This is a genomic window from Bacillus sp. TL12, assembly GCF_022625245.1.
Taxonomy (GTDB): Bacteria; Bacillota; Bacilli; order Bacillales; family Bacillaceae_G; genus Bacillus_A.
In genome coordinates this window covers 57,672-115,342 of record NZ_JAJJBY010000003.1, presented here as the reverse complement: position 1 = coordinate 115,342, position 57,671 = coordinate 57,672, and the positions used below count along the sequence as shown (strand labels likewise).

At 35.3% G+C, this 57,671-nt stretch carries 47 protein-coding genes, 2 pseudogenes, 1 riboswitch and 2 other annotated features (1 of these 52 only partly in view); of the genes and pseudogenes, 35 read left to right on the top strand and 14 right to left on the bottom strand.

The features are described 5' to 3' along the window. Positions 1-407: 407 nt before the first annotated feature. From hflX to cysK, 4 genes are all read left to right on the top strand, one after another. On the top strand, positions 408-1,667 hold the full coding sequence (hflX, locus tag LOK41_RS04160; RefSeq protein ID WP_241815384.1) for a GTPase HflX: 1,260 nt from the start codon (positions 408-410) through the stop codon (positions 1,665-1,667). Positions 1,668-1,998: 331 nt separating this feature from the next. After that, complete coding sequence (locus LOK41_RS04155; protein WP_241815383.1) at positions 1,999-3,561, top strand: Vga family ABC-F type ribosomal protection protein; 1,563 nt, start codon at positions 1,999-2,001, stop codon at positions 3,559-3,561. Between the two features lie 377 nt (positions 3,562-3,938). Then, the gene (locus LOK41_RS04150; RefSeq protein ID WP_241815382.1) at positions 3,939-5,144 is read left to right on the top strand and encodes an MFS transporter; all 1,206 of its coding nucleotides are present in this window, start codon (positions 3,939-3,941) and stop codon (positions 5,142-5,144) included. Between the two features lie 210 nt (positions 5,145-5,354). Continuing rightward, positions 5,355-6,272, top strand: a complete 918-nt coding sequence (cysK, locus tag LOK41_RS04145; protein WP_241815381.1) for a cysteine synthase A — start codon at positions 5,355-5,357, stop codon at positions 6,270-6,272. A 66-nt stretch (positions 6,273-6,338) separates the two neighbouring features. Here the strand turns inward: cysK and LOK41_RS04140 are convergent, their stop codons facing one another. Further along, entirely contained in the window at positions 6,339-6,986 is a 648-nt protein-coding gene (locus LOK41_RS04140; RefSeq protein WP_241815380.1) for a hypothetical protein, read from the bottom strand. Positions 6,987-7,063: 77 nt separating this feature from the next. Then, the gene (locus tag LOK41_RS04135; RefSeq protein WP_241815379.1) at positions 7,064-8,698 is read right to left on the bottom strand and encodes a putative polysaccharide biosynthesis protein; all 1,635 of its coding nucleotides are present in this window, start codon (positions 8,696-8,698) and stop codon (positions 7,064-7,066) included. Positions 8,699-8,927: 229 nt separating this feature from the next. Further along, positions 8,928-9,151: a binding site (T-box leader), on the top strand. A gap of 303 nt (positions 9,152-9,454) precedes the next feature. Here LOK41_RS04135 and LOK41_RS04130 point away from each other — a divergent pair. Beyond that, on the top strand, positions 9,455-10,792 hold the full coding sequence (locus LOK41_RS04130) for a sodium-dependent transporter (protein ID WP_241815378.1): 1,338 nt from the start codon (positions 9,455-9,457) through the stop codon (positions 10,790-10,792). Between the two features lie 51 nt (positions 10,793-10,843). On the opposite strand, the gene LOK41_RS04125 is transcribed toward LOK41_RS04130, so the two are convergent. Continuing rightward, entirely contained in the window at positions 10,844-11,542 is a 699-nt protein-coding gene (locus tag LOK41_RS04125) for a polysaccharide deacetylase family protein (RefSeq protein WP_241815377.1), read from the bottom strand. A 330-nt stretch (positions 11,543-11,872) separates the two neighbouring features. Here LOK41_RS04125 and LOK41_RS04120 point away from each other — a divergent pair, with 330 nt between their 5' ends. The 3 genes from LOK41_RS04120 to speB all read left to right on the top strand — a co-directional run bounded on the left by LOK41_RS04120 (position 11,873) and on the right by speB (position 14,066). Further along, positions 11,873-12,136 (top strand): CD3324 family protein, encoded by a 264-nt coding sequence (locus LOK41_RS04120; RefSeq protein ID WP_241815376.1) that lies wholly within the window; start codon positions 11,873-11,875, stop codon positions 12,134-12,136. Positions 12,137-12,278: 142 nt separating this feature from the next. Next, the gene (locus LOK41_RS04115; RefSeq protein ID WP_241815375.1) at positions 12,279-12,917 is read left to right on the top strand and encodes a FusB/FusC family EF-G-binding protein; all 639 of its coding nucleotides are present in this window, start codon (positions 12,279-12,281) and stop codon (positions 12,915-12,917) included. Between the two features lie 210 nt (positions 12,918-13,127). Next, entirely contained in the window at positions 13,128-14,066 is a 939-nt protein-coding gene (gene speB, locus LOK41_RS04110) for an agmatinase (RefSeq protein ID WP_241815374.1), read from the top strand. A gap of 74 nt (positions 14,067-14,140) precedes the next feature. On the opposite strand, the gene msrA is transcribed toward speB, so the two are convergent. Then, positions 14,141-14,677 (bottom strand): peptide-methionine (S)-S-oxide reductase MsrA, encoded by a 537-nt coding sequence (gene msrA / locus LOK41_RS04105; RefSeq protein ID WP_241815373.1) that lies wholly within the window; start codon positions 14,675-14,677, stop codon positions 14,141-14,143. Positions 14,678-14,917: 240 nt separating this feature from the next. Continuing rightward, positions 14,918-15,676: an SDR family oxidoreductase gene (locus LOK41_RS04100; protein WP_174101379.1), complete on the bottom strand. Its 759-nt coding sequence runs from the start codon at positions 15,674-15,676 to the stop codon at positions 14,918-14,920. A 239-nt stretch (positions 15,677-15,915) separates the two neighbouring features. After that, positions 15,916-16,161 (top strand) — a binding site (T-box leader). A 463-nt stretch (positions 16,162-16,624) separates the two neighbouring features. Here LOK41_RS04100 and ilvE point away from each other — a divergent pair. The 6 genes and pseudogenes from ilvE (at position 16,625) to ilvA (ending at position 22,404) form a co-directional block, all read left to right on the top strand. Beyond that, positions 16,625-17,524, top strand: a complete 900-nt coding sequence (gene ilvE, locus LOK41_RS04095) for a branched-chain-amino-acid transaminase (protein WP_241815372.1) — start codon at positions 16,625-16,627, stop codon at positions 17,522-17,524. A gap of 24 nt (positions 17,525-17,548) precedes the next feature. Further along, positions 17,549-18,055, top strand: a pseudogene (locus LOK41_RS04090) (thiamine pyrophosphate-binding protein); the annotation flags it as partial. An 86-nt stretch (positions 18,056-18,141) separates the two neighbouring features. Beyond that, positions 18,142-18,372 carry an ACT domain-containing protein gene (locus LOK41_RS04085; protein WP_241815371.1) on the top strand — a complete coding sequence of 77 codons (231 nt, stop codon included), beginning with the start codon at positions 18,142-18,144 and terminating at the stop codon, positions 18,370-18,372. A gap of 15 nt (positions 18,373-18,387) precedes the next feature. After that, positions 18,388-19,401 (top strand): ketol-acid reductoisomerase, encoded by a 1,014-nt coding sequence (locus LOK41_RS04080; RefSeq protein ID WP_241815370.1) that lies wholly within the window; start codon positions 18,388-18,390, stop codon positions 19,399-19,401. Positions 19,402-19,441: 40 nt separating this feature from the next. Further along, a complete protein-coding gene (ilvD, locus tag LOK41_RS04075) occupies positions 19,442-21,115 on the top strand; it encodes a dihydroxy-acid dehydratase (protein WP_241815369.1) in 1,674 nt (557 codons plus the stop codon). Between the two features lie 26 nt (positions 21,116-21,141). Next, entirely contained in the window at positions 21,142-22,404 is a 1,263-nt protein-coding gene (ilvA, locus tag LOK41_RS04070; protein WP_241815368.1) for a threonine ammonia-lyase IlvA, read from the top strand. Positions 22,405-22,449: 45 nt separating this feature from the next. On the opposite strand, the gene LOK41_RS04065 is transcribed toward ilvA, so the two are convergent. Next, a complete protein-coding gene (locus tag LOK41_RS04065) occupies positions 22,450-23,535 on the bottom strand; it encodes a CapA family protein (RefSeq protein WP_241815367.1) in 1,086 nt (361 codons plus the stop codon). Positions 23,536-23,871: 336 nt separating this feature from the next. Here LOK41_RS04065 and LOK41_RS04060 point away from each other — a divergent pair, with 336 nt between their 5' ends. Continuing rightward, entirely contained in the window at positions 23,872-24,585 is a 714-nt protein-coding gene (locus LOK41_RS04060; protein WP_241815520.1) for a DUF554 domain-containing protein, read from the top strand. A gap of 58 nt (positions 24,586-24,643) precedes the next feature. Here the strand turns inward: LOK41_RS04060 and LOK41_RS04055 are convergent, their stop codons facing one another. Genes LOK41_RS04055 through LOK41_RS04045 form a run of 3 tightly spaced genes read right to left on the bottom strand, consistent with a single transcriptional unit; the run spans position 24,644 to position 26,995 of the window. After that, positions 24,644-25,372: an ABC transporter permease gene (locus tag LOK41_RS04055; protein ID WP_241815366.1), complete on the bottom strand. Its 729-nt coding sequence runs from the start codon at positions 25,370-25,372 to the stop codon at positions 24,644-24,646. Next, entirely contained in the window at positions 25,372-26,088 is a 717-nt protein-coding gene (locus LOK41_RS04050; protein WP_241815365.1) for an ABC transporter permease, read from the bottom strand. Before LOK41_RS04050 ends, LOK41_RS04055 begins: the two co-directional genes overlap by 1 nt. After that, complete coding sequence (locus tag LOK41_RS04045; protein ID WP_241815364.1) at positions 26,063-26,995, bottom strand: ABC transporter ATP-binding protein; 933 nt, start codon at positions 26,993-26,995, stop codon at positions 26,063-26,065. Before LOK41_RS04045 ends, LOK41_RS04050 begins: the two co-directional genes overlap by 26 nt. 177 nt (positions 26,996-27,172) lie before the next feature. On the opposite strand from LOK41_RS04045, the gene LOK41_RS04040 reads away from it, so the two are divergent. The 5 genes from LOK41_RS04040 (at position 27,173) to LOK41_RS04020 (ending at position 34,441) form a co-directional block, all read left to right on the top strand. Beyond that, the gene (locus LOK41_RS04040; protein ID WP_241815363.1) at positions 27,173-27,844 is read left to right on the top strand and encodes a response regulator transcription factor; all 672 of its coding nucleotides are present in this window, start codon (positions 27,173-27,175) and stop codon (positions 27,842-27,844) included. Then, positions 27,844-29,190 carry a HAMP domain-containing sensor histidine kinase gene (locus LOK41_RS04035; protein ID WP_241815362.1) on the top strand — a complete coding sequence of 449 codons (1,347 nt, stop codon included), beginning with the start codon at positions 27,844-27,846 and terminating at the stop codon, positions 29,188-29,190. Before LOK41_RS04040 ends, LOK41_RS04035 begins: the two co-directional genes overlap by 1 nt. A 13-nt stretch (positions 29,191-29,203) precedes the next feature. Next, positions 29,204-30,073, top strand: coding sequence for a GNAT family N-acetyltransferase (locus tag LOK41_RS04030; RefSeq protein ID WP_241815361.1), 870 nt, complete (start codon positions 29,204-29,206; stop codon positions 30,071-30,073). Between the two features lie 469 nt (positions 30,074-30,542). After that, entirely contained in the window at positions 30,543-33,074 is a 2,532-nt protein-coding gene (locus LOK41_RS04025) for a ThiF family adenylyltransferase (RefSeq protein ID WP_241815360.1), read from the top strand. Positions 33,075-33,226: 152 nt separating this feature from the next. Continuing rightward, positions 33,227-34,441 (top strand): multidrug efflux MFS transporter, encoded by a 1,215-nt coding sequence (locus tag LOK41_RS04020; RefSeq protein WP_241815359.1) that lies wholly within the window; start codon positions 33,227-33,229, stop codon positions 34,439-34,441. Positions 34,442-34,499: 58 nt separating this feature from the next. On the opposite strand, the gene LOK41_RS04015 is transcribed toward LOK41_RS04020, so the two are convergent. Beyond that, positions 34,500-35,261, bottom strand: coding sequence for a DODA-type extradiol aromatic ring-opening family dioxygenase (locus tag LOK41_RS04015; RefSeq protein ID WP_241815358.1), 762 nt, complete (start codon positions 35,259-35,261; stop codon positions 34,500-34,502). 228 nt (positions 35,262-35,489) lie between these two features. On the opposite strand from LOK41_RS04015, the gene LOK41_RS04010 reads away from it, so the two are divergent. The 5 genes and pseudogenes from LOK41_RS04010 to LOK41_RS03990 all read left to right on the top strand — a co-directional run bounded on the left by LOK41_RS04010 (position 35,490) and on the right by LOK41_RS03990 (position 40,566). Continuing rightward, positions 35,490-36,413, top strand: a complete 924-nt coding sequence (locus LOK41_RS04010) for an alpha/beta hydrolase (RefSeq protein WP_241815357.1) — start codon at positions 35,490-35,492, stop codon at positions 36,411-36,413. A gap of 110 nt (positions 36,414-36,523) precedes the next feature. Next, a complete protein-coding gene (locus LOK41_RS04005; RefSeq protein ID WP_241815356.1) occupies positions 36,524-36,970 on the top strand; it encodes a GNAT family N-acetyltransferase in 447 nt (148 codons plus the stop codon). Positions 36,971-36,997: 27 nt separating this feature from the next. Continuing rightward, positions 36,998-37,344 (top strand): annotated as a pseudogene (locus LOK41_RS04000) (YunG family protein). Between the two features lie 106 nt (positions 37,345-37,450). Beyond that, a complete protein-coding gene (locus LOK41_RS03995; RefSeq protein ID WP_241815355.1) occupies positions 37,451-38,758 on the top strand; it encodes a bifunctional S-methyl-5'-thioadenosine deaminase/S-adenosylhomocysteine deaminase in 1,308 nt (435 codons plus the stop codon). Positions 38,759-38,940: 182 nt separating this feature from the next. After that, positions 38,941-40,566: a peptide ABC transporter substrate-binding protein gene (locus LOK41_RS03990; RefSeq protein ID WP_241815354.1), complete on the top strand. Its 1,626-nt coding sequence runs from the start codon at positions 38,941-38,943 to the stop codon at positions 40,564-40,566. A gap of 277 nt (positions 40,567-40,843) precedes the next feature. Here LOK41_RS03990 and LOK41_RS03985 read toward each other — a convergent pair whose 3' ends face one another. Beyond that, positions 40,844-42,142 (bottom strand): Nramp family divalent metal transporter, encoded by a 1,299-nt coding sequence (locus LOK41_RS03985; protein WP_241815353.1) that lies wholly within the window; start codon positions 42,140-42,142, stop codon positions 40,844-40,846. 524 nt (positions 42,143-42,666) lie between these two features. On the opposite strand from LOK41_RS03985, the gene trhO reads away from it, so the two are divergent. Further along, positions 42,667-43,641, top strand: coding sequence for an oxygen-dependent tRNA uridine(34) hydroxylase TrhO (trhO, locus tag LOK41_RS03980; protein WP_241815352.1), 975 nt, complete (start codon positions 42,667-42,669; stop codon positions 43,639-43,641). A 61-nt stretch (positions 43,642-43,702) separates the two neighbouring features. Here the strand turns inward: trhO and LOK41_RS03975 are convergent, their stop codons facing one another. Both LOK41_RS03975 and LOK41_RS03970 read right to left on the bottom strand, forming a co-directional pair. Next, entirely contained in the window at positions 43,703-44,164 is a 462-nt protein-coding gene (locus LOK41_RS03975) for a YfbM family protein (RefSeq protein ID WP_241815351.1), read from the bottom strand. A gap of 352 nt (positions 44,165-44,516) precedes the next feature. Continuing rightward, positions 44,517-45,062, bottom strand: a complete 546-nt coding sequence (locus LOK41_RS03970) for a GNAT family N-acetyltransferase (protein ID WP_241815350.1) — start codon at positions 45,060-45,062, stop codon at positions 44,517-44,519. 233 nt (positions 45,063-45,295) lie between these two features. On the opposite strand from LOK41_RS03970, the gene panE reads away from it, so the two are divergent. Together panE and LOK41_RS03960 are read left to right on the top strand one after the other, a co-directional pair. Then, positions 45,296-46,228, top strand: a complete 933-nt coding sequence (gene panE, locus LOK41_RS03965) for a 2-dehydropantoate 2-reductase (protein ID WP_241815349.1) — start codon at positions 45,296-45,298, stop codon at positions 46,226-46,228. A 258-nt stretch (positions 46,229-46,486) separates the two neighbouring features. Then, complete coding sequence (locus LOK41_RS03960) at positions 46,487-46,867, top strand: hypothetical protein (protein WP_241815348.1); 381 nt, start codon at positions 46,487-46,489, stop codon at positions 46,865-46,867. An 88-nt stretch (positions 46,868-46,955) separates the two neighbouring features. On the opposite strand, the gene LOK41_RS03955 is transcribed toward LOK41_RS03960, so the two are convergent. After that, the gene (locus LOK41_RS03955; RefSeq protein ID WP_241815347.1) at positions 46,956-47,099 is read right to left on the bottom strand and encodes a hypothetical protein; all 144 of its coding nucleotides are present in this window, start codon (positions 47,097-47,099) and stop codon (positions 46,956-46,958) included. 129 nt (positions 47,100-47,228) lie between these two features. Next, positions 47,229-47,374: riboswitch (cyclic di-AMP (ydaO/yuaA leader) on the top strand. Positions 47,375-47,520: 146 nt separating this feature from the next. Here LOK41_RS03955 and LOK41_RS03950 point away from each other — a divergent pair. From LOK41_RS03950 to nheB, 7 genes are all read left to right on the top strand, one after another. Continuing rightward, positions 47,521-49,347 carry an APC family permease gene (locus LOK41_RS03950; RefSeq protein WP_241815346.1) on the top strand — a complete coding sequence of 609 codons (1,827 nt, stop codon included), beginning with the start codon at positions 47,521-47,523 and terminating at the stop codon, positions 49,345-49,347. A gap of 646 nt (positions 49,348-49,993) precedes the next feature. Then, a complete protein-coding gene (locus LOK41_RS03945) occupies positions 49,994-51,517 on the top strand; it encodes a sensor histidine kinase (RefSeq protein ID WP_241815345.1) in 1,524 nt (507 codons plus the stop codon). Then, the gene (locus LOK41_RS03940) at positions 51,480-52,154 is read left to right on the top strand and encodes a response regulator (RefSeq protein ID WP_241815344.1); all 675 of its coding nucleotides are present in this window, start codon (positions 51,480-51,482) and stop codon (positions 52,152-52,154) included. The genes LOK41_RS03945 and LOK41_RS03940 overlap by 38 nt, the downstream gene beginning before the upstream one ends. Before the next feature lie 219 nt (positions 52,155-52,373). Then, complete coding sequence (locus LOK41_RS03935) at positions 52,374-53,480, top strand: hypothetical protein (protein WP_241815343.1); 1,107 nt, start codon at positions 52,374-52,376, stop codon at positions 53,478-53,480. Positions 53,481-53,518: 38 nt separating this feature from the next. Continuing rightward, positions 53,519-54,619, top strand: coding sequence for a hypothetical protein (locus LOK41_RS03930; protein WP_241815519.1), 1,101 nt, complete (start codon positions 53,519-53,521; stop codon positions 54,617-54,619). 794 nt (positions 54,620-55,413) lie between these two features. Continuing rightward, positions 55,414-56,574, top strand: coding sequence for a non-hemolytic enterotoxin subunit A (gene nheA, locus LOK41_RS03925; protein ID WP_241815518.1), 1,161 nt, complete (start codon positions 55,414-55,416; stop codon positions 56,572-56,574). A 51-nt stretch (positions 56,575-56,625) separates the two neighbouring features. Further along, positions 56,626-57,671: the 5' portion of a non-hemolytic enterotoxin subunit B gene (gene nheB / locus LOK41_RS03920; protein WP_241815342.1), read on the top strand. 163 nt of this gene lie beyond the right edge of the window; 1,046 of the gene's 1,209 nt are visible here — the first part of the coding sequence; the start codon lies at positions 56,626-56,628; its stop codon lies off the right edge, out of view.

The window sequence follows — 57,671 nt, the reverse complement described above, 5'->3', positions numbered from 1 at the left end:
CTAAGCTTTATGTAACTTTTAATGAACGGAGGGGTCTCCTTTGATTTTAATCAGATTACGTCTCAATACTTTGTGCCGATAATTGAATAGCGCTCAAAGGCTCTGTCTGTGTGCAGAGTGAACGGGATTGGTCTGCCTATTTTAAAGGAACCCTTTATTGAACTGATATGTGAAAAGAGGGAGGGACGAATACGCCCTCTTTTTGTTTTGCCTTTATAATAGAATGATGTGATATATGTGTATGTTTTTTTTTGGATACGTATATCATTTGTGCTGTATTGACCATGTAGCAATTTGAAAGCTATGCTTTCTTTTGTGTATTTGTCGTACTCTCATCCGTTTACGAAAAACACAGGCAGTGACCTGTGTTTTTTAATTTTGCGTAATCGAAATGGAGGAATTAATATATGGAAGAATTAGTACAAAAAGCGATATTAGTCGGAGTGAATTTAAATAATGAAAGTGATTTCGAATATTCAATGGAGGAGTTAACCAACCTTGCAGAAGCTTGTGATGTGGAGGTTGTAGGGCAAGTTACGCAAAACTTACACCGTGTGAATCCATCACATTATATTGGAAAAGGGAAAATTGAAGAAGTGTCTGCTTTTGTGAAGGAAGCAGATGCGAATATGGTTATTTTTAATGATGAGTTATCACCTTCGCAAATTCGAAATTTAGAAGCTGATTTAGATTGTAAAGTTATTGATCGTACCATTTTAATTTTAGATATTTTCGCGCAGCGTGCTAAGACGAAAGAAGCACAGCTACAAGTTGAAGTTGCGCACCTGCAGTATATGATGCCTCGTTTAATCGGTCTTCGTGAATCTTTAGGAAGACAAAGTGGCGGCGTTGGTACGAAAAACAAAGGTGTCGGTGAGAAGAAATTAGAGCTAGACCGTCGTAAGATTGAAGAGCAAATTGCAGTATTAAATAAAGAGTTAGAAGCGCTTGTCGCGCAGCGTCAAACGCAGCGTAAACAGCGTAAGAAAAATGAAATTCCTGTTGTTTCATTAGTAGGATATACAAATGCGGGTAAATCAACCATTATGAATACGATGCTTGAGATCTTTAATGGTTCTACTGAGAAACAGGTGTTTGAAAAAGATATGTTATTTGCGACACTGGAAACATCAGTACGAAATATTGAACTTCCAGATAATAAATCATTCTTATTAACAGATACAGTTGGTTTTGTAAGTAAATTACCTCATCATCTTGTAAAAGCATTCCGTTCAACGTTAGAAGAAGTAGCGGAGGCGGATTTATTGATTCATGTAGTCGATTATGCAAATCCGAATTACGAACAATTGATTGAGATTACAAATCAAACTTTAAAACAAATAGGTGTTGAAAACATTCCGACGATTTATGCGTATAATAAATCAGATATGATGGATGTTGACATCCCAAAAATGCAGGAGGATCGAGTTTATCTATCTGCAAAGCAACATGTAGGTATTGAAGAACTTGTAGAAATGATTCGTTCGCACATTTATAAAGAGTATACAAATTGTGAAATGCTCATTCCTTATGACCAAGGGCAAATCGTTTCTTATTTCAATGATCATGCGCATGTTGTTTCTACAAGTTATGAAAATGAAGGTACAAAACTTTTACTTGAATGTAAGACGAGTGATTTCGAGAAATATAAGCGTTTTGTTATTTGAAATGAAAAAAGTGTTGATTTTATTTGAAATTACTAGATATACTAAAGATAGTATTAATGAAATTTAAAGAACGGAAGGGTGACCCAATTACATGAAGTACTAATCCTATTTTACGAAAGCGAACAATTGAAGGATATTTTTAAACAGATCATTACTCTGTTATTTGTGATGCCTTCAATTTGTGTTTTCAGAATAGGATTGGCTTTTTATAGTTGGATCTAAAAGGGGTAGTCTCTTTTGGTGTACACCTATATATGATTTATGCCTCCTATTCTGAATCGATATAGGGGGCATTTTTTGTCTCCTAAACAGGATAAAAGGGGATGTTACTATGTTTTTATTAGAAGCTAATCATATAAAGTACTATGTACAGGATCGTTTATTACTAGATGTGGAACAATTGCAAATCCATAAAAATGCTCGAATCGGGTTAGTTGGTAGAAATGGAAGCGGGAAAACGACGTTACTCCAAATTCTAGCTGAAAAGATTTCTCCAGAAGAAGGGAACGTGACTCAACATACTCGTTGTGAACTTTTGCCGCAGCTTAAACGAACAGATACAACAAAAAGTGGTGGGGAAGTGACGCAAGAATATATTCAAAAGGCTCTTATTAAAGATCCAGAACTGTTGCTTGCAGATGAACCGACAACAAACCTCGATACAGAACATATTGAATGGTTGGAGAAGAAGCTGAAAAAGTGGCAAGGAGCATTTATCATTATTTCACATGACCGTGCATTTTTAGATGCGCTTTGTACAACGATATGGGAATTGGATGAAGGGAAGATAAAGGAGTATACAGGCAACTATAGCGATTATGTAAAACAAAAAGAAATAGAACTAAGTCAAGAACAATTAGCGTATGAAAAGTATGAGAAAAAGAAAAGACAGTTAGAAGAAGCGTTAAAGTTAAAAGAGAAAAAAGCAGAAAGGGCAACAAAGACTCCAAAAAAGGTGAGTCAATCAGAAGCGAAAATTACAGGAGCAAAGCCATACTTCGCCAAAAAGCAAAAGAAGTTACAAAAAACAGCATCGGCTATTGAAACGAGATTAGAAAAGCTTGAAAAGGTAGAAAAAGTAAAAGAAATTCCACCGCTTAAGATGAACTTGCCGAATGCAGAAACATTTAAAAATCGAATTATTGTTCGCGTAAACGATGTAACGGGAAAAGTTGGTGAGCGTGTACTTTGGAACAAAACGAGTTTTCATATTCGGGGTGGAGATAAATTAGCAATTATCGGTTCAAATGGAAGTGGGAAAACGACACTTATAAACAAAATTATGAAAGGGGAGTATGGTATTAAACTCTCCCCAGCTGTGAAACTCGGCTATTTTAGTCAAAATTTAAGTATATTGGATACGGAAAAATCGATTATCGAAAATGTACAGTCTTCTTCCAAACAGGATGAAACACTGATTCGAACGGTTCTTGCGAGGATGCATTTCTTTAGAGATGATGTGTATAAACTTGTAGGGGTATTGAGTGGCGGTGAACGAGTGAAAGTAGCATTAACAAAGCTATTTTTAAGTGATATTAATACTTTAGTCTTAGATGAACCGACAAATTTCCTTGATATGGCAGCTGTTGAAGCGTTAGAGTCTCTTCTAAAAGAGTACGAAGGGAGTGTAATCTTTGTCTCGCATGATCGCCGGTTCATTGAAAATATTGCTACAAAAATGTTAATCATTCAAAATCAAAAGATTCATTTATTTGATGGAACGTATCAGCAATATAAAAGCAATCAAATGGAAAAGACGCGGGATATGCAAGAAGATAAGCTTCTTTTACTTGAAACAAAAATATCGGAAGTGTTAAGTCGCTTAAGTATCGAACCATCTGAAGAATTAGAAATAGAATTTCAAAAACTTTTAAAAGAAAAAAGAGAATTATAATTAAAGTTGATTAGAAAAAAGTACATCACGACTCATGGAGTGATGTACTTTTTTGAGTTAGGTGCTGTCTCTGTTTTTTGCCCACATGTGGATAGAACTACTAATAATGGGGGTGAGTGTGTAACAATTTCTTTTGTTTTTCTTTTCATCTTTATTTCATTATAAAATAATATAAAGAAAACCCCTTAGATGGGATTCGGCGAAAAACATCTAAATATAATGATTTTATGTATGAAGGTGAAATCGAAGTTGTGTTGCTGGAAAAAGAAATAAAACCAGTATAGAATAGAAAATATTTTAAAAATCAGAAATTATTACAGTAAGTGTAATATTAATAATTTGCATTTTCTGTTTTTTAAGGAAGGAGAGAGTGAACTATGCAGGCAGTTTCGAAAGAGAATACAGTGGCTTCACCTACGATTTATCGTATTTTATTTGCGATTAGTTTCGGTCATTTTTTAAATGACTCGATGCAAGCAGTTGTGCCGGCACTATTTCCTATTTTGGAAAAATCGATGAATTTGTCTTACATGCAAGTAGGGTGGATTGCATTTGCACTGAATATGACGTCATCAATCATGCAACCGGTATTTGGGATGTATTCAGATAAGAAGCCATCGCCATTTTTACTACCACTGGGTATGCTTTCAAGTATGCTTGGGATGATTGGACTTGCATTTGCACCAAACTTTTTTATCGTTATTATTTCTGTTTTATTTATTGGGTTAGGATCAGCAGTCTTTCATCCAGAAGGAGCACGCGTTGCATACATGGCAGCTGGTGCGAAGCGTGGTTTGGCGCAATCGATTTATCAAGTAGGAGGAAATACAGGGAATTCTCTTGCGCCTATTTTTACAGCGTTAATTTTTGTTCCGTTTGGGCAAATTGGCTCACTGGGATTTACAGCTTTTGCAGCAGTAGGTATTGTATTATTAATTTTTGTTTCAAACTGGTACAAAAATGAGTTAGTAAATGGTGCGGTGCGAAGAAAGAAACGAGCTGCGCTTGAGGCTGAGAATGCAATTGTAAGTACGCATATTAAATTTGTAATTGTCCTTCTCGTTTTCTTAACCTTCGTTCGTTCTTGGTATGGAGCGGGTATCGGGAATTTCTATCAGTTTTATTTAATCGAGCATTACGGTTTGTCTATTAAAAATGCGCAGTACTTCGTATTTGCCTTTATGATTGCTGGGGTACTTGGCACATTCTTTGGCGGACCGTTAGCAGATCGATTTGGTAAGAAAAATATTATCGTATTTTCAATGCTAGGTTCTGCACCACTTGCACTTTTATTACCATATGTTTCTCTAACATGGGTTGTACCGTTATTTTTATGTATCGGTTTTATTAGTTCTAGTAGTTTTAGTGTTATCGTTGTATACGCACAAGAGCTTGTTCCTGGAAAAGTTGGAATGGTGTCAGGTTTAATTGTTGGCCTTGCGTTTGGTCTTGGAGCATTAGGAGCTGTTGTTCTTGGGAAATTAGCAGACGTGTATAGTCTGCAATTTATTATGGTATTATGTAGTTGTTTACCATTAATCGGACTTACATCATGGTTACTGCCAAGTGATCGAAAATCATGATATAAAAAACCAAATTAAAAAACACATCAAACCATTCTTTTTAGGTGGGCGAGAGCATCCGGCCATGCATAGAAGCGGGCGGTGCCTTTTTTAGCCCCATGCCGTGCGAAAACAAAAAGAGGAAATAAGTGGAGCCCTTTTTTTGTTTTCATAGCTGCAGTTAATATGTGGGAAAATCAAAATGGATTAATATAGAATAGGGGATGCGCTATGAAACTATGTCACAATGTTACAGAGTTAATTGGAGATACACCAGTCGTGCGATTATCACGATTTGTTCCAGAAGATGCAGCTGATGTATATGTGAAATTAGAAATGTTTAATCCATCTCACAGTGTAAAAGACCGAGCTGCGTATAATTTAATTCATATGGCAGAAGAGCAAGGTCTCATTAAGCCAGGTGATACAATCATTGAACCGACAAGTGGAAATACAGGGATTGGTTTAGCGATGAATGCAGCTGCAAAAGGATACAAAGCCATTTTAATTATGCCGGATAATATGTCGAAAGAACGGATTAATTTGCTTAAGGCATATGGGGCAGAAGTTGTTTTGACGCCGGCAGAACAAAGAATGCCAGGAGCAATCGCAAAAGCAGTAGAACTGCAAAAGAAAATTCCAAATAGTTTTATTCCGCAGCAATTTGAAAACCCAGCAAACCCGAATATTCATCGCTATACAACAGCTCTTGAAATTTATGAACAAATGAATGGGGAATTGGATGCATTTGTAGCAACTGCTGGAACTGGTGGAACCATTACAGGCACAGGTGAAACATTGAAAGAGAAACTACCAAATTTATATATTGCAGTAGTGGAACCGAAAGGATCTCCTGTTTTATCTGGTGGTGTACCAGGTCCTCATAAATTAGTTGGAACAAGCCCAGGGTTTATTCCAAAAAACTTAAATACGGAAATATATAATGAAATCATGCAAATCGCGGATGAAGAAGCGCTTAGTACAATGAGAAATCTAGCAAAACAAGAGGGAATATTAGTAGGGCCATCTTCAGGTGCTTCGGTCTATGCTGCAATTATGGTAGCGAAACGATTAGGTGCTGGTAAAAAAGTGTTATGTATTGCACCTGATACGGGAGAACGTTATTTAAGCATGGGACTGTTTGAATAAGAAACATAATGAAAGAGATTGTATGCGTTATATACAATCTCTTTTTTGTATGTTAAGGATATCATTTTAGTCTGTTTTCTTAAGTACTGTTCCTTTTGGTAAGTTGGTACATAAACTTTCTAACGTTTCATATTTTTCTAGATTAGAAAATAAATAATACCCTAAACCATCGTGAGCAATCATAATAAATGTGGTATCTTTGTCCGTTTTGAAGTAGGGAACTGAACGTTCTTTCTTCCTCCTAAATTCGTAGATTGTTTCTAATGGAAAGGATAGATTTTTGGAATGTGAAATTGCATAAAACTCATTTTGAGCCGCCACCCAAAATGTTGCTTCTAAAGCAAGTATCAATGCATTTGAATTGTCAATTTGTATTGTAAAACAGGGAGGGTGATAGTGTATATGTTGGCCGGAAGTCCAATATGTCTGTAATTCATCTAAAAAAGTTAGTGTATAGTTGATGCCTAATTTATCAAGTTTGGATTGTATCGTTTCATAGTCATCGTAATAAATAAATGTAAGGTATAGAGGATATGTATTGTGGGTAATTAAGAAACTCTGCAAAAATATCTTATTGTGTTCAACATAGTCTCCTTCAGTACCGTTACTCATAAAATAAATGGCACTTATATGCCCATCTATCTTTAAAGAGCGATTGAGTTTGTCTAAAAAGTGCTCATTCATTTCTTCTTTTTGAATCCATACTTGTGTCATGGGTTCCCCCCTGTAAGGAATAATTTAAAAACAAAGAAGAGGTGTAATGTTAATCTAAGTTACACCTCTTCTTTGTTTTATTTTACTAATTTTTTCAATACAGGTAAACGACCAATCCGATCACCAAGAATATGTGATACTAGACCGCTTGTTAATACGAAAGTCAGATAGACAATTCCTCCAACTGTGCCGCAAATGATAACGATTAATAGTGATTCAATATAAGATTGTCCAGGGATTAGCCATCCTATAATCGCTTTTAATCCGATTACGACAGCGGACATTGCTGCGGAGTAAATGGTAATAAGAAATACGGTTTTCATTGTTTCTGTAATATCAAATTTTGCGAATTTAACGATGTAATATAGCATCATGATATCCGAAACGAGATATCCAAGAATTGTGCCAAGTACGGCGCCATGTCCACCTAATAAGTATAGAAGTGGTGTGTTTACTACAATTTTTACAAGAATACCAACGGAGAAAGCAATCATTGTTTTTCTTTGATAATCAATCCCTTGTAAAATAGCTGCCGAAACAGTGAAAATGGCGCTTAATATAGCTGATGGTGCGTAAGAAATCAAATATTGTGATCCACCTGATGCGATATCAGGGCTCACATAAACCATACGAAATGCATCATATGCGATGCTAGCGAGTCCAAATGCAGCAGGAATTGTAAAGAATAATAACACTTGGAAAATCTTTGTGATTTGTCCTTGTAACTCATCTAGTTTCCCGCTTGTAAATGATTTTGTGATTGCTGGAATAATTGTAAGTGAAAAACCTGTTGCAAGTGAAGCGGGAATCATAATGAGTTTTTGCGCATAATTCGTTATATAAGCGAAAATAGCGTTCGCTGTTTCTAAAGGTTCTCCAAGCGCTCTAAGCGCATCAGCAACAGTATATTGATCCACTAGTGTATAGAGCGGAATTGCAATTCCTACAAATACAATTGGGATTGCGTAACGTAGTAATTCCATATAGATATTTTTTAATGGAATATGAGATGATCTTGATCTGAGTTCCCCTTCAGGTGGTTTCAAATTATTGTATTTTTTCCAGTACATGATTAAAATTGAAACGCTAGCAATTGCTCCGATCACAGCACCAAATGTAGCGACTGCAACCGAAGAAGCTACAGAACCACCTAATAATCTTGTAACGACGAAACTACCAACTAAGATGAAAACGACACGTGCGATTTGTTCGACAACTTGGGAAACAGCACTTGGTTTCATATGCTGAAAACCTTGGAAATAACCGCGTGTAACACTCATTGCTGGTACGATAATAAGTGCGAAACTTAATGCTCGCATAGTAAGTGTAACGTCAGCGATAAACTTAGGATCTGGTGTCTCTGAACGAATAATAAATTGTGATATATAAGGGGCTCCGATAAATAAGATTAAAAATCCAGCAAAGCCCATTAATAGCATCAATTTCACACTAGAATTATAAAGTTTTTTACTTGTACTATAGTCGCCTAATGCATTGTATTTTGCTACAAATTTAGATACAGCGATTGGAATACCAGCTGTTGAAAAACTAAGTAAGATTCCATACCAAGAATATGCATATCCATATAAAGCAACCCCTTGTGTGCCAACTAATAGTTGAAAAGGGAAGAAGTATATAAAACCTAAAATACGCGATATCATTGTGGCACCACTTAGCAAAGCAGTTCCTTTTAAAACTTTTGAAGTAGACAAAACTTTTCCTCCTACTCGTGTTGCTTTACAATTATCTTATATTACTATAAACCTGTCGGTATATTTAATAAAGGATAAACCATATGTGGTATAATAGTATGTATTGAAAAGTCATATTTTGAATTTTTATAATGGGAAAATAAGAATGAATACATAAATATTCAAAAAAATGAGTTGACACTATTTTGAATGTATGATAAAAATGATAGTAATCAATTCGGAAAATAATATTTGGGCAATGAAAGGGTAAAGTAGTGAAAATCTCCCTATATCAGAGAGCTGGTGGTTGGTGTGAATCAGTATATAGATTATTCATGAAGTTCGTCCTGGAGCATCTTTCATAAATCTCATATTGTGAGGAAATGAAAGACGGTAGTGTATACCGTTATCAAATAAAGTGGTGAAGAATTTTTTCACAACTAGGGTGGTACCGCGATATATATCGTCCCTACGTATTTACGTAGGGACGTTTTTTATTTAGGTCTTACTTTTGTTGTATCTTCATAATTAGGGTGGTACCGCGATATTTTATCGTCCCTACATTTTTGTAGGGGCGTTTTTTATTTCGGTAGTTTCTTAGTATTCTTCACAACTAGGGTGGTACCGCGATATTTTATCGTCCCTACGTTTTCGTAGGGACGATTTTTTATTTCTGAAAGGAAGTGGTTGCATTAGAAAGGGAAGAGGATAGAACAATAAACAATAAGGATGAAATGTCATAAAAAGAAAAAATAGAAGAAGAGAGGAGACAGAAAGATGAATTCACAGCAATGGACATCGAAATTAGGTTTCGTTTTAGCTGCAGCAGGTTCAGCAATTGGTCTTGGCGCTATTTGGAAGTTCCCTTACATGGCCGGTATTGGAGGGGGCGGTGCGTTCTTTCTCATTTTCATCGGTTTTACTTTACTAATTGGTTTACCGTTATTATTAGCAGAATTTGTGATTGGAAGAAGTACACAAAAAGAGGCTGTTGATGCGTATAGAGAGATCGCTCCGAAAACATTATGGCCATGGCTTGGTAAATTAGGAATTGTAACATGTTTCATATTACTTTCTTTCTACAGTGTTGTCGGGGGTTGGATTTTATTATATTTATGGAATGCGATTACAGGTAGACTATGGGAAGGAAATGGTGCTTATGAAGCAACATTTGGTGAAATCATTTCCAATCCATATTTAGCGGTTGGTTCACAGCTATTATTTATCCTTATTACTATTTTTATCGTAAGTAAAGGCGTTCAAAATGGTGTTGAGAAAGTAAATAAATACTTTATGCCGGCACTATTTGTTTTATTTTTTGTATTAATTGTTCGTGCACTTACATTAGATGGGGCAGGAGAAGGTGTTCGTTTCTTCTTACAACCGGACTTCTCGCATGTAACATCTGAAATTGTTTTATATGCGATGGGACAATCGTTCTTCTCTTTATCTGTCGGTGTAGCAGTAATGGTAACTTATAGTTCATATTTACCGAAAGAAGAAAGTTTACCACGCTCAGCATTTTCAATTGTTGGTTTAACACTTGTGATTACATTGCTTGCGGGGCTAGCGATTTTCCCTGTCGTGTTCGCATTTGGCATGGAGCCATCGCAAGGACCAGGATTACTATTTATTGTACTGCCAGCTATTTTTAGTAAAATGGCATTTGGAAAACTATTTTTCATTGTTTTCTTATTACTATTCTTCTTTGCGACAATTACATCAGCGATTTCTATGCTGGAAATCAGCGTTGCCTCTTTAACAACAAAAGGTAAAGGGAAACGTGAAAAAATGGCACTGATTGTTGGATTATTAATTTTCGTTGTTGGGATTCCATCGGCATTATCATATGGTGTATTAAGTGATGTGAAGCTGTTTGGAAAAACAGTATTTGATTTAGCAGACTTTGCAGTAAGTAATGTTCTTATGCCACTTGGTGTATTATTAGTTGCGATTTTTGTTCCATTAAAGATGAAGAAAGATGTATTAATGAGAGAGCTTGGTGTAAGTAAAAATAGAGGATATAAATTATTTGTACTATGGTTATTCTTACTTCGCTATATAGCACCAATTGCAATTATTATCGTATTTTTAAATGTACTTGGAGTGATTTAAAATACAAAAGGTCCTAGCATAACGTTATGCTAGGACCTTTTCATTGTAGAGTTATTTTTTCTGCAATTCGTTTACTGTAACAAATTGATATCCTTTTTTAGATAAGGAATCTAAAATACCTTCAAGAGTCTGTAAATACTTTTCAGAATCATCATACATGGAATGTAATAAGATGATAGAACCTGGTGTTACATTTTTATTTACATAGTTTATTTTGTCAGAAGGAGAAGTGTAGTACGTATCAGGCTCAAGATTCCATGTAATTGTTTTGATATGATGCTTATTTAAATAGTAAGGCAAGCCGATTAGTTTTTTTCCATTCGGCGGTCGGAAATCAATTTGACCTGTATATCCTGTTGCGCGAATGAATGTATTTGTTTTTTTAACTTCCTCTTTAATAAATGAAGGTGTTTTGAAAATCATTCGATTATGAGAATACGTATGATTTCCAAGTTGATGTCCAGATCTTACGATGGCTCGCCCTAACTTTAAGTTTTTCTCTAATTCATTTCCAATTACAAAAAAAGTAGCTTTCGCATTATATTTATTTAAGAGTGGTAATATTTCCTCTACATTTTTTGTAGGGCCATCATCAAAGGTTAGTGCAACAACCTTTTCGGTTGTTTCTACTCGATTTGTTAATTCACCAAATAATTGATATGTTCGTGAATTCATAAGTTTATAGGCTCCGAATAGTAAGATAAAAAGAGCGATTAGTATAATTAATGATGTAATGATTCTTTTTTTCATAAAGCGACCTCACATTATTTTTAATTTCAATCCGTATGTATTATATCAAAACGAATAAATTACTGCTTGTTTAAAAATCATGAGGATGCAAGAAAGAAAAAGTTGTCATATAATAAGAGTCAAAAGGTATATTAGGAGGTGTTCATATGGCGATTACAATACAATTGCCAGACACTGCAGCGTCTCATGCAAAGCCAAGTATGGAAATGGCGATACTTTGCGTGAGGTAGACAAGTAATATACAATCGCCAAAATGAGCTCGTATCATTTTTTTATATTTGGCTTTGCACCTTATTGAAATGAACCAGAAAAAATAAGGGGCGAGCAGAAATGAGATACGTAAAAGCAGCGGCTGTTTTACCAGAAAGCTTAATTGTAGAAATTCAAAAGTATGTACAAGGTGAAACAATCTATATTCCAAAACAGGAACATACACATTATAAATGGGGTGCACGTTCTGGGGGAAGAAAGCAATTGGATGCACGAAATAGAGATATTAAGAAAGCTTTTAAAAATGGAACTTCTATTCTTCAATTAGCGGAGGAGTACTTTCTTTCTTCAGAAACGATAAAAAAAATTGTGTACTCAAAATAAAAACGGAGAGCACTGATTATTTGTTTAGAAATAATCAGTGCTTTTTATGTATACTTTGTTTATCAATCGTTTTCGGCATTTTATAAAATAAGTGTATTGTATACAATAAAAAGAGATTAACGATGTGTATGGAGTGATAGCTATGGAAGCATTTATTAGAAGTGATCAATATAATTTTATAAAATTACAAACTCATATTCTAGCGCATGGACATGCTACGGCAAACGATAGAGGTGTTATTGCTGCTCTAAAATCTCTTGCGATAGAAAAGGTGTTACATGTTTTTGAAAATCTTACTGATGAACAAAAAGAATTAATTGATACGATTTTGACGGTTGAAAATAGAGAAAATGCAGAAGCATTTTTATTCCAGTTAAATCCGTATGTCATGCCGTTTCAGGAAGTTACACCGCAAGCGTTAAAAAAAATATTTCCTAAAGCAAAAAAATTAAAGCTTCCTGATATGGAAGAAATAAATATGAAAGAAATGTCGTATCTAGGTTGGATTGATAAAGGAACAAGCAGAAAGTTTATTATAGCAAGGAACGGCAATAAGTTTGTGGGTCTGCAAGGAACATTTCAAAGTATAAATAAAAAAGGTATTTGTTCATTATGCCATGGCCATGAAGAAGTAGGTATGTTTTTAGTTGAAATAAAAGGGGATGTACCAGGTACCTTTGTTAAAAAAGGAAACTATATTTGTAAAGATAGTATAGCATGTAATCAGAATATGACTTCACTTGATAAGTTGCATGATTTTATTGAGAGATTGAGAAAATAAACATGGGCAAGTAAAAAAAGAGCGATTATTTTTCGCTCTTTTTTTATGCGTTATAGCATGATTTATTCAGGTTTGCATAGAACGGAAAGGGATAGGACCGAAATGAATCAACATGTTTTATGGCACAATTTTTGCATTGTAATAAAAGAAAATGTAAGTAAGGGAAGTTTTTTGGATGTAAAAATTATGTTTAAGAAGGGGAAATGAGAAATGAAATATCCACTCACACCAGATGTAAAACCAGAATTTTGTACGACAGGTTCATTTATGAGATTGCCTTCAAGTCATGATCAAGCTAAGGTCGCTCTATTGGGAATGCCATTTGATACGGCAGCTTCATTTCGCGTTGGTGCGCGTTTTGCTCCGCAAGCAATTCGACAAGCATCAATGACGTTGTTTCCGTATCATCCAATTCACCGTGTATACCCGTTTGATGATACAAATGCGATTGATATTGGAGATGTTTCTGTAATTCCACATAATATTCATCGCAGCTATGATTTAATAGAGGAAGCTGTTTTTGGATTAATGAAGCAAGGAATTATTCCAATCGGGCTTGGTGGAGATCATTCAGTTACATTAGCAAGTCTACGTGCAGCAGCAAAAGTTCATGGTCCAGTTGCGATGATTCATTTTGACTCACACACAGATACATGGGATACATATTATGAAGAAAAATATTGGCACGGCTCCCCATTTATTCGTGCACATGAGGAAGGGTTATTACAGCCAGATAAAGTATTCCAAATTGGAATTCGCGGAACATTGAATCATCCTGGTGATATAGATGCTAGTAGTGATTTAGGATATAACGTCATTACAACAGCTGAATTATGTCAGCGTGGTTTTGAAAGCGTTCTTCAGCAAATGAGAGAAACGATTGGCGATACACCATGTTTCTTAACGTTTGATATTGATTTTGTAGATCCATCGTGTGCGCCAGGCACAGGTACGTTAGAGGTAGGGGGATTTAATAGTCGAGAGACACTAAATATGGTACGTTCATTAAGCGGTTTTAATTATATTGGTTTTGATTTAGTAGAAGTATTACCGCCATATGACCAATCGCAAATTACGTCGCTTTTAGCTGCCACACTTGTACATGATTTTGCTAGTTTAATTGCGTTGCAGCTGAAAAATAATAAGTGAGTGGAAAATTATTATATCAAAATATAATAAAGGTCTATGAAATTACTTTTCATAGACCTTAAAATATTGATTTGTTATTTCTTTTCCCAAGTTTCTTTAATAAAATCTTCACGACCAGACTCTTTACGTTCTTGTGCGTATTTTTCGGGATTCTTTTTATAAAAATGTTGATGATATTCTTCTGCTTCATAAAAAGGAGCTGCTGGACGAATTTCCGTTACGATTGGATCTTTAAACATACCGCTTTCTGCCAGAGCTAGCTTTGATTTTTCAGCTAGCTTTTTTTGCGATTCATTATGGTAAAAAATCGCTGTGCGATAGGATGGACCGCGGTCAAAAAATTGTCCGCCATCATCGGTTGGATCAATTTGTGGCCAATATAAATCTAGCAATTTTTGATAAGGAAAAATAGAAGGATCGAAAGTAATTTGAACGACTTCTAAATGTCCAGATGTTCCGGATTTTACTTGTTCATATGTGGGGTTTTGGATGTGGCCACCAGCATAGCCTGAAATAACTTTTTGAATACCTGGAAGTTCATCAAATGGTTTTACCATACACCAAAAGCAGCCACCTGCAAATGTAGCGAGTTCGTATGTTTTTTCTGTCATTGCTGTAATCCTCCTAAATACATATGTTTTATCTAGTATTATATAAATTATTTTATTGCGCAATAAAAAAGATTTGAAACTATATGTTTTTTATCCCGCATTAACGGGCAGTAAGACCTCCACCTCAAGATTCAGAGAGAAGTAAAGAATGTAGTTGGGGGATCAACTGCCCGTAAAAGCCCGATTGGTGCGGGCTGATAATCAGTGGTGGATGAAGACCCCACTGATTAAAGTTTCACTTTATAAGCAAGAACCACCGCTTACATCAATCAATTGACCAGTAACCCAGCGACTGTCAGGAGAAGCAAGAAATGCAGCGGTATCTGCAATATCTTCTACTTCTCCTAAACGGCCGAAAGCAGAAATTTCAGTTGCATATCGTTTCATCATGGGATCACTTAAGAGTTCAGCATTCATATCTGTTTTAATAAAGCCTGGGAGTATTGCATTCACTGTTATACCTCTCGCCCCAAGTTGTTTTGCAAGTGTAAAAGTCATTGTGTTGATTGCGCCTTTTGTCATACTATAGGCAATGAAATCAGGTAAAGAAATTCGCGTTGCAGCTGATGAAATGTTGATAATACGGCTATTGTCACGTAAACGTGACAATGCTTGTTGGATAATAAAAAATGGGGCTTTTGCATTCACGGAAATCATTCGGTCAAAAAAGTTTTCAGTTGTTTCTTCAATAAAGGCTCCTGGGCCGATTCCGGCGTTGTTTACTAAAATATCGAAATGAGTCTCCCCAGTACGGTTTTGTAATTCAGAATCTAAAGATTTGTAAAGAGATTCTACGCCATGTAACGATTCGAGGTTACCATTTATAGAAAAAGCTGAACCGCCATTCGATTGAATTTCCTGCACGACTTCTTCTGCAGCACTTTTACGATTCCCATAATGAACGGCGACTAATGCACCATCGTTTGCTAAGCGTTTCGCAATAGCGCGTCCAATTCCACGGCTTGCTCCAGTAACCAATGCAACTTTTCCTTTTAACATATTCACATCATCTCCTTAGTAAATTTACATATGTATGAAGCTGTCTTTTCTTATGTGAATAGACTTAAGTAATATATGAGTGTTGGATTGAGATTCATTCCTTTTTTATTTCGATAAAAATATTCTAATTATAAATTAAAAAATAAATTTTCAAAAAACATATTGACAATGAAAAGATCAAAGACCTATAATACGTGTAACAACAAAAAACAATTTAGAATTTTCTGATTTATATATTTTTATATGCAAAGAAGAGGAAAGTAGATGATTATGATAGTTTTAGAGAGCCGTTCCTTGGCTGGAAGAGCGGTAACGATCGAATCATTGAAGATCACCTTGGAGCATCGCTTGCGAAAGGGGAACCGAGTAGAGAGCGGCGGTATCGTCTCCGGTAAAAGGACGGGAGTCTAATAGGACTTACAGAGCTTATATTTCGTGAGAAGTATAAGGAAGCTGAGTGGTAACGCGAAACTCTCGCCTCAGCAATCAAAGCTACTATGATGTAGTAATTGATTGCTGAGGTGAGAGTTTTTACTTTAGAAAAGAGAATAGCAGAATGCAAAGAAGAGGAGAGTAAACGATATAGATTGTTTTAGAGAGCTGCCCCTTGGCTGGAAGGGTGGTAACAATTGTATCAGTTGAAGATCACCTCGGAGTACTGCACTTGAAAAAATTAAGTAGAGAGCAGCGGAGTTGTTCACGATAAAAGAACAAAAGTCTAATAGGACTTACAGAGCTTGTATTTCGCGAGAAGTATAAGGAAGCTGAGTGGTACCACGATTCCCTCGTCTCAGCAATGGATTGCTACACGTTTGTAGAAAATCGATTGTTGAGGCGAGGATATTTTTATAATAAATTAACAGAAGATTTAGATAAAGTATATTCTTCTCAGCAATCGATACAAAGATAGATTGCACATAAAGAGATAAAAAAGAGGAGCGATGTAGGATGAGAAACCAGTATATCTATATGAATGGAGAATTAGTAGAGAAAGAAAAAGCTGTTGTATCTGTTTATGATCATGGATTTTTGTATGGGGACGGTGTATTTGAGGGGATCCGTAGTTACGGCGGAAATGTATTTTGCTTAAAAGGGCATTTAAAGCGTTTATATGAATCTGCGAAATCCATTTTACTAACGATTCCAATGACAATCGAAGAGATGGAACAAGCAGTTTTACAGACATTGCAAAAAAATGAATATGCAGATGCGTATATTCGATTAATTGTTTCAAGAGGAAAAGGAGATTTAGGCTTAGATCCAAGAAGTTGTACGAAACCAAGTGTCATCATCATTGCTGAACAATTAAAACTGTTCCCGCAAGAGTTCTATGATAACGGCCTTAGTGTTGTGTCGGTTGCGTCTCGCCGAAATACGCCGGATGCGCTTGATCCACGCATTAAGTCGATGAATTATTTAAATAACGTATTAGTAAAGATTGAAGCGGCACAAGCAGGTGTGCTAGAAGCGCTTATGTTAAATCAACAAGGATATGTTTGTGAAGGATCGGGAGATAACGTGTTCGTTGTGAAAGATGGAAAAGTAGTAACGCCACCTGCATACTTAGGTGCTCTTGAAGGGATTACAAGAAATAGTGTCATTGAACTTTGTGAAAGGTTAAATATTCCTTGTGAAGAAAGACCATTTACTCGTCACGATGTGTATGTAGCAGATGAAGTATTTTTAACAGGAACTGCAGCAGAATTAATTCCAGTTGTAAAAGTGGATTCAAGAGAAATCGGAAATGGAAAACCAGGAGAAGTAACAAAACAGTTAACGGAAGAATTTAAAAAATTAACGAGAGAGCGAGGCGTACGCGTTCCGGGACTAGCAGAAAGCTTAGCTTAACAAACAGGGGAAGGAGTTAGTGAAATGGAAAAGCAACATGCAGTATGCGAAGAAGCATATCGCAGGGAAGGAAAAACAGTAACAGGTGCCGGACATGTGATTCAATGTTTAAAGAAATTAGGAATAACAACAGTGTTTGGTTATCCGGGTGGAGCGATTGTACCAGTTTACGATGCGCTGTATGATAGTGGCCTAAAACATATATTAACGCGTCATGAACAAGCTGCGATTCACGCAGCAGAAGGATATGCGAGAGCTTCTGGAGAGGTCGGGGTAGTATTTGCTACCTCAGGCCCAGGGGCTACAAACTTAGTTACTGGTCTAGCAGATGCGTATATGGATTCGATTCCTTTAGTTGTCATTACTGGCCAAGTAGCAACACCACTCATTGGAAAAGATGGATTTCAAGAAGCGGATGTTGTGGGGATTACAATGCCTGTGACAAAACATAATTACCAAGTCCGGGATGGGAATCAATTATCACGTATATTGCAAGCAGCATTTTGTCATCAAGGACCGGTTGTTGTTGATTTTTGTGTAGAAGAGAGCGAAAACGTATTTCCAATGGTTCCTCCTAATAAAGGGAATCATGAAATGATTATGAAGAGGTGGGAAGAATGAGTTATACTTTTTCACTTGTTGTCAATAACGACCCTAGAGTTTTACTAAGAGTAAGTGGGATATTTGCTCGGCGTGGTTACAATATTTCCTCTTTAAACTTAAACGAAGGAGAAACAAGAGAGATTTCGGAAATGAAACTTACAGCAGTTTGTACTGAGAATGAAGCGAAACTGCTCGTAAATCAGTTAAAAAAGTTAATTGATGTCTTGCAAGTAAATAAATTATAAGGAGTGTATGAAAAGATGAAAACATATTATGAACAAGATGCAAATTTAGAGGTATTAGCAGGAAAAACAGTGGCAGTAGTTGGTTATGGATCACAAGGTCATGCGCAAGCACAAAATTTACGTGATTCCGGAGTTCGTGTTGTAGTAGGTGTGCGACCAGGGAAATCTTTTGAGGTAGCGAAAGCGGATGGATTTGAAGTAATGCCCGTTTCAGAAGCAGTACGAACCGCAGACGTTGTACAAGTATTATTGCCAGATGAACAGCAAGCACATGTATATCGAAATGAAGTAGAAAAGAATCTTCGTGAAGGGCAAATGTTACTTTTCTCACATGGATTTAATATTCATTTTGGACAAATTCAGCCACCAAGTTACGTAGATGTAGCAATGGTTGCACCAAAAAGTCCAGGGCATCTTGTTCGCCGTGTATTTCAAGAAGGAAATGGGGTCCCAGCTTTAGTGGCAGTTCACCAAGATGCGACTGGAAAAGCATTTGATATTGCTCTTGCATATGCAAAAGGAGTTGGTTGTACACGTGCTGGTGTAATTGAAACGTCATTTCAAGAAGAAACCGAGACAGATTTATTTGGAGAACAAGCGGTATTATGTGGCGGGGTAACAGCACTTGTGAAAGCTGGATTTGAGACGTTAACAGAAGGTGGATATCGCCCGGAAATCGCATACTTTGAATGTTTGCATGAACTGAAGCTCATTGTCGATTTAATGTACGAAGGTGGATTGACAAAAATGCGTCATTCTATTTCAGATACAGCGGAATTTGGTGACTATGTAACAGGATCAAGAATTGTTACAGATGAAACAAAGAAAGAAATGAAACGAGTTCTTACGGAAATTCAACAAGGTGAATTTGCAAAGAAATGGATTCTAGAAAATCAAGCAGGACGCCCAACGTATAATGCGATGAAAAAGGCAGAGCAAAATCATCAACTTGAAAAAGTAGGAGCTAATCTTCGCGAAATGATGAGTTGGATTCAAGAGCCAGAAGGAAAAAAGTTAGTAAGAAAATAGAGTAAGAATAGCAGAAAATGAACGGGAGAGGGCTGGGAAAATGAGAAGCGATATGATTAAAAAGGGTTTCGATAAGGCGCCGCATCGAAGCTTATTAAAAGCCACAGGTTTAAAAGATGAAGATTTCGATAAGCCATTTGTAGCGATTTGTAATTCTTTTATTGAAATTATTCCGGGACATAAACATTTAAATGAATTTGGTCGTCTGGTGAAAGAAGCGGTACGTGCGGCAGGGATGGTTCCGTTTGAGTTCAATACAATCGGAGTAGATGATGGGATTGCGATGGGGCATATTGGTATGCGTTATTCGCTTCCAAGCCGTGAGATTATTGCTGATTCTGTTGAAACAGTAGTAAATGCACATTGGTTTGATGGGATGATTTGTATTCCAAACTGTGACAAAATTACACCAGGTATGATGATGGCAGCACTGCGCGTTAATATTCCAACTGTGTTTGTTTCAGGTGGGCCGATGGCTGCTGGAAAAACATCAAAAGGAGAGGTAGTAGACTTAAGCTCTGTTTTTGAAGGAGTGGGAGCCTATCAATCTGGAAGAATTTCAGAAGAAGAGTTAAAAGATATCGAAGATCATGGCTGTCCATCTTGTGGTTCCTGTTCAGGTATGTTTACTGCAAACTCAATGAACTGTTTATGTGAAGTGTTAGGGCTGGCACTTCCTGGTAATGGGAGTATTTTAGCGATAGACCCAAGGCGTGAGGAACTAATCAAACAAGCAGCTGAAAAATTAAAAGTATTAATTGAACGTGATATTAAACCACGCGATATCGTAACAGAGGAAGCAATTGATGATGCGTTTGCATTAGATATGGCGATGGGGGGATCAACAAATACAGTATTACATACGTTAGCAATTGCACAAGAAGCGGGACTCGATTATGATATGAGCCGAATTGATGCAGTTTCAAGACGCGTTCCACATTTATGTAAAGTGAGTCCAGCTTCGAATTGGCATATGGAAGATATTGATCGCGCGGGTGGCATTAGTGCTATTTTAAAAGAATTAAGTAGAAAAGAGGGTGTACTTCATCTCGATCGTATTACGGCTACAGGTCAAACATTACGAGAAAACATCGCTCATGCAGAAATTCAGGATAAAGAAGTGATTCACTCTCTCGAAAATCCTCATAGTAAAGAAGGTGGCCTGCGTATATTAAAAGGAAACCTCGCAAAAGATGGGGCTGTCATTAAAAGTGGTGCAACAGAGGTAAAACGATTTGAAGGACCATGTGTTATTTTCGGATCTCAAGACGAGGCTCTTGCTGGGATTATGCTTGGAAAAGTGAAAAAAGGAGATGTTGTTGTTATTCGTTATGAAGGACCAAGAGGTGGACCTGGTATGCCGGAAATGTTAGCGCCAACTTCAGCAATTGCAGGTATGGGATTAGGTGCAGATGTTGCACTATTAACAGATGGTCGCTTTTCCGGCGCATCACGTGGTATTTCTGTAGGTCATATTTCACCAGAAGCTGCTGCTGGAGGAGAAATTGCACTTCTTGAGCAAGGTGATATTGTATGTATTGATGTAGAAGAACGCTTGCTTGAGGTGAAAGTTAGTGATGAAGAGCTAGAAAAGCGTAGGAAAGAATGGAAAAAGCCAGAGTTAAAAGTAAAAACAGGCTGGCTTGGGCGCTATGCACAAATGGTAACATCAGCAAATACAGGTGCGGTATTGAAAATGCAAAATTTTAATTAAATCCATATGATAAAGGGTGGTACGAGATGGTGCAAAATGTAAGGGAGAGAGTGAAAATTGAAGATATCCTCGTAGCTCACAATCATATGAAGGATATTGTCAATAAAACAGCGCTGCAGCGAGATTCAGTTTTATCTGAGAAATATGAATGTGACGTATATGTGAAACGAGAAGACTTGCAAGTTATTCGTTCGTTTAAAATTCGAGGTGCTTACAACCTTATTCAAAGTTTATCGAAGAAGCAATTACAAAATGGTGTTGTATGTGCGAGTGCTGGTAACCATGCACAAGGGGTTGCATATACATGTAATTTATTGAAGATTCAGTCTAAAATTTTTATGCCGACAACAACACCTAAGCAGAAAGTATCTCAAGTACAATTTTTCGGTGGTGCTTATGCAGAAATTATTTTGGTTGGGGATACTTTTGATAGCTCTTTCCAAGAAGCGCAGTGTTATTGTGAAGAGAATCATATGACGTTTGTACATCCATTTGATGATCTGGATGTAATTGCTGGGCAAGGGACAGTCGCTGTTGAAATACTACATGACATGGAGAAACCTGTTGATTACGTCTTCACAGCAATTGGTGGCGGTGGTTTAGCATCAGGTATTGGTACATATGTAAAAGGTGTGAGCCCCGATACAAAAGTAATTGGTGTGGAGCCAAAAGGAGCAGCATCGATGAAAGAAGCTTTTTTGCAAAATGAAAATGTGGCCCTAGAGAAGATTGATAGTTTTGTTGACGGTGCGGCAGTTAAAAAAGTAGGGAATTTGACTTTTGAGATTTGTAAAGAAGTACTGGATGATATTGTATTAGTTCCTGAAGGAAAGATTTGTACAACGATTTTAGAATTGTACAAGAAAAATGCAATCGTTGCTGAACCAGCTGGTGCTCTTTCCATTGCCGCACTCGATTTTTATAAGGATGAATTGAAAGGAAAAACCGTTGTTTGTATATTAAGTGGTGGAAACAATGATATTGATAGAATGCAAGAAATGAAGGAGCGCTCTCTCATTTATGAGGGATTAAAACATTACTTTATTATTGAATTTCCACAACGCTCTGGAGCATTACGAGAATTTCTAGACAAAGGTTTAGGACCAGAGGATGACATTACTCGTTTCGAGTATATTAAAAAGCACAATAAAGAAAATGGACCTGCACTTGTTGGAGTGGAGTTAAAACATAAGGAGGATTATGAGCCGTTAATTACCCGTTTTCATGAAAACAATATTCAGTTTATGGAGTTAAATAAAAACCCTATTTTATTTGATCTGTTAATTTAATATACAAAGAGAAAGGAAGCTTTTTATGCAAAAGCTTCCTATTTTCTAACTACGTTTGTTTTTAATCGTTCCATTTTCATCAATTTCTACATCTGTTGAAACAGCTTGTAAATATTGTAATGCTTTTTTCTTTTCTTCAGGAGTGACTGGTGAAACTTGATCATTACGAATGATATAAGGATTAAATGACATTTGTACGTCTTTTCCTTTAAAGGTAAGGGTTAATACACCAGTTTCAGCACTTTTCCCTTTTACATAGTTAGGGAACAAGAAGTTGCCTAACGAATAAGCGACTGGGACTTTGTTGTAGTACTCAAATCCTTGTAACCAATGTGGGTGACTTCCAACAATTGCATCGGCACCAGCCTCAACCATTTTCGGAACATATTGTTTTTGATAATCTATAGGTCGATTTGATTTTTCAACGCCCCAATGCATGTATACAATTAGATAATCGGCGTCTTTCTTTTGTTCTTGGATCGTTTTTGTTACGAGATTGATATCATATCCATTTGCAACACCAGGCTTATCTTTACCGGCTACCCAAGTAAAGTCAGGCATAAAGCGAACAAAGGAAAGGAATTTGAATTTTTTTCCCTTTACTGTAATTTCTCTAGCTGTGTATGCGTCATCTGCATTTTTTCCAGCTCCAATATAAGGAAGCTTTAGTTTTTCTACGTGAGAGATTGTATCCATTAAACCATCCTGTCCATAATCAAGCGTATGGTTATTACCAATATTCACAATGTCATAGCCTGTGTTTTTAATAGCTTGTAAGGTGGAAGGATCGCTTTTAATCCAGAATAGCTGACCAGGGGCCTTTTTCTCGCGTGTTGTAAATGCAGATTCCAAGTTTACAAAGGAAATATCAGCTTTTGTTATTTCATCTTTTACATGTTGGAACGGATAATCAGCACCGTTTTTTTGAATAACCGGGCGCAATTGCCAATCGAACATTGTGTCTCCAGAAAATGTAAGTGTAATTTCAGGATCTTCTTTTTTCTTTTTTTCGGTTTTCTTTTCTTCTCCAGTTGCATCTTTTGCTTTTGATGTAAAGGAGTTATTTATCAATAAAACAATCGGTGTAATAAGAATTACTATTATAATAAATCGTTTAAATAAAGTTGTCATAGTTATCTTTCCTTTTTTCATTTTATATAATGACTGACTTTTAGAAAATCCACTGATAAGAGTTTCATATAATTATGTAAGAAAATGAGTAAGTGCTTAATCGTTTATGTATGCTAGACATGATATGTAGGATGAAAGATGATTCTGTTAGATTATAGGTATGTATTGAGAGCTCATCTCATAGTGTATGCAATATTACGGTAACATGAAACGATGAAAGAATACAATACATAAGTAAATTTCACTTAAAAAGTTTCGAAAATTCTGTTAAAATTTCTTGTATTTTGTTGTATGTTAGATGTGAAAATAATGGTTGAAGAGGATGGAGAAAGCATAATGGTTATATTAGGAGCAGTCGTAAACGGAATTTGTATCATAATTGGTACTATATTAGGTAAACTATTAAGCAATATTCCAGAAAGTATGAAAGGGACAGTGATGCATACAATTGGTTTAGCTGTTACTGTACTGGGTCTTCAAATGGGATTGAAAAGTGAAAACTTTCTTGTTGTCATTATAAGTCTTGTTATTGGTGCAGTGGTTGGAGAATGGCTGGAGTTAGAAGAGAAGTTAAAGAGTTTAGGAGATTGGTTAGAAAGAAAGGTTGGCTCAAAAGGGGAAGGGAGTATATCTCTCGGATTTGTGACCGCCACACTTATCTTTGCTATCGGAGCGATGGGGATACTTGGAGCTTTAGATAGCGGTATCCGAGGGAATCATGATGTACTATTTACAAAAGCAATTATTGATGGATTTATTTCAATTATATTAACGACAACGCTTGGAATAGGTGTACTATTTTCAGCAATACCAGTCATTTTATATGAGGGAGGTATTGCGATTTTCGCGACACAAATTAATAGTTTTGTACCAGAGAAGCTAATGAATCAGTTTATCGTAGAAATGACCGCGACTGGTGGGATTATGATTTTTGCAATTGGACTCAATTTACTTGGGTTTATTAAAATTAAAGTGGCTAATTTATTGCCGGGGATATTGGTAGTCGGAATAATTGTTTCTATTATGTATGGATATCATTTGTATGTGTAGTTACGTTGAATAGCCCGAAACTGTTTTAAATAGTTTTGGGCTATTGGTATGTAAAAGGTTAATATGCTTTTTTCATAAAATGAACGAAGCCGCCTATAAACAAAATAACAAAGCTACTAATTACGACAAATACGAGTGTTTCAAAAGAAATATAAAATAGCTGTGAGTCCTCTTTAGGAAGCATAGCTAAAAATGGTTGAGCCCATGGATAAAAAGGACCGAATCTTTCGGAATTTGCAATCATTAGAGCTGGTATGGAAGCTATAGCATTTAAAGCAATCGGTGCAGCAAAACTAGACCAGATGGTTGATATCCATAATTGTAAAGCAATTATGGGTAGAGTAGCGATAAAGCCTCCTGTAGTACTTTTAAGTGTGGGAATGAGTGGGAAAGAACCAGACAAGTGCAAAAGTTGTCCAACACTAACATAGCTTATGATGAAGAGAAGTTGCATTGTACCCACAAATAAGAGAACAAAGAAAAATTTTATGATATAGGTGTGATACCGTGCTGTCGGTTGTACTAAAAGTTGTTTCCATCCACCGTTTGCATGTTCATATCGGCAAATATATGCAGTGAAAATACCTGTTAATAATGGGAGAAGCAATGTACCATGCACCAGTATCATAATATTATAAATTAGCTCCCAATATTGGTAATCAGGATAGTTTAAGGCATTCGCATAAGCTATGCCTCCTGCCAAAATAGGGCTTAAAAATAGTAATGTCCATATTTTAGTTTTTCTCATTTTATAAAATTCGGCTTGCATAGTTTTAAGCCAAAGCATTATTTATGCACATCCCTTCTAGTAAAATCTGCTGTTTCAATACATAACATACATATACCAACAATTAGGCCTATTGCTACACATAGAAGTGGAGATCCCCAGTCAATACGTAGGCTTGGCCATCTCCATATGAACCAATTGGGAAGAGCTACTGAAAACATTGTGAAAATAGTTCCTAAAAGTCCGATTGTAAATGCGATACTTTGGTTTTGAAATGTGATAGCAATCCATAGTTGTAGAGCTACAATTGGTAGTGCCGCCCAGTAAGGATAGAAACTCAATTTAAATATAGAAAGCCATGGAATGGAATCATCGAATTGTAATGTTAAACCTAATCCAACTATGCCAACTAATAATAAAGAACAAGATACAGTAAGCAAGAAAAATACCAATATGAATTTTACTAGAAAAATATGTCGTTTATGAATAGGTAAGGATAAGAGATGTTTCCATGAACTAGAATGATGCTCCATGTGAGCGATTAAAGAAGTAATAATAGTAGTACCTAATATCAGGGTTACTAAAGCAAGCGGCTGAGCTTCAGAAATGAGTCCGCTCCATAAGTCTTTCGCATATTTCTCTGTTAACCAATCATAGCGGAGAAAAAAGTTACATGCTTGAAGGGAAATAACACCTATTGGTCCTAAGAAGATTAAAAACCAAATCCACTTCCTTTTTATTTTTAAAAGCTCAGATTGAAAGAGGCGTTTGTACATGTGTCTCTTCCTCCTTTATGAGCTGTAAGAATATCTCTTCGAGTGACTTTTTATTTTCTTCAATTCTAAATACAGCAATGTTATGTGTCACAAGTGTTTTGACAATCTCTCCAACAGTTTTATTTGATACATTTGATAGAATAATATTCCTCTCTTCTTGTATAGAAGGAATTCCTTTAGCGAGAATGAGCTTCCAAGCTACATCTGGTTTGTCTGTCATAAGTGTAATAGAATGCTGAGCATGCTGACGCAATATTTCTATTTTATCTTGAAAAATAAGCTTTCCTTTTGCGATAATTCCAACATAAGTTGCCATTTGATCAATTTCACTTAATAAGTGACTAGAGATAAGGATGGTAATCCCTCTTTCTTTCGCCAGTTGCTTAATTAGTATACGAATTTCGTGAATCCCTTCTGGATCAAGTCCATTTGTCGGCTCGTCTAAAATTAATAGCTGCGGATCGCCAAGTAAGGCAATGGCAATTCCTAACCGTTGTTTCATCCCGAATGAATACTCTTTTACCTTTTGTGTGGCAGCATGTTGTAAACCGACAATTTGTAATACTTCTTCAATCTTTTCTTTCGGCACATTCCTTAAAATACGATAAACATCTAAATTCTCAATGGCATTTAGGTGAGCATAATAAGATGGATTTTCAACGAGAGCTCCAACTTTAGATAATATAGATAAGCGTTCTTTCGCCAAATCTTGTTGAAATATCACGACATTTCCTTGCGTTGGTTTAATAAGTCCTAATAACATGCGAATGCTAGTTGTTTTACCAGCTCCGTTAGGCCCGAGAAATCCATAAATCTCTCCTTTTGGAATTTTTAAATCTACGTTATGTACTACATAATCATTTCGATATTTTTTTGTTAACCCTGTCGTTTTTAAAATATAATTCATGTTCCTATCACCTCAAATCAAGTATAGGAAATAAAGGTTAATGATAATGTTAGAGGAGTTTAAGATTTGTTTAAATTTATACAGTATTCCCTAATTTTGGAGTGTACTAGTTTTCAAATCGTGTTTCATTCCTTATGATGGAAGAGAAAGGCTAAATTTATATATGAAGGTGAAAGAATGACACACATTTTATATGTTGAGGATGATCACGAGATTGGAGAATGGGTCAAACGAGAATTGCAGAAACAAGGGTATGAAGTGACATGGTTTACTTCAGAGGAGGGTACGAATGAAGTATGTGAAATCGCAGATGTCATTGTTTTAGACGTAATGTTACCAGGGCTGGATGGTTTTACACTTGGTCAACGTTTTAAAAGGGAATATCCAGATACTCCTATTATTATGCTAACGGCAAGAACAACATTAGAAGATAAAATATATGGATTAACATTTGCTGATGATTATATAACAAAGCCATTCCACCCAAAAGAGTTGATGGCACGTATTGAAGTTTTATTAAGACGGTACAACAAAGATGGAGCAGAAGTGCAGCATGTGAAGCATCTAAAAGTATCTATGAAAGAATACCGTATTGTTGATACAGACACGGATGAAGAAATTGTTTTATCAGGAAAGCAGCATCAAATCTTTTTTTATTTAATGAAAAACATGAATCGTACATTAACGAAAGAACAAATTTTTGAGGCGGTGTGGAATGAATCCTACATAGAAGGGGATAAATCATTGATGGTTCATATCCGGCATTTACGCGAAAAAATAGAGAGAAATCCAAGTAGTCCTCAAATAATAGAAACCATACGTGGAATAGGTTATCGGTGTAAAGTATGATGAAAAGTACATCATTATTGCGAAAGTATTTATTTATCATATTTATAGCAATTATATTGTTACCTCTCATTGTTCCGCTTAGTTCGTTTCTCTTCATTAAATCTATTGAGTGGATAGAGGATTTTAAAGTTGCGTATTCAAGTGTGCAAATAGAAGAGGAATGGAGAACCCAAGCGACAGGTTTAGATGGAAATAATCCCAAAGGAATTGAGCGAACTTTTCAAGAATTTCAAGAAAAATATCCAGAAGGATCAATGTTTTGGGTAGATAATAAAGGGAAAACGAACCTTCAAATTTCTGAAAAACAAAATATTCCACAGGAGTGGAGTGCAAGTGATGCAGTTGCATTTATGAAAAGGAGTTTTGAAGGCGATCCATTTACAGTTGTATCTTACATTGGAAAAGAGACGCAAGGGGCATTTATGGTATTTCAAATTCCGAGGAAATATGTGAAGGCACCAATTGTTCAAATACGTGAAAAATATGAAATTATTTTTGAAGTAGTTATTATTGGATGTTTTACGATGTTTATCATTATCTCTATAATCTTTTTTCTTAAAATTAGAAAAAGATTATTAAATCTACAAAAAGCAATGGAACTTCCGCAAGACCAGACACTTCCGTCAAAAGTTTCTATATCAAAGCAGGACGAGATCGGTTTACTAGAGGAGTCTTTTAATCGTATGGTAGAGGCTTTACAGCAAAGTCGATTGAATGAGGAGGAAGAGGAGCAATTTCGTAGAAAATTAATTGCAGATCTTTCTCATGATTTACGGACACCATTAACGACAATGCGTGCACAAATAGATTCATTGAAAGAGGAAGTTGTTTCGGTAAAAGGGTATCAAACAATGCTGCTAATAGATGAAAAAATTAATTATGTGGCAGAATTAATTGAGAATTTATTATCTTATTCTTTAATATCGGCAAAAAAATATCCATATCACCCAGAACGAACGGATATGACACGTTTAATGAGAAAGCTTGTTGCATCATGGTATGACATATTAGATGAGAAAGGTTTTGAGGTTGATATTGTAATCCCAGAAAAGCAATTATTTTGGAGTATCGATGAAAATTGGTTTCAAAGAATTATAGATAATGTAATTCAAAATGTAGTTAGGCATGCAGATGATGGAAAGTTTATAGGAATATATATAAATCATGAGGAGAAAACAATTACAGTTGTTGATCATGGGCCAGGTTTTCAACATGTTCATTCGCCAAATAAAGGTGCAGGGATTGGATTATCCATTATTGCTGTTATGGCGAAAGAGATGGGGATTGAATGGGATATTGATTCTGATGATACGGGAGCTAGGTTTACATTTAAAAAATTACTATAAAGGAAGAATACATATGGAAGAATTTAAATTTACAAAACGAGTAAATAGGATTTTTCAAATTGCAAGCAAAGAAGCTGAATGCCATGAGCATATTATTCAACCACTAGATTTATTGATAGGGACGTGTAAAGAAGGGACAGGAGTTTGTAGTGAATTGTATATGTGCTTATTCCGTTATATGGGAATAGATTTTATGGCGAAATTTATACAATTGCAACAGATGAAAATCCAAGATAAAAGATATGTAGAAGTACAAGGGTATAAAGTGTCTTATAAAACACTGGAAGTATTACAGTTAGCTAAACAAAAGATGGCACGATTTAATCAAGTATTTGTAAATGAAGGCCATATTTTAAGTGTGATTCTTCAGCGAGATAGGGAGATTCAAAAGGTAATAAGTGAAGATGTGAAACAAAGTATTTTACAAATCGTATCAGTACCAAGAGATATGATTGTAAATTTGAGCAGCTATGAAACATCTACAAGTATGAACAATTGTATTTGTAATGTTAGGCAAGCTGTTCAATCTGATTTGAAAGAGCTGCTTCAATTTGTTATGTGTGAATTTGGTGAAAGGTGGATTGAAGCGGTAAATAAGGGATTTCAAAATTATAAAGAAATACCAATTTTTATCGCAGTAGAGGGTGAGAAAATCATCGGTTTTGCTTGTTATGATATTGTAAGAGGAAAAAAAGGACTGTTTGGACCAATGGGAACAGCTAAAAACCATCGTATAAAAGGTGTGGGGAAAGAGCTGTTACATCGGTGCTTGTCTAATATGAAGCAAATTGGTTATGAATATGCAATTATTGGTCAGGCGGGTCCACTTGAATTTTATGAGGAATGCTGCCATGCTCAATTAATACCGATTATAATAACGTAATTTTATAAGGTTTAATCAGTAGAGAAAATTGACTGATTAAAATCTTATTTATATTTTATTGTACTTTTCCCTCTAAGTGTAAATAAGTATATTGTTAGTAAAATATTTTGGAAATATTATAATTTTGAAATGAAATATTTCACTTGATAAAATATAAAATATTCTTGCTTCAACGGTTTGTGACTGGGAAATAAATAGTAGATTAGGAGAAATAATAGATATGAGAAAACGTTTTCTCAACATCTGAAAATTCCGAATACATCAAAACAACTTGAGGGTTTAAGGGAATTATTGTTAATATATCCTTGTATTACCAATATATAAAGAAGGGGGTCTTCAAATGAAACTAACTGTGAAAATTAAAAAAGCTACGCAACGAGATAACCAATGTATTTGTTTATTATTATGCTAGTCTTAAAAAAAGAAGGTGTGTAAACACCTTCTTTTTCAATGAAATGGAGAGAAGAATATGAGGTTGAAAACAAGTTTAAATTTTAGAGGATATCCTAACAAAAATGAGGTTGTGTATTATGATGGCGATGAGCGAATTATTGAAGTAAGCGAATTTGAAAAGCTATGGTCATTATTGAAAGTTTTAGAAAATCCTGCAGGAGATGTTCGTGAACAAATACATGCATGGAAAAACAGGAACGGAATAGATGATGAAGAATTACAAAATATTATTCAGTTTATAAATGAGAATCAACTTCTATATGAAAAGCGTTGTGATGGAGATAAAGAAGAACAGTTATTTAATCTAAGAAATTTTAACTATTTCAGTACCCATGATCGTACGAAACATGCAGATTCAATTGTTTATAAAATGAAGAAAGTAAAGGCTATTGTTATCGGAGCTGGTACGATTGGGGCAACGTTGTGTATGACGTTATCAAAACTTGGAGTTGGAGAGATTATTGTAATCGATTTTGATACGGTTCATCCTAAAAACATTAGAGCACAAACTATTTTTCAAACAAAAGATATTAAAAAGAAAAAAGTACATGTTATTCAAGAGAGAATAGAAAAAATAGATCCGTATGTGAAAATTCAAGTATTTGATAAGAAAATAGAGACACTTAACGATTTATTACAATTACAATTAAGTGAGGTAAATTATATTTTTGGATGCTTTGATGAATCTTCGTTACAGCTACATAAAGATATCATGAATTATTGTGATGAAGAGAAAATGAAGTATTTTCTAATGGGATACCATAATGATTTCGTAAAAGTATTGCATATAAGTAATCGTAACGATGCTACTTCAATACTAGAGGAAAGCTTTCAAAATTACGATACAGCATATGTAATTCGAGAAAATAGAGGAACCATTATTCAAGGTTTAGCTGTTTCGCTTATTATTAGTCGAATTATATTTGCTGATATAGCCAATGATGAGCATGCAATGAAAAGCGCCTATAGCTTTGATTTTATAAATTTCCGTACCTCAGCCAATGACGAGTTCATTCCCCGCAATTCGTTTATTCAATCGCTGCAAACAATTATGCCTCTACAACGAGAGAAAATGAAGCGTAAGATAGATGAAATTTCAAACATAACTTATGCTGAAGGATCTATACTTCCGAAAGTAATTGAAATTGATATTTTATCTATGTATCAAGCTTTCGATATTTTACTTCATATGGATCAATTATCTACTTTGGAGCTTGAGGATAGGTATCATGATTTTGTTAGACTTCTACATAATATAGAAGAACAGGAAGGAAATGCAGCAGAGTATGAACGGTACTTACAAATCATTCGAGAGCTTAAAATTGTCTATCAAGGTGAGACGTATGCTATCTCTGAAGCTTTCGGGTTGATGCGTGACTATAAGAATTATGAGGAAAAGAAAGAATTGCAGAGAAGAGTTTATGAGTTATTGCGAAGCAAAGGAAATGAAATTCTTCAGTTTTTTGCAAAGAGTAAGCAAGCTTATTTATCTATGGAAACACCTGAATATTATTTGGAGGTATTTGGGTTGAGGCAAGAGACATTACATACATTCGAGGAGAATTTACAGGAGAGTTTCCATGCTCTTATTACGAAGAGCTTATCACTCATATTTCCAAATTCAACAGGAGAAATTCATGCGGATTTTTTAGCTTATAATGAAGAAGAAAGAAGTGTCATTTCTATTGATGAAGCAAAAGAAATAATACTCAGCAGTTTAGAACAAATCGGACAAGAGCGCTGGATTAATCATATTGAAAGAATGTTTCAATATGATTTTATACAAGTGTACAATGAAATTGAAGTGAATAAAACATACTACTTTCCCAATATAAAAGAAAGTAGAATTTTGTTTAATTATCATGAAGATGTAGATAGTTTATTTATACTATGTCATGAGTTAGGACATACGTATTTTAACCAAAGCTATGGACATACATTCTTTGACGATAGCACTCAATTACTAAATGAAATTATGGCATATTACTTTGAAATTACTTGTATTCAAGCCATTTTAAGAAATAAGGATATAAGTTTAGAATTAAAGCAAGAAATTGCAAGGCAGTATGTAAAAAGAATACACCAAGTTGTTTTATCAACATATGGGGTCCATTTATTTGAAACGAATTTGATACAATATGTGCAGAAGCACGGAGAGATTTCCACAACTGAATTTTTGAGAATTCGAGAAGAGTATGATCAGCATCCGTTTTTTGAAGGTATACAATTTGAAAATGAAACATACTCCTATTTAAATCCACTTTTGAAAACTTCATTTATTTTTGAATTTGGAGATCACGTTTTACCTCCAATTGCCTATTTGCTTGCAATTGGTTTATGCTGCGAACAAGAGGAAGCAAGGGTTCCGAAAGACATTCAAATGCAAGAGGCTTTATTAAATGGGGTGTATCGTACAGAAGAGTTTTTAGGTTATATGTCAAATGGAATAACTTATGGTGAATTTATGAAACAAGCCATTCATAAATTGGTACAAATTTTGAATACACTTGAATTGTTTATACTAGAAGATGTAATACATTCTAGTTAAAAATAAAAAATACTAATAAAGGTATACCTTTATTAGTATTTTTTATTTTTTTAAATTCTCTTAAATTGAAGAGCGTTTGATTTATAAATCGTATTACTAAACTTTTTCAGAGGAAGGGTGTAGAATGGGTATCTAAGAAAGAAGGTGTGAAAATGGCGAGCTGGAAAAGAAATTTAATGATTTGTTGGCTCGGTTGTTTTACTACGGCAGCGGGTATGAGTTTAGTGATACCATTTTTATCCTTTTATATTGAGGATCTAGGCGTGATAGGTACATCCGAGATTGCACAGTGGTCGGGAATTGCATTCGGTGTAACTTTTTTAATGGGCGCGATTGTATCGCCAATATGGGGGAAACTTGGTGATATACATGGCCGGAAATTGATGCTCATTCGTGCGAGTCTTGGGATGGCAATTATTATGACACTCATGGGCTTTGTTACAAATGTGTATCAATTAGTTGCACTTCGTTTTTTGATGGGAGCGGTGTCGGGATTCCTTTCGACTGCAATGACATTCATTGCAGCAGAAACGCCGAAAGAGCATTCTGGTTGGGCAATCTCTACGATATCAACTGGTGGTGTAAGTGGTTCATTGCTTGGGCCGATGCTTGGTGGGTACTTGTCTGAACTAATCGGAATGCGTCATGTGTTTTTAGTAACGGGTGCTTTTTTGTTTCTTTCATTTTTAATTGTCTTTTTCTTCTTACATGAATCGAATCATTCTGTTCAAGCGAAAAAAGAGCAGCCGAAAAAAGTGTGGACGATGGTTCCAGCCAAACATTTTATTATGAGTTTATTTGTAGCAACTTTTATGATTCAACTTGCAAATATGTCCATACAACCTATTGTTACGTTGTATGTAAAACATTTGGCGGGTGCTCATACGGATCATATTGAAATGATTGCGGGAGCGGTGATATCTGCGACAGGTTTAGCCGTCATTTTAGCAGCTCCTAAACTTGGAAGATTATCGGATCATATTGGCCCGCAAAAAACGTTAGTTGCAGCATTGTTCGTTGCAGGAATGCTTTTTATCCCACAAGCATTTGTGACAGCTGCTTGGCAATTATTAATACTCCGCTTTCTACTAGGAATCGCACAAGCTGGGTTGTTACCTTCTGTACAGACTCTACTAAAACAACATACACCACAACATGTGACTGGACGTATTTTTGGATATAATCAATCCTTTCAGTTTTTAGGAAATATGATTGGGCCAGTACTCGGGGGACAGATTGCAGCACACGCCGGATTTCACTATGTATTCTTCTCTACATCATCGCTTTTATTCTTAGCTTGCATTTGGGTATATTTCAATAGTAAAAGTATAGAAGTGTCAGAAAAAGAGCATTTGGAAGTTAGTTAATAAGGTGAAAATATAAAGGGATGAAGTATTAAGTCTTCATCCCTTTATTTGATATCAATTAAAACTGAAAGCAAAGATAACTTAATGTGCCAAGTTCATAGCTGCGGTGAATGACTTTTCCTTCAGCATTACCGCTTCCCATAGAGATGAAAAGGGGAACAAAGTGTTCCGCTCTTGGAACGGCTAAATGTGAATGAGGAGCAGCAGTTTCCCAGTTGAACAGTGAATTTTTATCGTTATGTTGCATATGATTTATAATCCAGTCATCGAATTCGACAGCCCATCGTTCAGGCGTTGTTTGATTCCATTTGAGCGCTCGTAAATTATGGACAGTAACACCGCTACCGATTACTAAAATATCCTCTTGACCAAGTCCTTGAATTGCTTGTCCAATTTCATATTGCTCTTTTACGGGAAGGAATGGATTTACTGAAATTTGAACGACAGGTATATCAGCTTTTGGATACATACGATGTAATAGAGTCCATGAACCATGATCTAATCCTCGAGTTGTATTTTTTTGAACTGGAATCCCTTTATCTTTAAATTTTGTTTCTAACACCTTTGCAACGGCTGAAGAACCTTTTGCTTTGTATTGTATTTCATATAATTCAGGAGGGAATCCGCCAAAATCATAAATTGTTTCATATTCTTCATTTGAAGATGAAATAGTTAATACTTCACTTTCCCAGTGTGCTGTGAAAATAACAATTGCTTTTGGTTTATATGTTTCTCCAAGTCTTTTTAAAAAACGTGTATATTCTGTATCTTGAATAGCAAGCATGGGTGAGCCGTGTGCTAAAAATAATGATGGAATCATAATTGCTACCTCCTAAAAATATAATAATTACTTTATGTAAGTAACTATATAATTATATTCATTGTTCGTCAAGATAATAATTTGAGGATTCGTTTAAAAAATACAGTGTTTGTCATAACGGGAACAATTGCATATAATACATAGTAAGAAGAATGAATGGTGATTCATTTTTTGGGGATATAGATTGTTATTGTTCCGAATAGATTATATAGATTGGGGGCCATTAAAATGAACATACAGGAAAACTTTGTTACGGTATTAGATGGATCAGAAATTTACTTGCGCAAGTGGCTGCCGGAAAGTGAACCTCGTGGAATTGTACAGATTGCACATGGTATGACGGAACATGCTGGGGTATATACAGAATGCATTGATGCCTTATTGAAAGCTGGGTATGGTGTGTATGCTCATGATCATCGGGGGCATGGGAAAACAGCAAAACAAGAAGAGGATTACGGTCATTTCGAACCCAATGTTGGCTGGAACCAAGCTGTTACTGACATAGTATTTGTATCGGAAATGATTCGTAATGAACATACTTGCCCGCTCTTTTTATTAGGGCATAGTATGGGGTCTTTCTTATCAAGACGTGCTGTGCAACTTCGTGGTGAACTATATGATGGATTCCTTATTTCTGGGACGGGTGGAAATCCTGGATTTTTAGGTGTAGTAGGCCATAAAGTGGCAACAATTGAAATGAAGCTTCGCGGTGCAAAAACGAAAAGTCCAATGTTGAACTTTTTGTCATTTGGAAACTTCAATTCAAACTTTAAACCGAATCGGACAAAGTTTGATTGGCTTTCTTCAGATACAAATCAAGTTGATAGATACATAGAAGATCCATTATGCGGTTTTATTTGCTCAACGAGTTTTTATCGTGAATTATTTAGCGGTGTGATTGAAGTGAATAGACCAGAAGAATATAAAAAAACGCCGAAAAACCTTCCAATACATATTTTTTCCGGAGATCGAGATCCAGTTGGAGACATGGGGAAAGGTGTAAAAGAAGTATACGATATGTATAAAAAATGTGGTGTAAAAGATGTAACACTTCGTCTATACGAAAATGGTAGACATGAGATGTTTCATGAAGTGAATAGGGATGAAGTATTCCAGGATTTGATTTCTTGGTTAAATCATCATAGCTCATAATAGTAAGCCTCACTTTTTTAGAAGTGAGGCTTTTCGTTTAAGAAAGTGAAGGAAAATTATGAGTGTGGTGTCGAAGTAGATTTTTTAGAACAATAAAGGGAGAGGAAGAGATGATAGTAAGAGAAGCATTATTAAGCGAAGCAAATGAACTAAGTGAACTCGCATTAAGTTCAAAGGCAACTTGGGATTACAGTGAAGAATTCATACAAGCATGCAAAGAAGATTTAACAATTACAGAAGAGTATATTGTCAATAACTATGTATATGTTTTAGAAAATGCGGGAGTGAACATTGGTATTTTCTCGTTTTTTCGCAAAGAAGTGGATGCCCTTGATTTTTTATACCTACATCCAAATTATAAAGGAAAAGGTTATGGGAAGTTTTTATGGCAATGTGTTGTGGCAAAAGCAGTTGAATTAGGAATGAAGTGTTTTACGATTGATAGTGATCCGAACGCAAAAGGATATTATATGAAAATGGGGGCGAAATTAATAGGTGAGGCGCCTTCAACCGTTTTTAAAGATCGACTTTTGCCACTTTTGAGATATGATGTATAGAATCGATATTACATAGGGGATGCTGAAATGAGAAATGTGAAAATTGCAGAGATACAAGAGAGTTTAATGAATGCTTGGTCAATAGAAACAAGCTCAAAGTGGACAAGAGAAAATCCAGTAAAAGGACAATGTGGTGTAACATCGCTTGTTGTACATGATTTGCTTGGAGGAGAAATAAGAAAGACGCGCATTGGAGAGGCATGGCATTTTTATAATATGATTGACGATAAACGATATGATTTTACAGCCTCACAATTTTCGGAAAAGATAACATACATGGATGTTCTAATAGAGAAGAAGCTTTTGCAGATACGAATGAAAAACAATATAAAGTGTTAAAACAAAGAGTAGCATCCCTCCAATGTTATTTGTAAAAATAAAATGAATTATCTTTTGACTTGTAACCTCTTAATAAATTACTATAATGGTGGTAACTTATAAAAGGGAATATACTTCATAGAGTCGAGAGGGGAAATACTTTTGAAAACAGCTTATGTAAGCGCTGCGATTGCAACGTTAAATGAACAGAATGAAGTGTTTGAAAATGGATATATCATCGTAGAAGATGGTAAAATTATAGAAGTACAAAACAGAGAATTTTCTAACCAATATCAAGTGGATGAAGTAATCGATTTAAAAGGAAAGTGGTTATTGCCAGGTCTTGTAAATACGCATACACATGTTGTGATGACTCTTTTACGTGGCATTGGTGATGATATGTTACTGCAGCCTTGGCTTGAAACAAGAATTTGGCCACTTGAAAGTCAATTTACTCCAGAGCTTGCAGTTGCAAGTACAGAACTTGGTTTGTTAGAAATGGTGAAAAGCGGAACAACAACTTTTTCTGATATGTTTAATCCAATTGGTGTGGACCAGGATGCGATTATGGAAACAGTTCGTAAGAGCGGAATGCGTGCGGCAGTTTCAAGAACTTTATTCAGCTTTGGAACGAAAGAGGATGAAAAGAAGGCCATTCAAGATGCAGAGAAATATGTAAAACGATATTACAGTGAAGATAGTATGCTAACAACGATGGTTGCTCCTCATAGCCCATATACATGTTCTACAGAAATGTTAGAAGAGTGTGCGAGAATCGCGGTAGAAAATCAGACAATGGTTCATATTCATCTTTCAGAAACAGAGCGTGAAGTACGTGATATTGAAGCGCAATATGGAAAACGTCCAGTAGAGTATGCAGCAAGTTGTGGTTTATTTAAGAGACCAACAGTTATTGCTCACGGTGTTGTGTTAAATGAAAATGAGCGCGCTTTCTTAGCTGAACAAGATGTTCGCGTTGCTCATAATCCAAACAGTAATTTAAAATTAGGGTCTGGTATAGCAGATGTGAAATCGATGTTAGAAGCTGGGATTAAAGTTGGTATTGCAACAGATAGCGTCGCGTCTAATAATAATTTAGATATGTTTGAAGAACTTCGCGTTGCAACCTTATTACAAAAGGGAATTCATAAAGATGCAACGGCATTACCAGTTGAAACAGCTCTTTCACTTGCAACAAAAGGAGCTGCAGAAGTAATCGGTATGAAACAAACAGGTTCCATTGAAGTAGGAAAGTGTGCGGACTTTATTACAATTGATCCATCCAACAAGCCTCACTTACAACCAGCAGAAGAAGTATTATCGCATCTTGTGTATGCAGCGAGTGGAAAAGATATATCAGATGTTGTTATTAACGGAAAGCATATTGTATGGAATGGTGAATGTAAAACTTTAGATGAAGAACGAATTATTTTTGAAGCAAGTCGCTATAAACGAGGACTGAAGATGTAATTGAAATAGAGAGATTGATAAAGAACGCTCTCCTTTTGAATGAAATACAAGAGGAGAGTGTTTTTTTGTGAATTTTATGTAAAACGAATAAATATTCAATAGAATATCACGACTTTATACTGGTCTTTCTGCTATAATGTATAGCGTTTTATAATATTATTTGAATTTAAGGAGAAAAATTCATGAAGCAGAAAAACAGCCGTTTACTAGTAATTACACTTGTCACATCCTTGATTTTATCGGCTTGTAGTACAGCGAATAAAGTTAATAAAGAGGCTCAAAAACAAGTGTTAAATGTAACAATATCAGAAGAAATCCCTTCTCTTGATACAGCGAAAGCGATGGATGGTACATCCTCACATGTGATGCAAAATATATTTGAAGGATTGTATGTGATGGATAATCAAGATAACCCCGTACCTGGTGTGGCGAAGTCATGTGAGAAAAGTGAAGATGGGAGAAGATATACATTTCACTTGCGTAAAGATGCAAAATGGTCAAATGGGGAATCAGTAACAGCGCATGATTTTATTTTTTCTTGGCAACGGACATTGAATCCTGAAACAGCATCTCAATATGCATACATGCTATTTTATATAAAAAACGCAAAAGAAATAAATACAGGTACATTGCCTACTGATCGGCTAGGAGTAAAGGCTTTAGACAATTATACGCTAGAAGTACAATTAGAGAAGCCTGTTCCGTATTTATTACAATTATTAGCATTGCCTATTTATTTACCACAGCATGAATCATTTGTGAAAGAACAAGGAAATCGTTATGCATTAGAACCAGATAATCTTATATATAATGGAGCGTTTGTGCTTGAAAAATGGAAGCATGAACAGGAATTTCAATTAAAGAAAAATGATACATATTGGGATAGAGAGAAGGTGAAGCTAGATGAAATAAACTTCCATATTGTAAAAGATACAATGACAGCTGTAAATTTATACGAGTCTGGTACTCTTGACCGTGTGCCTATTAATTCTACATTTGTAGAACGATACAAAAACAACAAGGAACTACATATATCAAGTGAGTCAGCTATAGCTATGCTGCGATTTAACGAAAGAAATGCTTCACTAGCAAATAAAAAAGTTCGTCAATCTATTTCTTTAGCACTGAATAAAGAGGAACTTGTAAAGCATTTTATAAATAATGGTGCAACTCCTGCGCGAGGTCTGATTCCAAAAGGATATAAAAATGAAGCAACTGGAACGGATTTTAGAAAGGAGAATGGGAATATTGCTAGATATGATTTGCAAAAAGCAAAAAAACTTTGGGAAGACGCTAAAAAAGAACTTGGCACGGAAAGTGTTACAGTTGAGTTCTTGACATTTGAACAAGATAACGCGCAGCGTATAGCAGAGTATATAAAAGGAGATTTAGAAAAGCATTTACAAGGTTTAACGGTACAGATTAAACCGCAACCATTTAAGCAAAAATTACAGCTTGAACAAACTGGGCAATATGATATATCTATGGTAGTATGGGGGCCAGATTATAAAGACCCAATAAGTTATTTAGAATTGTTTACGACAGATAATCCGAATAATAAGATGGAGTATTCCAATTTTTATTATGATGACCTTATAAAGAAAGCAAAATATGATATTGTATTAGACCAAAAGAAAAGATGGAAGGCCTTACAAGAGGCGGAGCAAATAGTATTAGAAGATGCTGCAATTGTGCCGCTTTATCATACAGGTTCAGCATATATACAGAAAGAATATGTAAAAGATATTCAGAAGCATCAATTTGGTGGGGTGTATACGTATAAACATGCTTATTTAAGCGAGAGATAGATGAGATAAAAAAGCTAAGGCGTATGTGTCTTAGCTTTTTTGCTATTAGTTTAGAGATAATACAAGTTATGGAGAATAAATTGTGTATTTCAAAGTTCTAATCCTATAGCCATGTTAATATAAAGCGGTGGAATATATTTCAAATAAACATTAAAGAGGATGAACTATGAATCAACAATCTATATTAATCGTAGATGACGATAGAGATATTGTTCAATTAATTAACGTACATTTGAAACAAGAAGATCTCATCTACATTTGGATGAGATCTTCTTGTTCATTGACCAGTAAATGTCTGATACAGTAAGAAAATATTTAAGGCAATAACGAGCCCAGCAATTAGCCAAGCAATTACGTTTGTAATGCGATGATTCACTAGCACACCCATAATCTTTTTGCTACTTGTAAACATAATAAGAGGTACTAATGCAAATGCGATACCAAATGATAATACAACTTGACTCATAACAAGAGCGTGAGTTGGATTTACTCCTAAAGCAATAATAACAAGAGGCGGGATCATAGTAATAAATCTTCTTAAATATAAAGGAATATGCATACGGATAAATCCTTGCATAATAATATCACCGGACATTGTTCCGACAGAAGAACTGGATAAACCAGCAGCTAACAATCCGATTCCGAAAAGGCTAGCTGAGACAGGGCCAACTAAGTTGCTAAACTCATGAAAAGCAACATCTAAGTCTTCAGCGTGTAATCCGTTTTTGAAGAATAAGGCAGCTGCTACAATTAGCATACTTGCATTAATTGCTCCAGCAATCACCATTGCGATAATAATGTCAATAAACTCAAAACGGAAAATCTTTTTGCGCTGCTCATCAGTTGTGCCTACTACACGACGCTGCGTTAAAGCGGAATGTAAATAAATTGCATGTGGCATAACTGTCGCACCTAATATCCCAGCAGCGAGTAGGATACTATCTACCCCTTGGAAATTAGGGATAAATAATCCTGAAAGTAGAGGGCTTAATTCTGGTTTCGCATAAAATACTTGTACACCAAAAACAACAACAACAATAAAGACCATTCCTGTAATAACAGCTTCTAATGGACGGAAGCCTCTACGTTGAAATTCAAGTATAATGAATGAACCAACAGCAGTAATGAGAGCAGCCGGCAACATTGGGATACCGAATAGTAAATATAGACCTAAAGCAGCCCCGATAAACTCAGCTAAATCAGTGGCCATGATAACAAGTTCGCCTTGTATCCATAAACCAATTGAAACAGGTTTTGGAAAGTGCTCACGAGCGACTTCAGGAAGGTTTTTTCCGGTAGCAATCCCGAGTTTCGCTGAAAGAGATTGAATTAATACCGCCATTAAGTTAGAAGTGAGAATGACCCAAAGTAATAAATAGCCATATTGCGATCCTGCTGCGATATTTGTAGCGAAATTTCCGGGATCAATATAAGCAACGGATGCGATGAATGCTGGGCCGAGAAAAGGTAATAATCTTTTGATTCCTTTCGTTTCACCACTTAAAGCGAGGTGAGCGGATTGGACTGTAGTACTTTGAAGAGGTGATTGTTCTTCTTTTGTTGTAGCTTTATTCATAGTAGTTTCCCCTTTTGTTTCTTAGCTTGCTGCAATTATTGTATTTATTCTTATTACTTATTTCAATACATTTAGATATGCTAGTTGATATTTTTATTTGGGCACAATTGTTTCTTCGATGCAAATTATATGTCTGATTGCAATAAAAGGTGTGCTCGAAATAACTATGTAACTAAAATAAATAAAACAGCTAACATACAGTTATAACTTCTAGGATTGTGGGAGAATAAAGAGAATTTACCTATAATATGGAATGGGAAAACGTATTTTTTAATTGTAAAATAGAGCTCGCAGCATATTAATTGCTGTAAACCAATTTGTATGTTATATAATATATTGGGATTACATTACAACCGTATTGGATTGTTGTGTAATCTCGTTTTTCATTTGTGTTAACTTCTGGGAAAACATTGTAAATAGGGGAAGAGATTTGAACAAATCTTTTCTCATTCTTATATGTTCCGATATGATCGTTAACTTATACATGATTTTAAAATATTGAATGAGATAGGTGGTAAAAATAAATGTTAAATACAAAACCATACAGAGTGTTACTATATTACATGTACACTACGATTGAGAATCCTGAAGAATTTGCTGCACAGCATTTAGAATTTTGTAATTCACTTGAGTTAAAAGGAAGAATTCTTGTAGCAGAAGAAGGGATTAATGGAACTGCTTCAGGTACTGTTGAACAAACAGAGAAGTACATGGAAGCAATGAAGAATGATCCACGTTTTGACGGTATCGTATTTAAAGTAGATGAAGCAGATGGGCATGCGTTCAAAAAAATGCACGTACGTCCTCGTTCAGAGCTTGTTACACTTCGCTTAGAAGATGATATTAACCCGAAAGAAATGACAGGGAAATATTTAGAGCCAAAAGAGTTTTATGAGGCGATGCAACAAGAAAACACAGTTATCATTGATGCACGAAATGACTATGAATTCGATTTAGGACATTTTAAAGGTGCAGTTAAACCTGATATTCACTCTTTCCGTGAATTACCAGATTGGATTAGAGAAAATAAAGAAGTTCTTGAAGGTAAAAAAATCTTAACATATTGCACAGGTGGTATTCGCTGCGAGAAGTTTTCAGGCTGGTTAGTCAGAGAAGGTTTTGAAGATGTAAGTCAGCTTCACGGCGGGATTGTAACGTACGGAAAAGACCCTGAAGTGCAAGGTGAACTATGGGATGGACAATGTTATGTATTCGATGAGCGTATTGGTGTACCTGTGAACCAAAAGGAACATGTAATAGTTGGGAAAGACCACTTTACAAAAGAACCATGTGAACGATATGTAAATTGTGCAAATCCAGAATGTAACAAACAAATTTTATGTTCTGAAGAAAATGAGGCGAAATATTTACGTGCCTGTTCACACGAATGCCGTGTGCACCCACGTAACCGTTATGTGAAAGAACATGAGTTAACAGAAGAGCAAGTGGCTATTGCGTTAGCAAAAATTGAAGAAGAAAATCAAGTGAAATTAGGATAATAGTTTACTTTAATAAAAACGGATCTTCTCGTAAAAGAGAGGATCCGTTTTTCATTTTTATTTAGATAATGAAAAAAATTACACATTGCTTGTTTAAAACAGCTTGCTTATATAAATCCTTAATTCCTAAAAAGCAACTATAGGTATATTCAAATATCTCATCAGAGTCATCATCTTCAACAAGTGGATAAAGTTGTTCATCCATCAAATCGTGGAAGTTATACATTTCTTTGAAATCAGGTTTTCTTAAATCTTTTATTGCCAAATAAGCTTCTTCGACTTCACTAGCTATAAGGTAAAATGTACCGAGAGTATCGTTATCGATGATGGAATCATTAAGAGGTACAACATGTCCAAGTGGTGGTTCGCCGCCGCCAACTTCACCACATAAAATAAAATGAAGTAGTTGCCAGGACTTATCGATATCTAAATCAGGTTCTTTAAAATAAATATCTAACTCCTTGTTTTGGAGTTTACTTAATTCCTCATCTGTAACTAATATATACTGTCCAATCATCCCCATAATAGCCAGCTCCTCTAAAGGTTTTGAATTTAGTATATCATTTTTTATGTAGGTATTGATTGAGGGATGGATAGAATAAGTACTTTGAAACCAAGGAGAGGAAAGGGTATTTCAACTAATTTATAAGATATGAGGGAATATAGCTTGCTTCTAGTAAATTAAAACAAGGGAAATGTTTAAATAAAAGAGTAGGCCATAAAAATTTGTGGCCTACTCTTTTTATAATCGTTCATTTAGATGCTAAAACGTAATTGTTAAAAGGAGGCTTCTGCGTTGTTTCTTCTTGAAATTTTGATTTTTATGGTAGCAGTGAAGTTTTCATATTACTGATATTTGCTAAAAAGAAGAGCAGCTACTTACTCTTGTTATAATCAGATCTTGTTAAACCGTAAACAACAGTATCTTCATACACTCCCCAGTACAAACAACTTTGTTTAAATGAACCTTCATGTTTCAACCCCAATTTTTGCATGACTTTAGAAGAGGCGGGATTTTTAGTGAAAGCATCAGCAAAAATACGATTGAGCTGTAATTCTTCAAATGCATATGTAACGATGACCTGACCAGCTTCAGTGCAGTATCCTTTACCCCAATATGATTTACCTATCCAGTATCCTAATTCTCCTTTATTATGTTTTTTATTGATAAAAAGGTATATGCAACCGATGAGTATATTTTGTTCATTAACCATTGCAAAGTGAAAACTGTCTCCCTTATCCATAGCTGTATGGGTAGAGGGAATCCACTCTTCTGCCCAGCCATCTGGATAAGGGTGAGGAATAATTGTAGTAGTTTTCACCACCTCCTTATCTCCTGCTAATTCTTGAACTTTAGCAGCATCATTTAATTCAAATGGGCGTATTGTTAATCTCTTAGATAAGAACATTGGATATTGCATTTTTTCTCATCCTTTCTAATTATACAAATCTTTACTAAGTGTATAATTCATAAATTTGAAAATTGAAATGTTACTAATCTATTCGTAAATAAAATAATGAATAATATTATATAGTCCTTAAAATGAAATTTTGTTAAAAAGTCGAATTTTCTGTTTGTTCGATAGGTCAGATGTATAATATAGTTATGCTACAAAGAAGTAAAATTTTCATGTTTGGAAAAGAGGAATTTTATATGCGTATTTTAGTATTAGGAGCTGGAGGCGTCGGAGGATATTTTGGTGGCCGTTTAGTAGAGAAAGGGGAAGATGTTACTTTTCTCGTTCGTAGTAAACGAAAACAACAATTAGAAGAAAAAGGCCTCGTTATTCGGAGTGCTAATGGGGATTTTTCATTTCAACCGAAATTAGTAACGAAAGAAGATGTCGTTTCTCCATTTAATGTGATTCTACTCTCAACAAAAGCATATCACTTAAAAGAGGCAATAATAGATTTGAAGCCGTTTGTAGGCGATAATACAATGATAATCCCATTATTAAACGGTATTGCTCATTTATCACATTTGCAACAGGAGTTTGGTGAGGAAAAAGTAATGGGTGGTTTATGTTTTATAGAGACAACTTTAAACGATGAAGGAGAAGTTGTACAAACTAGTGCTGCTGATAGACTTGTATTTGGAGAAATAAAACACCCTGATTCAGCAAGAGCAAAAAAAATTGCTAAAGTATTAACGGGAACGAAAGCGAGTTTTGTTCTAAGTGAACATATTTTACGAGATATGTGGCATAAATATTTATTTATTTCAGTAATGTCAGGTGTGACGACGTTAATGCATGCACCGATAGGTCCGATACGCGAAAGTGGTGGTGGCCGCGATTTTATTCGAAGTTTATTTGAAGAAGCAGCACAGATCATGAGGAGATTTGGAGCTCCGATTCAGGAAAATATTGTTGAGGAACATATGAAGACAATTGATAAAATTTCTTATGATATGAAGTCATCTATGCAGCGTGATATGGAAAAAGGTTCGTTCATTGAAGGGGAACATTTACAAGGATGTTTATTAAAATTAGCAAAACAATTTTGTATCGATGCACCGTTATTAAAAGTGGTTTATCAAAACTTAAAAGTATATGAAGAAATGACTTTAAATAAAGAACCGGTATAGTTTTTGTAGTACCGAAATGAGTGAAGGATAGAAAAAGTATAATTACTTTTTCTATCCTTTTTGTATTTGGCGAGTAAAAAATTAGAAAGAGCATGATTTATTAACAGGATATCATTGAGGTACTTAGATGCTAAAACGTAATGATTTTAATAATACATTTTTGTGGGGATTTGGTATTTTATTTCTTATACGTAGAGAAAATGGGTTCTAAAAGAAGGGTCCCTTGAAATATAAATGTGTTGGAAAGGAGGGAGAATAATGACTATAAGTACTTTTTTAGGGTTATTTTGGGGATGGGTCATATTAATTGTATCAGGTATTCTTTTCTTGCGTCCATCGGTGTTACGTGGATTGAAAAGGTTAGTAGTGGAAGATAGAGGATCTGGAATTATGTATGGATTTTTATCAATATTTTTAGGGTTAAGTACCGTAATTTTGCATCATGTATGGGAGTTGAATTGGCAAGGATTTGTTACACTTATTGGGTGGCTTTCGCTTTTAAAGGGAATCTATATCATTGCATATCCTGAACCTTCAAAAAAGACGGATTTTGAAGTGCGTGTATTTTCTACTCGTATAGTACTCGCTATCATTTCTGCTTTAGCCATTTGGATGCTTGTCATAATTTATATGCAATAAATTTTGATGTTTTAAAAATAAAAAGTCTGTTTTTTAAAAAAAACAGACTTTTTTCACTTGCTGATTATTGTATATTTGCCTTAATAAATTACTTATTTCTTTTATTTTCTTGTGAACAATTTCGTTCGTCAACTGTGTTTCCATATAACTTATTAATTTCTATTGTAATTTCATCTAAAAATGTATCCGATAAAAGTGGCTTCTTTTCTTCAGAAAAATCAATGCCTCCCAATCTATATTGATAAATATATTCTGTTCATTCATGTAGTGATACCATACATAATCATCATAATCTTTCTATTTCTAAAAAATTTTTGTTTACTTTTTTAAAATAAAGGAGTATTATAATCCACAGTTTCAAATTTCTAAATCGCTGAAACCGCATGGTACGGGGGACCCGTTTTTATGGATTATTGCATAATCCAAGGGGTGAATCCTTGAAAAAGGTAGGGCTACTCATAGGCCCGAATCCGACAGCTAACCTCGTAAGCGTTATATTGAGAAGGAAGGTGGAGCTTGTGCGACAAAAAATTTAATGTCTACAAGTCTATTTGTTATGGCTTGTAGACATTTTTTTATGTTCTGAAAAGATAGTTTATGAGCTTTAGCTAGCAGAGAATTGTTCGTACAAAATTATTGGAGAGTGGACAGCAGTGGTTTCATCTATAAAAAAGTTTTTAATTGGACGACCGTTAAAATCAACCGAATTAGGAGAGCAAAAACTTAATAAAACGAAAGCGTTAGCAATTTTATCCTCTGACGCATTATCATCGGTTGCATATGGTCCAGAGCAAATTTTAATCGCTTTAGCGAGCCTTGGCGCAATAGCGTTTTGGTACTCTATTCCAATTGCGATTGGAGTATTAGTGTTATTAACAGCTCTTATATTATCTTATCGACAAATCATTTTTGCCTATCCTCATGGAGGAGGAGCATATGTAGTATCTAAAGAAAACTTAGGAGTTAATCCAGGATTAATTGCTGGGGGATCTTTATTAGTAGACTACATTTTAACAGTAGCAGTAAGTGTATCGGCAGGTACAGATGCGATTACATCTGCCTTTCCTAGTTTACATGAGCATAATGTAATTATCGCGATTATATTTGTATTACTTATTACAATATTGAATTTAAGAGGAGTAACAGAGTCAGCTTCTGTTTTAGCATATCCAGTTTATTTATTTGTTTTAGCATTATTTATATTAATTGGAGTAGGAATATACAATATTGTAACTGGTCACGTTTCACCAAATTTGCATACGCCAATTGGAACACCAGTTGCTGGTATTAGTTTGTTTTTACTGTTAAGAGCATTTGCATCAGGTAGCTCTGCTTTAACAGGTGTTGAAGCAATTTCTAATGCAATTCCAAACTTTAAAGATCCAGCTCCTAACAATGCAGCAAAAACATTGCTTGCGATGGGGGCTTTACTGGCCGTTTTATTTTCAGGGATTGTTTATTTAGCTTATTATTACGGAATTACTCCTAGCAAAGAAGTAACCGTAGTTTCACAAATTGCTGAGCAAACATTTGGACGAAATTTTATGTACTTTTTTATACAAGGTACAACTGCTTTAATATTAATTCTTGCTGCTAACACTGGCTACTCAGCATTTCCTTTATTAGCAGTTAATCTTGCGAAAGATAAGTTTATTCCAAGGATGTTTACGATTAGAGGGGATCGATTAGGTTACTCGAACGGTATTATCATACTTGGTATCGCTTCTATTATTTTAATTATTGCGTTTCAAGGTCAGACAGAACATCTTATCCCGTTATATGCAGTAGGTGTATTCATTCCGTTTACGTTATCTCAAACTGGAATGGTAGTAAAATGGATACGAGAAAAGCCACAAGGGTGGATTTTGAAATTAACGATTAATTTAACAGGTGCAGTTATTAGTTTTATCGTTATGAGTATGTTCTTTTTAACGAAGTTCGCACAAGTTTGGACAATACTTGTTTTCTTACCAGCTATTATTTTTGTGTTTCATCGAATTAAGAAACATTATGATGCGGTAGGCGATCAATTAAGTCTTAAAACTTGTGAATCAATTGTTCCGATTGAAGGGAATGTAATTATCGTTCCTGTAGCCGGTATGACTCATGTAGTAGAAAATTCATTGAATTACGCAAAATCTCTTTCACCAGATCAAATTATCGCTGTATATGTTGCTTTTGAAAGAGAAGATGAAAAGAAATTTGAAGAGAAGTGGAAGAAATGGCAGCCTGACGTAAGGCTTGTTACATTGCATTCTCACTATAGAAGCATTATTCAACCGCTAACAAAGTTTATCGATACAGTGCAATATAAAGCAAGTGAGTCAAATTATCGAGTTACGGTAGTCATACCTCAGTTTATACCAAAGAAAGGTTGGCATAACATTCTTCATAATCAATCCAGTTTACTAATTCGTGCGTATTTACTTTATCGAAGAAATGTTGTGATTACGACTGTACCGTACCATTTGAAAAAATAAAGATTATAGAACAAGCAATTTCTAAGGTAGCTTTACTTATGTAGAGCTACCTTTTTTTACAAATAGGTTTTATATCTTATCTTTGTGTATCCAATCCTTATGCTAAATTTGGTATTTCGAAACTTTTTACCACTCCAAAAGTTATTCTTTCTAACCTTGTTAAAATTCCTATCTGTTTACTTTCACCAATTCTTTGAACGACCCTGGTTTTTAAAATGATTATCTACATTTTATGAATATCTTTAATACTATTAATACAATAAAGATATATAGTTTTGGATTTTTCTTTAAGGAGATTATTCCAAAATTGCATGTTCTACATCTACATTCTTCATTAGGTAAAAGGATGTAGTTTATATATGCTTCTCCATACCAATCTACATTTTTAAGAAGTAATGATAAGACGGAAAAGAATATGGTTTATAGAAAAGCGAGGAGAGGATATACTCGGGCACAAATAATTTTAAGAGTATGCCAGGAAATCTTTGATTTATCAAGAAAAATTAAATTTAAAATGAATTATATAAAGAAGTCTCTTGAGGGGAGGAATATTAAATTACAAAACATATCATATAGTGGGGAGTAGGTTTTAGTAAATGTTGAACAATACAATGGTCACTACATTTTCGATTAGGAAGGAAAGAACATGAAATTTCTATCTCGTTTTGTCCGACATTTCCATCGTTTGCAGTGGAAACTGACTTTATTTTATGTGTTAACAACCATTGGCGTTCTATTGACACTCGAAGTGATGGGCTTTCTTATTTCGCTTAGTCTAGTGAAATATAATGCGGACCAAATGTTTGAACAACAGATAAGCATACAAGCCCAAAATATATCTTCTAACTTTAACGGACCATTGATTAATCAAAATCAGCTGAAGAAAGCGTTAGAAGATTGGCCCATAGAAGTAGGGACTGAATTCGATGGATTTTCTGTGGTGACTGATCCAAATGGGAATTTACTTGCAAGCGCTGGAGAGAATGTGCCTCAGTTTATTGATTTTAAAGCAGAATTCCCTGCGAAAGTTTATCAAAATATATATACAGCTCTGTCACTGAAACCATCCGAAGCACGTAAATTAAAAACATATAGCTATCATAAAGGTGGAGTTTTCTATATTGTTGCTCCGTTATCTAATGAGAAAGATGTTCTTGGAGTATTAGTAGTTAAAGCAGAAAACATACATTTTTCTTTGGTCGATTTTTGGAAGGCTACTTTTCAGTTTTTTGGATTTAGTATTTTAGCTTTCTTTATTGGTGCAGCAATTGTTGGTATTACTTTTGGAATTATCACGTCTCGAAGTCTCGTTCGTCGTATTCAAAAGATATTAAACGCTACAGATCAATGGAGTCAAGGAGATTTCACAACATTTGTGCAAGATCCTTCAAAGGATGAATTGGGGCAGCTGGCACGCAAGCTGAATCAGATGGCGAAACAACTACGTACCTTACTTAAAATGCGGCAAGACTTAGCGACCCTCGAGGAACGCAATAGATTAGCTCGTGAGCTACATGATAGTGTTAAGCAGCAACTGTTTGCTACATCTATCTGGTTGAATACTAGTAAATTCCTTATTGGAAAAGATGATGATACCGCAAAAGACCATTTGTTAAAAGCAGAAAACTTGTTACATCAAACGCAGCGAGAGTTAAGTGCATTAATTCGGGAATTACGTCCTATCGCACTTGAGGGCAAGAACTTGGCACGTGCATTAAAGGATTATGTGGAGATGTGGCAAGAACAAACGGGTATCATGGTCAATTTGGAGACAAGTGGACAGCAACAAGTATCCCCTATTATTGAAGAAACATTCTTTCGCATCACACAGGAGGCACTGAATAATGTTGCACGTCACAGTCAGGCAAATATGGTAATGATTTATCTAGATTATGAAGAAGTTGTAACTCTTTCTATTCATGATAATGGTTGTGGGTTTGATATTCAAAGGGGAGCTCGACAAGGAGTAGGTTTGTCCTCTATGCGTGAACGGATTCATGCGTTAAAGGGGCATATTGATATCCAAAGTGAGATAGGGAAAGGTGTGAAAATTACCGTTCAATGTAAACAAACAGATATTCGAGAAGATAACAATCCGAATGCCAATTGTTATTTAGAAGAGGTGACAAAAAATGGAGAAGGAAGATCCGATTTCGATTTTAATAGTTGATGATCACGCAATTGTAAGACAAGGGTTGAATACTCTATTCACAATTCAATCTGACTTTCATGTATTTGGAGAAGCAGAAAATGGTGAAAGTGCTACGGCCCTAGCTGATGAGCTTGTGCCAGATATCGTACTCATGGATTTAGTGATGCCAGGTATCAATGGTGTAGAGGCAATTCGAATGATTAAACAAGTTAGTCCTCGTTCTCAAGTGATTGTGTTGACTTCTTATCATGAGGACGAGTACATTTTTCCAGCATTACGTGCAGGGGCAATATCATATGTGCTTAAAGACATCGAGCCTAATCAATTGGTTGAAACGGTAAGGAGAGGCGTACAAGGCGAATCCATTATGCATCCACGGGTGGCTGCACGGGTTGTTAATGAGATTCGTGCTACGAAACAGGCATCTTCCAATCCATTTTCCGAGCTAAGTGAACGAGAACTGGAAGTGTTACGATTAATTGCTAGTGGGCTCACGAATGCTGAAATTGCTGAAAGTCTTTTCATTAGTGAAAAGACAGTGAAAGGGCATGTTAGCAACATTTTAAGTAAGCTTCATATGATTGATCGTACGAAAGCTGCTGTTTTTGCCTGGGAACAAGGGTTTATGCGTCCGAATCAGGAAAAAAATTATTAATATAGATTAGAAAATTTCTTATACCAATTCCATTACGCGGAATTGGTATTTTTATTTTGCGATATTTCCAGTTTGTTAATCTACAACTTTGACTATGAAAATTCTTTTCTAAACGGACCTCTAGAACTGTTTATAAACAGTTCTAGAGGTCCGTTTCAAATTGCCCCTTTTATCATAATATGAACTTACTCATCAATATACAGTAGGGAGTTGAAGAATATGGTTTTTAAATTAAATCATATACGACGGTCGATTGATCACTATTCACAAAATACATTGAAAGAGGGGAGGGGAAAGCGGAACTTTTTGCTATCAAATTGGCATCGGTGGATTGCCTATATAACTGCAGTTTGGTCCTTCTTTTATGGATTTCTGGGGCTTTATTGGGCTATAGGAGGCGCAGGATTCCCTTTTGGTGAAAATGATTCAAGAGGGTTTATGATGGGATCATTTTTAGCAAACATACAATCAGATGTAGGAGGAGTGACAATCGCTTGCATCGGAGGAATTGGATCGATCACTGCATTGGCTACAATCCGAATGTGGGGAAAGATGATTCCGCGGGCAGTCCTGCTCATTTTCGCATGGATAATGTGTATCGCTCTAGTTATGGTAATTCCTGATGTCCGGGTATTACAGAATTTCGCTTATTCATTCATGCTACATTTTCAACTCATCGATTGGCCTGTAATAAATCAACTTTTATGTATGGTAGGAGGATTTTTATGGGGAGCGACAGCCTTGGCTTATCAGCGGCGGAGCCGGGAAGCATGTGTGAATTGCGGGCGCCAAAAGGAGACTCAAGACACATCAATTGCCGGAAACAGTTTTGGGAAATATGCAACCTACATTGCTATCGTTATGGCACTTCCTTATGGTATTGTCCGCTTAGCGTGGGCTGCAGGGATTCCATTGGGAGTGAGCGATGCAGCAGCAACATTAATTAGCAATCAATCATTTACGGAACGTTTGATAGAGGCAGTACTTGGTGGATTACCAATATGCGGTGCTATTCTTACATTGGGACTTATCCAAAAATGGGGAGAAAAGTTTCCTCGTTGGTGCCTTTATTTGGCTGGAAAACGTGTTCCTATTTGGTTCGCGGTGATACCAGCAACATGTGCATCTGTTCTTATCACTCTTGCAGGATTAAAAATAAGTCCGATTATCATTTCAAAAATATTGAACGGTTCCATCAATACTGGAAATTGGGGAGAATTAGGGCCTTCACTATTTTGGCTTCCATGGGGAGTAGCATTAGGGCTAGCAACCATTGCTTATTATCTAAGAAGGCGGGGACAGTGTAAATATTGTAGAAGGTTTTAGTATTATAACTTTCTAATAGAAGGAGTTGTTCTTTTGTGATGTTAAATACTGAGAAAAAAAACGAAACCGGAATTCATATTTTTAGATGGTTATCATTATGGCCCCAATGGATTGGGTATACTGCGGGTGCTTGGTCATTGATGTATTTGATATTAGGTCAGTATTGGGCGTTGGGAGGAAAAGGTTTTCCACTTGGGGTAGGGGATCCACAATCTGAATACTCAATGCTAGCTGGTTTGAGCCCTGAGAGCGGTGCACCTATGATGGTTGGATTTGGAGTAATGGGAGTCATTGTAGCTGTCATGATGATTCGTGGTTTAGGTAATGGAATTTTACGAATTATATTACTCGCGTTTGTGTATATGTTAGTGGCAATTCTACTATTCGCAGTTATTGACTACCGTGTTTTAGTGACTGTAGCATATGGAATTGTATTTCTGGTTGGAGCGCCATTTGATTTTCCGCATGGAGTGAATTTCTTTGAACAGATGATGTACTGGACGATTGTGAATCAATATATTAGTATGCTAGGAGCCTTTTTATGGATTGCTACTGCTTTAGCCTACCAACGCCAAACACGAAATGCTTGTCTGTATTGTGGCAGAAATAGTAACCCTTCTAAATGGACATCACAATCCTCAGCAGCATCTTGGGGAAAATGGTGCACTTACATTGCCATTATAATTCCTATCTGTTATTCCATAACCAGATGGTGTTGGGCGATAGGTATTCCACTGGGAACTACTAAAGAATTACTTGATTCTTTTGAACGTGATTCACCTGGAATTTGGTTAATGGGTGCATCCTTGGCTACAGTAGCACTTGGAGGGGCAATTCTTACGCTGGGACTTATTCAGCAATGGGGAGAAAAATTTCCACGTTGGTTTCCATTTATTGCTGGTAAGCGTGTACCTCTTTCGTTAGCGATTATTCCAGCTTCACTGGTTTCCATTATGGTTACTTCAGCTGGTTTGATGTACATCCGGGGTTTTATTAATAAAGGGGGCCTAGATCATAGGGGATGGGCATTAGAAGGTCCCGAGTTATTATGGCCAATCTGGGGAATAGCTCTATTTGGCGCTACGATTGCTTACTACTATCGTAGGCGCGGTACGTGTAAATATTGCAAACGGTTATAAAGTGAAACTTTAATCAGTGGGGTTTTCTTCAAGGGAGAAAAAGTTTTAAAGTAAGGAAATCTGTTTTGTGAAAAGAGTGTATGCATAATTGCATACACTCGGAATAATTATCTTGATATAATTATTTTCGTGGAAATAATTATAAAGATAAAGGTGCTTTTCAATGAAAAGTACTCTTATTAATATTTTATAAAGTTAATGTTATTTTATATTGAAATAAAGACAAAAAGCCTATGGAGTAGCGAAAGAAAAAATACTTCTTTACGATGAAAAATAGCTGTGTTTAAATGATGCTACAGTATAAAACTTGAATTTAAACACAGCTATTTGCTTCATATTTTTATTGGTGAATAGTGAAAAATGAATAATATTTCTGTGTAGCTAATGTATAAATGAGATTTTTCCTCTCTGTTTTATAGGGAATTAAAAGTATTCTCATGATATACAGTTCATTCAGTGAATAAAGATATGATGAATAGCTCATATGATTTATTTAAAGTTCAATATACTACATTATGAATCTAATGGATTGAAAGAGGTGGATATAGTAAAGTGTGATTTTGTGTTCTTATTAAGATAATGTTGTTAAATGAATCAAACAAGTAAGGATTGAAATCGCCAATAAGCAAATATAAAAACGAACAGTTAGAAATAGAGTTTACACATATTGGAAAAAGATTTAATAGATATTATGAGAGCGTTTCCTGGATTTACCTGCTTGATAAGGGATACATAAAGAAACAAAAAATTTATATGAAATATAATTGGATACTAATACATTAGGAGGAGTTAAAGTGAAAAAAACTTTAATCACAGGCTTATTGATTACAGCAGTATCTACAAGTTGCCTAACGCCAATAAGTGCTTTTGCGGAAAGTAATCAATCTGAATTTAAACAAGCAAGTGCTCAAAACATAACGGTTAGAAATACATTATCTAATTCGATAAGAGCTTTAGGATCAAACACTCCTTTAATACAAGCTTACGGATTAGTTATATTACAACAGCCAGATATTAAAGTAGATGCTATGAGTAGTTTGACAAATCATCAAAAGTTCGTAAAAATGAATGTCCGTGAATGGATTGATGAATATAATCCGAAGTTAATGGACTTAAATCAAGAGATTATGAGGTATAGTATAAGATTTAATAGTTATTATAGTAAATTATATGATTTCTCCGGAAAAGTGAATGAAGATGAACAAGCAAAAACAGCTTTTGTAAGCGGTTTCAGTAAACTTCAAAGTCAAGCACAAACGATTCAAGATAACATGGAACAAACTTTATTGGATTTAAATCGTTTCAAATCCTTATTAGTAAAAGATAGTGGGAGTTTATCTCAACAGGCTGAAACAGCAATCCAAGCATTAAAGGGTTCAAATGGAGATATTGCACAGATAAGAGCGGATATTAAAAGAATTCAAGAAGAGATTCAAGCTGAACTTACAAAGATTTTAAATAGACCAAATGAAATTATTAAAGGCTCTATTAATATTGGGAAGCAAGTGTTTACAATTACGAATACAACAGCCCAAACAAAAACGGTAGATTTTGTATCAATTGGATCTCTTAGTGATGAAATTGTAAATGCTGCGGATAGTCAAACAAGAGAGGCTGCTATTAAAATTCAGCAGAAACAAAAAGAATTAGTACAACTTATTCAAAAGTTATCACAATCTGAAATTCAAGCAACGGAAATTATTTTTATTGAAGATCAGGTGAAAAGCTTTGTGGAGCTAATTAATAGACAAATTACTACTCTAGAATACTTGGTAAATGATTGGAAGGCACTGAATGAAAATATGCTTCAAATGAAATCGAATCTTGAAACAGGTGTCTATACTGATAGTGGTACGCTTCAAAGACAATTCAGTCAGCTTAAAAACGTAAGTGATGAGATGACTAAACAAACAAAGCAATTTGAAGATTACGTGACAAATGTAGAGGTACATTAAATATAAGCAGGCGTTACATCATAATAATCAATAATATAGGGAGAGAAAAAAATGACAAAAAAACCTTATAAAGTAATGGCTCTATCAGCAATCATGGCAGTAGTTGCAGCAGGTAATATCCTGCCAGCACATACTTATGCAGCGGAAAGCACAACAAAACCAATTCCAGTTCATGCTAGTGTAACAGATGCATCTGATAAATATTCTGAGTATTCATTAGGACCAGACGGCCTTAGAACTGCGATGGAAAAAACAGGTTCAAATGCTTTAGTAATGGACCTGTATGCGTTAACGATTATTAAACAAGCTAATGTTAATTTTAATGGTATAACGACTGTTGATGATTCTTTAAAAACAAAAGTCGTTCATCATCAAGATGTTGCTAGAGGAAATGCAAATCAGTGGTTGGATACAATTAAACCACAATTGATTTCCACGAACCAAAATATTATTAATTATAATACGAAATTCCAAAATTACTATGATACTCTAGTAACAGCTGTAGATAATAAAGACAAAGCAACACTAACAAAAGGACTTACAAGATTATCTACTAGTATTACAGAGAACAAAGAAAAAGTAGATAAGTTAGTGGAAGATCTAAAAAAATTCCGAAATAAAATGACAGCAGATACGCAAAACTTTAAAGGTGATGCAAATCAATTAACGTCTATTTTAGCAAGTCAAGATGCTGGAATCCCACTTATGCAAAATCAAATCACAACGTATAATGAGGCGATTGGTAAATATAACGCAATTATCATTGGATCATCAGTTGCAACAGCTTTAGGTCCAATCGCAATTATTGGTGGAGCAGTTGTAATTGCTACTGGTGCAGGTACTCCATTAGGAATTGGGCTCATTGCAGGTGGTGCAGCAGCAATTGGAGGGGGAACAGCTGGTATTGTTTTAGCGAAGAAAGAACTTGATAATGCACAGGCAGAAATTCAAAAGATAACAGGGCAAATTTCACAAGCTCAATTACAGGTAGCTGGATTAACGAATATTAAAAATCAAACTGAGTACTTAACGAATACGATTGATATAGCTATTACTGCACTGCAAAACATTTCAAATCAATGGCATACAATGGGGAA

What these genes read in the sequence shown, in the direction of transcription:
- LOK41_RS03960 (WP_241815348.1), top strand. Translation starts at nt 46,487, where the DNA reads ATGACTATAAGTACTTTTTTAGGGTTATTTTGGGGATGGGTCATATTA.
- LOK41_RS04040 (WP_241815363.1), top strand. Translation starts at nt 27,173, where the DNA reads ATGACACACATTTTATATGTTGAGGATGATCACGAGATTGGAGAATGG.
- LOK41_RS04050 (WP_241815365.1), bottom strand. Translation starts at nt 26,088, where the DNA reads ATGTACAAACGCCTCTTTCAATCTGAGCTTTTAAAAATAAAAAGGAAG.
- LOK41_RS04030 (WP_241815361.1), top strand. Translation starts at nt 29,204, where the DNA reads ATGGAAGAATTTAAATTTACAAAACGAGTAAATAGGATTTTTCAAATT.
- trhO (WP_241815352.1), top strand. Translation starts at nt 42,667, where the DNA reads ATGTTAAATACAAAACCATACAGAGTGTTACTATATTACATGTACACT.
- LOK41_RS04055 (WP_241815366.1), bottom strand. Translation starts at nt 25,372, where the DNA reads ATGCTTTGGCTTAAAACTATGCAAGCCGAATTTTATAAAATGAGAAAA.
- LOK41_RS03940 (WP_241815344.1), top strand. Translation starts at nt 51,480, where the DNA reads ATGGAGAAGGAAGATCCGATTTCGATTTTAATAGTTGATGATCACGCA.
- LOK41_RS04085 (WP_241815371.1), top strand. Translation starts at nt 18,142, where the DNA reads ATGAGTTATACTTTTTCACTTGTTGTCAATAACGACCCTAGAGTTTTA.
- LOK41_RS03935 (WP_241815343.1), top strand. Translation starts at nt 52,374, where the DNA reads ATGGTTTTTAAATTAAATCATATACGACGGTCGATTGATCACTATTCA.
- LOK41_RS04045 (WP_241815364.1), bottom strand. Translation starts at nt 26,995, where the DNA reads ATGAATTATATTTTAAAAACGACAGGGTTAACAAAAAAATATCGAAAT.
- LOK41_RS04155 (WP_241815383.1), top strand. Translation starts at nt 1,999, where the DNA reads ATGTTTTTATTAGAAGCTAATCATATAAAGTACTATGTACAGGATCGT.
- LOK41_RS03930 (WP_241815519.1), top strand. Translation starts at nt 53,519, where the DNA reads ATGTTAAATACTGAGAAAAAAAACGAAACCGGAATTCATATTTTTAGA.
- LOK41_RS04130 (WP_241815378.1), top strand. Translation starts at nt 9,455, where the DNA reads ATGAATTCACAGCAATGGACATCGAAATTAGGTTTCGTTTTAGCTGCA.
- cysK (WP_241815381.1), top strand. Translation starts at nt 5,355, where the DNA reads ATGAAACTATGTCACAATGTTACAGAGTTAATTGGAGATACACCAGTC.
- LOK41_RS04005 (WP_241815356.1), top strand. Translation starts at nt 36,524, where the DNA reads ATGATAGTAAGAGAAGCATTATTAAGCGAAGCAAATGAACTAAGTGAA.
- LOK41_RS04060 (WP_241815520.1), top strand. Translation starts at nt 23,872, where the DNA reads ATGGTTATATTAGGAGCAGTCGTAAACGGAATTTGTATCATAATTGGT.
- ilvD (WP_241815369.1), top strand. Translation starts at nt 19,442, where the DNA reads ATGAGAAGCGATATGATTAAAAAGGGTTTCGATAAGGCGCCGCATCGA.
- LOK41_RS04120 (WP_241815376.1), top strand. Translation starts at nt 11,873, where the DNA reads ATGAGATACGTAAAAGCAGCGGCTGTTTTACCAGAAAGCTTAATTGTA.
- LOK41_RS04065 (WP_241815367.1), bottom strand. Translation starts at nt 23,535, where the DNA reads ATGACAACTTTATTTAAACGATTTATTATAATAGTAATTCTTATTACA.
- speB (WP_241815374.1), top strand. Translation starts at nt 13,128, where the DNA reads ATGAAATATCCACTCACACCAGATGTAAAACCAGAATTTTGTACGACA.
- LOK41_RS04125 (WP_241815377.1), bottom strand. Translation starts at nt 11,542, where the DNA reads ATGAAAAAAAGAATCATTACATCATTAATTATACTAATCGCTCTTTTT.
- LOK41_RS03975 (WP_241815351.1), bottom strand. Translation starts at nt 44,164, where the DNA reads ATGGGGATGATTGGACAGTATATATTAGTTACAGATGAGGAATTAAGT.
- msrA (WP_241815373.1), bottom strand. Translation starts at nt 14,677, where the DNA reads ATGACAGAAAAAACATACGAACTCGCTACATTTGCAGGTGGCTGCTTT.
- panE (WP_241815349.1), top strand. Translation starts at nt 45,296, where the DNA reads ATGCGTATTTTAGTATTAGGAGCTGGAGGCGTCGGAGGATATTTTGGT.
- LOK41_RS04140 (WP_241815380.1), bottom strand. Translation starts at nt 6,986, where the DNA reads ATGACACAAGTATGGATTCAAAAAGAAGAAATGAATGAGCACTTTTTA.
- LOK41_RS03985 (WP_241815353.1), bottom strand. Translation starts at nt 42,142, where the DNA reads ATGAATAAAGCTACAACAAAAGAAGAACAATCACCTCTTCAAAGTACT.
- LOK41_RS04020 (WP_241815359.1), top strand. Translation starts at nt 33,227, where the DNA reads ATGGCGAGCTGGAAAAGAAATTTAATGATTTGTTGGCTCGGTTGTTTT.
- LOK41_RS04015 (WP_241815358.1), bottom strand. Translation starts at nt 35,261, where the DNA reads ATGATTCCATCATTATTTTTAGCACACGGCTCACCCATGCTTGCTATT.
- LOK41_RS04100 (WP_174101379.1), bottom strand. Translation starts at nt 15,676, where the DNA reads ATGTTAAAAGGAAAAGTTGCATTGGTTACTGGAGCAAGCCGTGGAATT.
- LOK41_RS04010 (WP_241815357.1), top strand. Translation starts at nt 35,490, where the DNA reads ATGAACATACAGGAAAACTTTGTTACGGTATTAGATGGATCAGAAATT.
- LOK41_RS03970 (WP_241815350.1), bottom strand. Translation starts at nt 45,062, where the DNA reads ATGCAATATCCAATGTTCTTATCTAAGAGATTAACAATACGCCCATTT.
- LOK41_RS04035 (WP_241815362.1), top strand. Translation starts at nt 27,844, where the DNA reads ATGAAAAGTACATCATTATTGCGAAAGTATTTATTTATCATATTTATA.
- LOK41_RS03990 (WP_241815354.1), top strand. Translation starts at nt 38,941, where the DNA reads ATGAAGCAGAAAAACAGCCGTTTACTAGTAATTACACTTGTCACATCC.
- LOK41_RS03945 (WP_241815345.1), top strand. Translation starts at nt 49,994, where the DNA reads ATGAAATTTCTATCTCGTTTTGTCCGACATTTCCATCGTTTGCAGTGG.
- LOK41_RS04150 (WP_241815382.1), top strand. Translation starts at nt 3,939, where the DNA reads ATGCAGGCAGTTTCGAAAGAGAATACAGTGGCTTCACCTACGATTTAT.
- LOK41_RS04025 (WP_241815360.1), top strand. Translation starts at nt 30,543, where the DNA reads ATGAGGTTGAAAACAAGTTTAAATTTTAGAGGATATCCTAACAAAAAT.
- LOK41_RS04115 (WP_241815375.1), top strand. Translation starts at nt 12,279, where the DNA reads ATGGAAGCATTTATTAGAAGTGATCAATATAATTTTATAAAATTACAA.
- hflX (WP_241815384.1), top strand. Translation starts at nt 408, where the DNA reads ATGGAAGAATTAGTACAAAAAGCGATATTAGTCGGAGTGAATTTAAAT.
- ilvA (WP_241815368.1), top strand. Translation starts at nt 21,142, where the DNA reads ATGGTGCAAAATGTAAGGGAGAGAGTGAAAATTGAAGATATCCTCGTA.
- LOK41_RS04080 (WP_241815370.1), top strand. Translation starts at nt 18,388, where the DNA reads ATGAAAACATATTATGAACAAGATGCAAATTTAGAGGTATTAGCAGGA.
- ilvE (WP_241815372.1), top strand. Translation starts at nt 16,625, where the DNA reads ATGAGAAACCAGTATATCTATATGAATGGAGAATTAGTAGAGAAAGAA.